General features: G+C 71.3%; 51 protein-coding genes and 1 pseudogene (1 of these 52 cut by a window edge). 18 read left to right on the top strand and 34 right to left on the bottom strand.

All coding sequences use genetic code 11. The features are described 5' to 3' along the window. Window positions 1-45 precede the first annotated feature (45 nt). From ACFV6X_RS25370 to ACFV6X_RS25385, 4 genes are all read right to left on the bottom strand, one after another. Window positions 46-1,371: an AI-2E family transporter gene (locus tag ACFV6X_RS25370; protein ID WP_385387064.1), complete on the bottom strand. Its 1,326-nt coding sequence runs from the start codon at window positions 1,369-1,371 to the stop codon at window positions 46-48. Window positions 1,372-1,506: 135 nt separating this feature from the next. Next, the gene (locus ACFV6X_RS25375) at window positions 1,507-2,220 is read right to left on the bottom strand and encodes a transglycosylase SLT domain-containing protein (RefSeq protein ID WP_365460216.1); all 714 of its coding nucleotides are present in this window, start codon (window positions 2,218-2,220) and stop codon (window positions 1,507-1,509) included. 401 nt (window positions 2,221-2,621) lie between these two features. Then, the gene (locus ACFV6X_RS25380) at window positions 2,622-3,947 is read right to left on the bottom strand and encodes a PhoH family protein (protein ID WP_385387066.1); all 1,326 of its coding nucleotides are present in this window, start codon (window positions 3,945-3,947) and stop codon (window positions 2,622-2,624) included. Window positions 3,948-4,259: 312 nt separating this feature from the next. After that, window positions 4,260-5,033: an isoprenyl transferase gene (locus ACFV6X_RS25385; RefSeq protein WP_385387068.1), complete on the bottom strand. Its 774-nt coding sequence runs from the start codon at window positions 5,031-5,033 to the stop codon at window positions 4,260-4,262. Window positions 5,034-5,905: 872 nt separating this feature from the next. Between ACFV6X_RS25385 and ACFV6X_RS25390 the strand changes: the two are divergent. After that, window positions 5,906-6,124 (top strand): annotated as a pseudogene (locus ACFV6X_RS25390) (DNA glycosylase AlkZ-like family protein); the annotation flags it as partial. Between the two features lie 12 nt (window positions 6,125-6,136). On the opposite strand, the gene ACFV6X_RS25395 reads toward ACFV6X_RS25390, so the two are convergent. Further along, window positions 6,137-6,940, bottom strand: a complete 804-nt coding sequence (locus ACFV6X_RS25395) for a methyltransferase domain-containing protein (RefSeq protein WP_385387069.1) — start codon at window positions 6,938-6,940, stop codon at window positions 6,137-6,139. A 50-nt stretch (window positions 6,941-6,990) separates the two neighbouring features. Between ACFV6X_RS25395 and ACFV6X_RS25400 the strand changes: the two genes are divergently transcribed. Then, entirely contained in the window at window positions 6,991-7,521 is a 531-nt protein-coding gene (locus tag ACFV6X_RS25400) for a DinB family protein (protein WP_385387071.1), read from the top strand. A gap of 9 nt (window positions 7,522-7,530) precedes the next feature. On the opposite strand, the gene ACFV6X_RS25405 is transcribed toward ACFV6X_RS25400, so the two are convergent. Next, on the bottom strand, window positions 7,531-8,403 hold the full coding sequence (locus ACFV6X_RS25405; protein ID WP_385387073.1) for an LLM class flavin-dependent oxidoreductase: 873 nt from the start codon (window positions 8,401-8,403) through the stop codon (window positions 7,531-7,533). A gap of 200 nt (window positions 8,404-8,603) precedes the next feature. On the opposite strand from ACFV6X_RS25405, the gene ACFV6X_RS25410 reads away from it, so the two are divergent. Next, window positions 8,604-8,972: a DUF192 domain-containing protein gene (locus ACFV6X_RS25410; RefSeq protein ID WP_385387215.1), complete on the top strand. Its 369-nt coding sequence runs from the start codon at window positions 8,604-8,606 to the stop codon at window positions 8,970-8,972. A gap of 43 nt (window positions 8,973-9,015) precedes the next feature. On the opposite strand, the gene ACFV6X_RS25415 is transcribed toward ACFV6X_RS25410, so the two are convergent. The 14 genes from ACFV6X_RS25415 to ACFV6X_RS25480 form a co-directional block, all read right to left on the bottom strand. Further along, window positions 9,016-9,642: an OmpA family protein gene (locus ACFV6X_RS25415; protein WP_385387075.1), complete on the bottom strand. Its 627-nt coding sequence runs from the start codon at window positions 9,640-9,642 to the stop codon at window positions 9,016-9,018. A gap of 8 nt (window positions 9,643-9,650) precedes the next feature. Continuing rightward, the gene (locus tag ACFV6X_RS25420) at window positions 9,651-10,232 is read right to left on the bottom strand and encodes a hypothetical protein (protein WP_385387077.1); all 582 of its coding nucleotides are present in this window, start codon (window positions 10,230-10,232) and stop codon (window positions 9,651-9,653) included. A gap of 34 nt (window positions 10,233-10,266) precedes the next feature. Further along, a complete protein-coding gene (locus ACFV6X_RS25425) occupies window positions 10,267-10,866 on the bottom strand; it encodes a pilus assembly protein TadG-related protein (protein ID WP_385387216.1) in 600 nt (199 codons plus the stop codon). Then, window positions 10,866-11,063, bottom strand: a complete 198-nt coding sequence (locus tag ACFV6X_RS25430; RefSeq protein ID WP_385387079.1) for a Flp family type IVb pilin — start codon at window positions 11,061-11,063, stop codon at window positions 10,866-10,868. Before ACFV6X_RS25430 ends, ACFV6X_RS25425 begins: the two co-directional genes overlap by 1 nt. Before the next feature lie 123 nt (window positions 11,064-11,186). Beyond that, window positions 11,187-11,957, bottom strand: coding sequence for a response regulator (locus ACFV6X_RS25435; protein WP_385387081.1), 771 nt, complete (start codon window positions 11,955-11,957; stop codon window positions 11,187-11,189). Beyond that, complete coding sequence (locus ACFV6X_RS25440) at window positions 11,944-13,422, bottom strand: sensor histidine kinase (protein ID WP_385387082.1); 1,479 nt, start codon at window positions 13,420-13,422, stop codon at window positions 11,944-11,946. Before ACFV6X_RS25440 ends, ACFV6X_RS25435 begins: the two co-directional genes overlap by 14 nt. A 5-nt stretch (window positions 13,423-13,427) precedes the next feature. Continuing rightward, window positions 13,428-14,315 carry a DUF5936 domain-containing protein gene (locus ACFV6X_RS25445; protein WP_385387084.1) on the bottom strand — a complete coding sequence of 296 codons (888 nt, stop codon included), beginning with the start codon at window positions 14,313-14,315 and terminating at the stop codon, window positions 13,428-13,430. 18 nt (window positions 14,316-14,333) lie between these two features. Further along, window positions 14,334-15,278: a type II secretion system F family protein gene (locus tag ACFV6X_RS25450; protein WP_385387086.1), complete on the bottom strand. Its 945-nt coding sequence runs from the start codon at window positions 15,276-15,278 to the stop codon at window positions 14,334-14,336. Between the two features lie 13 nt (window positions 15,279-15,291). Further along, window positions 15,292-16,629, bottom strand: a complete 1,338-nt coding sequence (locus ACFV6X_RS25455; protein WP_385387087.1) for a CpaF family protein — start codon at window positions 16,627-16,629, stop codon at window positions 15,292-15,294. A gap of 15 nt (window positions 16,630-16,644) precedes the next feature. Beyond that, window positions 16,645-17,001: a TadE family protein gene (locus tag ACFV6X_RS25460; protein ID WP_385387089.1), complete on the bottom strand. Its 357-nt coding sequence runs from the start codon at window positions 16,999-17,001 to the stop codon at window positions 16,645-16,647. 1 nt (window position 17,002) lies between these two features. Further along, window positions 17,003-17,386, bottom strand: coding sequence for a TadE family protein (locus ACFV6X_RS25465; protein WP_365447095.1), 384 nt, complete (start codon window positions 17,384-17,386; stop codon window positions 17,003-17,005). Continuing rightward, window positions 17,383-18,630, bottom strand: coding sequence for a CpaE family protein (locus tag ACFV6X_RS25470; RefSeq protein ID WP_385387091.1), 1,248 nt, complete (start codon window positions 18,628-18,630; stop codon window positions 17,383-17,385). The genes ACFV6X_RS25465 and ACFV6X_RS25470 overlap by 4 nt, the downstream gene beginning before the upstream one ends. 7 nt (window positions 18,631-18,637) lie before the next feature. Then, complete coding sequence (cpaB, locus tag ACFV6X_RS25475) at window positions 18,638-19,345, bottom strand: Flp pilus assembly protein CpaB (protein ID WP_385387093.1); 708 nt, start codon at window positions 19,343-19,345, stop codon at window positions 18,638-18,640. Window positions 19,346-19,406: 61 nt separating this feature from the next. Then, a complete protein-coding gene (locus ACFV6X_RS25480; protein WP_385387218.1) occupies window positions 19,407-20,222 on the bottom strand; it encodes a hypothetical protein in 816 nt (271 codons plus the stop codon). 384 nt (window positions 20,223-20,606) lie between these two features. Between ACFV6X_RS25480 and ACFV6X_RS25485 the strand changes: the two genes are divergently transcribed. Beyond that, window positions 20,607-22,265, top strand: a complete 1,659-nt coding sequence (locus ACFV6X_RS25485) for a chitinase (RefSeq protein WP_385387219.1) — start codon at window positions 20,607-20,609, stop codon at window positions 22,263-22,265. A 70-nt stretch (window positions 22,266-22,335) separates the two neighbouring features. Here ACFV6X_RS25485 and ACFV6X_RS25490 read toward each other — a convergent pair whose 3' ends face one another. Next, the gene (locus ACFV6X_RS25490; RefSeq protein WP_385387095.1) at window positions 22,336-23,685 is read right to left on the bottom strand and encodes an MFS transporter; all 1,350 of its coding nucleotides are present in this window, start codon (window positions 23,683-23,685) and stop codon (window positions 22,336-22,338) included. Window positions 23,686-23,887: 202 nt separating this feature from the next. Between ACFV6X_RS25490 and ACFV6X_RS25495 the strand changes: the two genes are divergently transcribed. Continuing rightward, window positions 23,888-24,391 carry a SigE family RNA polymerase sigma factor gene (locus ACFV6X_RS25495; RefSeq protein ID WP_385387097.1) on the top strand — a complete coding sequence of 168 codons (504 nt, stop codon included), beginning with the start codon at window positions 23,888-23,890 and terminating at the stop codon, window positions 24,389-24,391. An 80-nt stretch (window positions 24,392-24,471) separates the two neighbouring features. Next, the gene (locus ACFV6X_RS25500) at window positions 24,472-25,752 is read left to right on the top strand and encodes a hypothetical protein (protein WP_385387099.1); all 1,281 of its coding nucleotides are present in this window, start codon (window positions 24,472-24,474) and stop codon (window positions 25,750-25,752) included. Window positions 25,753-25,761: 9 nt separating this feature from the next. Here ACFV6X_RS25500 and ACFV6X_RS25505 read toward each other — a convergent pair whose 3' ends face one another. The 4 genes from ACFV6X_RS25505 to ACFV6X_RS25520 all read right to left on the bottom strand — a co-directional run bounded on the left by ACFV6X_RS25505 (window position 25,762) and on the right by ACFV6X_RS25520 (window position 31,193). Next, on the bottom strand, window positions 25,762-27,090 hold the full coding sequence (locus ACFV6X_RS25505) for an Nramp family divalent metal transporter (protein WP_385387101.1): 1,329 nt from the start codon (window positions 27,088-27,090) through the stop codon (window positions 25,762-25,764). Between the two features lie 144 nt (window positions 27,091-27,234). Next, on the bottom strand, window positions 27,235-27,729 hold the full coding sequence (locus ACFV6X_RS25510; RefSeq protein WP_385387103.1) for an ATP-binding protein: 495 nt from the start codon (window positions 27,727-27,729) through the stop codon (window positions 27,235-27,237). Between the two features lie 88 nt (window positions 27,730-27,817). Then, on the bottom strand, window positions 27,818-28,681 hold the full coding sequence (locus ACFV6X_RS25515) for an anti-sigma factor RsbA family regulatory protein (protein WP_385387105.1): 864 nt from the start codon (window positions 28,679-28,681) through the stop codon (window positions 27,818-27,820). 166 nt (window positions 28,682-28,847) lie between these two features. Next, window positions 28,848-31,193 carry an ATP-binding protein gene (locus ACFV6X_RS25520; RefSeq protein WP_385387107.1) on the bottom strand — a complete coding sequence of 782 codons (2,346 nt, stop codon included), beginning with the start codon at window positions 31,191-31,193 and terminating at the stop codon, window positions 28,848-28,850. Between the two features lie 355 nt (window positions 31,194-31,548). Here ACFV6X_RS25520 and ACFV6X_RS25525 point away from each other — a divergent pair, with 355 nt between their 5' ends. Next, window positions 31,549-32,901 (top strand): M14 family metallopeptidase, encoded by a 1,353-nt coding sequence (locus ACFV6X_RS25525; protein ID WP_385387109.1) that lies wholly within the window; start codon window positions 31,549-31,551, stop codon window positions 32,899-32,901. A gap of 52 nt (window positions 32,902-32,953) precedes the next feature. Here the strand turns inward: ACFV6X_RS25525 and ACFV6X_RS25530 are convergent, their stop codons facing one another. From ACFV6X_RS25530 to ACFV6X_RS25550, 5 genes are all read right to left on the bottom strand, one after another. After that, complete coding sequence (locus ACFV6X_RS25530) at window positions 32,954-33,505, bottom strand: hypothetical protein (protein WP_385387111.1); 552 nt, start codon at window positions 33,503-33,505, stop codon at window positions 32,954-32,956. Window positions 33,506-33,544: 39 nt separating this feature from the next. Continuing rightward, window positions 33,545-35,020 carry a GntP family permease gene (locus tag ACFV6X_RS25535; protein WP_385387113.1) on the bottom strand — a complete coding sequence of 492 codons (1,476 nt, stop codon included), beginning with the start codon at window positions 35,018-35,020 and terminating at the stop codon, window positions 33,545-33,547. Between the two features lie 151 nt (window positions 35,021-35,171). Beyond that, window positions 35,172-35,582, bottom strand: a complete 411-nt coding sequence (locus ACFV6X_RS25540) for a RidA family protein (RefSeq protein WP_385387115.1) — start codon at window positions 35,580-35,582, stop codon at window positions 35,172-35,174. Then, window positions 35,579-36,340, bottom strand: a complete 762-nt coding sequence (locus tag ACFV6X_RS25545) for an IclR family transcriptional regulator (protein WP_385387117.1) — start codon at window positions 36,338-36,340, stop codon at window positions 35,579-35,581. The genes ACFV6X_RS25540 and ACFV6X_RS25545 overlap by 4 nt, the downstream gene beginning before the upstream one ends. Next, window positions 36,337-37,794: a sugar kinase gene (locus ACFV6X_RS25550; protein WP_385387221.1), complete on the bottom strand. Its 1,458-nt coding sequence runs from the start codon at window positions 37,792-37,794 to the stop codon at window positions 36,337-36,339. Before ACFV6X_RS25550 ends, ACFV6X_RS25545 begins: the two co-directional genes overlap by 4 nt. 135 nt (window positions 37,795-37,929) lie before the next feature. Here ACFV6X_RS25550 and ACFV6X_RS25555 point away from each other — a divergent pair, with 135 nt between their 5' ends. From ACFV6X_RS25555 to ACFV6X_RS25590, 8 genes are all read left to right on the top strand, one after another. Further along, entirely contained in the window at window positions 37,930-39,216 is a 1,287-nt protein-coding gene (locus tag ACFV6X_RS25555; RefSeq protein ID WP_385387119.1) for an amino acid deaminase, read from the top strand. A gap of 10 nt (window positions 39,217-39,226) precedes the next feature. After that, a complete protein-coding gene (locus tag ACFV6X_RS25560; RefSeq protein WP_385387121.1) occupies window positions 39,227-40,843 on the top strand; it encodes an amidohydrolase family protein in 1,617 nt (538 codons plus the stop codon). 193 nt (window positions 40,844-41,036) lie between these two features. Further along, window positions 41,037-42,248, top strand: a complete 1,212-nt coding sequence (locus ACFV6X_RS25565) for a pyridoxal phosphate-dependent aminotransferase (RefSeq protein WP_385387123.1) — start codon at window positions 41,037-41,039, stop codon at window positions 42,246-42,248. A 101-nt stretch (window positions 42,249-42,349) separates the two neighbouring features. Next, window positions 42,350-42,766, top strand: coding sequence for a hypothetical protein (locus tag ACFV6X_RS25570; protein ID WP_385387125.1), 417 nt, complete (start codon window positions 42,350-42,352; stop codon window positions 42,764-42,766). Between the two features lie 256 nt (window positions 42,767-43,022). After that, complete coding sequence (locus ACFV6X_RS25575) at window positions 43,023-44,099, top strand: hypothetical protein (RefSeq protein WP_385387126.1); 1,077 nt, start codon at window positions 43,023-43,025, stop codon at window positions 44,097-44,099. Window positions 44,100-44,112: 13 nt separating this feature from the next. Beyond that, window positions 44,113-45,324 (top strand): toxic anion resistance protein, encoded by a 1,212-nt coding sequence (locus tag ACFV6X_RS25580; RefSeq protein ID WP_385387128.1) that lies wholly within the window; start codon window positions 44,113-44,115, stop codon window positions 45,322-45,324. Further along, window positions 45,321-46,862 (top strand): substrate-binding domain-containing protein, encoded by a 1,542-nt coding sequence (locus ACFV6X_RS25585; protein ID WP_385387130.1) that lies wholly within the window; start codon window positions 45,321-45,323, stop codon window positions 46,860-46,862. Before ACFV6X_RS25580 ends, ACFV6X_RS25585 begins: the two co-directional genes overlap by 4 nt. Continuing rightward, a complete protein-coding gene (locus ACFV6X_RS25590) occupies window positions 46,849-47,451 on the top strand; it encodes a hypothetical protein (protein ID WP_385387132.1) in 603 nt (200 codons plus the stop codon). Before ACFV6X_RS25585 ends, ACFV6X_RS25590 begins: the two co-directional genes overlap by 14 nt. Window positions 47,452-47,593: 142 nt before the next feature. On the opposite strand, the gene ACFV6X_RS25595 is transcribed toward ACFV6X_RS25590, so the two are convergent. Next, window positions 47,594-49,417, bottom strand: a complete 1,824-nt coding sequence (locus ACFV6X_RS25595) for a phosphoenolpyruvate carboxykinase (GTP) (protein WP_385387134.1) — start codon at window positions 49,415-49,417, stop codon at window positions 47,594-47,596. 324 nt (window positions 49,418-49,741) lie between these two features. On the opposite strand from ACFV6X_RS25595, the gene ACFV6X_RS25600 reads away from it, so the two are divergent. From ACFV6X_RS25600 to ACFV6X_RS25610, 3 genes are all read left to right on the top strand, one after another. Continuing rightward, a complete protein-coding gene (locus ACFV6X_RS25600; RefSeq protein WP_385387136.1) occupies window positions 49,742-50,455 on the top strand; it encodes a hemolysin III family protein in 714 nt (237 codons plus the stop codon). Window positions 50,456-50,563: 108 nt separating this feature from the next. Further along, a complete protein-coding gene (locus ACFV6X_RS25605) occupies window positions 50,564-51,193 on the top strand; it encodes a TetR/AcrR family transcriptional regulator (RefSeq protein ID WP_385387138.1) in 630 nt (209 codons plus the stop codon). A gap of 33 nt (window positions 51,194-51,226) precedes the next feature. Then, entirely contained in the window at window positions 51,227-51,958 is a 732-nt protein-coding gene (locus ACFV6X_RS25610) for a Mut7-C RNAse domain-containing protein (RefSeq protein ID WP_385387140.1), read from the top strand. Here ACFV6X_RS25610 and ACFV6X_RS25615 read toward each other — a convergent pair. The 3 genes in view from ACFV6X_RS25615 to ACFV6X_RS25625 are tightly spaced (each overlapping or abutting the next) and all read right to left on the bottom strand, a layout consistent with a single transcriptional unit that may run on beyond the window. Then, entirely contained in the window at window positions 51,955-54,357 is a 2,403-nt protein-coding gene (locus ACFV6X_RS25615) for a galactose oxidase-like domain-containing protein (RefSeq protein ID WP_385387142.1), read from the bottom strand. The two genes, ACFV6X_RS25610 and ACFV6X_RS25615, sit on opposite strands and share 4 nt — an antisense overlap. Next, window positions 54,354-55,556, bottom strand: a complete 1,203-nt coding sequence (locus tag ACFV6X_RS25620) for a glycosyltransferase (protein ID WP_385387144.1) — start codon at window positions 55,554-55,556, stop codon at window positions 54,354-54,356. The genes ACFV6X_RS25615 and ACFV6X_RS25620 overlap by 4 nt, the downstream gene beginning before the upstream one ends. Continuing rightward, on the bottom strand, window positions 55,553-56,509 hold the 3' portion of the coding sequence (locus ACFV6X_RS25625) for an ArnT family glycosyltransferase (protein ID WP_385387146.1). The gene runs 693 nt beyond the window's last position; 957 of the gene's 1,650 nt are visible here — the last part of the coding sequence; its start codon lies beyond the right edge, outside the window — the gene reads right to left on this strand; its stop codon occupies window positions 55,553-55,555. The genes ACFV6X_RS25620 and ACFV6X_RS25625 overlap by 4 nt, the downstream gene beginning before the upstream one ends.

A 56,509-nucleotide genomic window follows, 5' to 3' on the forward strand; every position in this document is an offset into this window, starting at 1 on the left:
GGTCCCGCCCCCCGATCGGTGGGCGGGACCTGGGCGTTGCGGGTCTCAGCCGGCCGGGGCCGGTGGGTCGGTGGGCGCGGCCGGGGAGGCGTCGGACGCCGTCGCGCCGTGGGGGCGCGGGGACTGGCGCAGGACGCGTTCATGGGAGTAGGCGCGCAGATAGCCGACGACGGTGTTGGTGACCGCCACCAGCGGCACCGCGACCACCGCGCCGCCGATGCCCGCCACCATGCCGCCCGCGGCGACCGACAGCACCACCGCCAGCGGATGGACCCGCACCGCCCGCCCGAGGATGAACGGCTGCAGGATGTGGCCCTCGATCTGCTGCACCGCGAGTACCACGACCAGCGTCATCACGGCCGTGAACACGCCCTGGGTGACCAGCGCGACCACCACCGCCAGCGCACCGGAGATCACGGCGCCCACCAGCGGGATGAACGCCCCGAGGAAGATGAACACGGCCAGTGGCACCGCCATCGGCACATCGAGGAAGTAGATGCCGAGGCCGATGAAGATCGCGTCGATCAGAGCGACTATCACCGTGCCGCGCACATACGCCGTGAGCGTCTGCCAGGCCCGGGGACCGGCCCCGGCGACTCCCGGCCGCGCCGCCGCCGGCACCAGCTTCAGCGTCCACTCCCAGATCCGCCGGCCGTCGTAGAGCAGGAACAGCGTCGAGAACACCGCGAGCAGGATTCCGGTCAGCGTCTCGACGACGACCGTCACGCCTTCCAGTCCCGCGGTGGTGATCTGGTCGGTGTTGGCCCCGACCGCCTCCCGCAGGTTCTCGGCGATGTCGTTGATCTGCTTGTCGGTGACATGGAAGGGACTGTCGAGCAGCCACCGCCGCAACTCGTCGATGCCGTCCTGCACCTGGTCGGAGAGGTTGTCGATGTTCTCCATGACCTGCCAGGTCACGAACCATCCGATCAACCCCATCACCACGAACCCGAGGATCGCGGTCATCGCCGTGGCCGGCCCGCGCGGCACCCCGTACCGCCGCAGCCGCGCCACCGTCGGCTGCAGCATCGCGGTGATGAGCAGCGCCGCCACGAAGGCCAGCACGACGAGTTGCACGGCGCTGATGACCCGCATCAGCACCCACAGCGTGCCCGCCAGCACCAGCAGCCGCCATCCGGCCTCCGCCGCGACCCGCATGCCCCACGGCACGGCCTGCGCCGGGTCGGGACGGGTACCGACCGGGACGTCACGCGCGTAAGAGGGAGAGCCCGCCGCTCGGGCCGACTCCTCGGGCTCCGGCTCCGGCGCGCCATGGGCGCGCTCCGCCTCGGCCCGGCGCTCTTCCCACCGTTGCCCCATCTCGGTCAGCCGGGTGCCGACCCGACCGAGCCACCCTGGCACTCGCGACATGATCCGTCCTTTTCCCCCAACTGTCCCCACCACTCCCCCCGGAGTCGTCCCGTCAGACCGTACATGGCCGAAGCCCCTCACCGAAGGACGGTGAGGGGCTCGGAAAAGTTGAGTGGGACGTTGCCCGACCGGGGCTCAGTACCAGTGGTTGGCCTGCCAGAACGACCAGGCGCCGCAGGGGCTGCCGTAGCGGTCGTTCATGTAGTTCAGGCCCCACTTGATCTGGGTGGCCGGGTTGGTCTGCCAGTCGGATCCGACGGAGGACATCTTGGAGCCGGGCAGCGCCTGGAAGAGGCCGTAGGCACCGGAGGAGGGGTTGACGGCCTGGTAGTTCCAGTCGGATTCGTGGTCCACGATGTTGCTGAAGCACTGGAACTGGTCGCCCGGCACCATCGCCGCGGCCATCGACTGGATCTCGGAGATGGAGTAGGAGCTCTGGACCGCGAAGCTGGTGGCTTCCCGGGCGGCGGAACGGCTGGCCGCCTCCTCCGCCTCCTCGCGCTCCTTGGCTTCCTGTGCCGCCTTCTCGGCGGCTTCCTTCTTCGCGATCGCGGTCTCGGCGGCCGCCTTGCGCGCGGCCTCCTCGGCTTCCTTCTTGGCACTCGCGTCCGCCGCGATGGCCTGGACGTCGGCCTGCTGCGTCAGGGACGCGGTCTGCACCTGCGCCTGCTGGCCCGCGGGGATGTCCGCGAGGAGCGTCAGGTCGGTTGCCGCCGCCTCGGCGTCATTGGACTGCGCGACACTGCCCGAGGCAACGCCGACAACGCTTCCGACAGCGGTGACCGCGGTGGCCGAGGCCACTGCGAATCCCCGGACCGAAATCCGGCTCACACGGTTTCCTTCCAGCATCGCCCGCTCGGTGACCCTGGCGGACGCAATCGTGCCCCCTGACACTGGCCTCCCCAACTGCGGGTCACGGAAGGCACGGGCCCGGTGGGCAACTCCCGCGAGGGGAGCGCCGCATGGTGCTCGGGCGGCATACGACGACGCTATGGAGTTAGGTGTGGTGCTCCTGTTGTGCCGTACCGCTGGGGGTACAGATGTGTCGTATGCGGGGCCTGACAGGAGTGAGACTCTGCCGTAACCCGACACCGCAAGGCAATTCCGAGTTGCGTGTGAAAGCTCACATGCCGTTTGGCCCTGGCGATATCGAGAAACAGTGACGCGCGAAGGCGCCGCCCGGCTAGGCTCTTCGCCTTTGCCGAACGGCGCCAACTAGCCCGTCACCGCCCCGGGATGGGACGTGGGGGTCAGATCGTCCCCTCCTCCAGCATTTCGGTCACAAGCGCCGCGATCTGGGACCTCTCGGACCGCGTCAGGGTCACATGGGCGAAAAGGGGATGCCCCTTCAGTTTCTCGACGACGGCGACCACACCGTCATATCGCCCGACCCGCAAATTGTCCCTTTGCGCCACATCGTGCGTGAGAACGACCCGTGAATTAGCGCCGATTCGGGACAGAACGGTCAGCAGGACATTCCGTTCGAGTGACTGCGCCTCGTCCACGATCACGAACGCGTCGTGCAGCGAGCGGCCGCGGATGTGGGTGAGCGGGAGCACCTCCAGCATCCCGCGCGCGGTGACCTCCTCGATGACCTCGCGGCTGGTGACCGCGGACAGCGTGTCGAAGACCGCCTGTGCCCAGGGGCTCATCTTCTCGGCCTCGGAGCCCGGCAGATAGCCCAGCTCCTGCCCGCCCACCGCGTACAACGGACGGAAGACCATGATCTTCTCGTGCTGGCGGCGCTCCAGGACCGCCTCGAGGCCCGCGCACAGCGCCAGCGCCGACTTGCCGGTGCCGGCCCTGCCGCCCATCGAGACGATCCCGACGTCGGAGTCGAGCAGCAGGTCCAGCGCGATGCGCTGCTCCGCGCTGCGCCCCTTGATGCCGAACGCCTCCCGGTCGCCGCGCACCAGCCGGACGTTGCCCTCCGGTGTCACCCGGCCGAGTGCCTTTCCGCGCTCGGACTGAATGGTCAGGCCAGTGTGGACGGGCAGTCCGGCCGCTTCCGGAACATGGACGTGGCCTTCGTCGAAGAGGACGTCCACCTGCTCGCCGGGGAGGGTCAGTTCGGACATTCCGGTCCAGCCGGAGGAGTCCGTGATGGCGAGTTCCGCGCGGTACTCCTCGGCCTGCAGGCCGACGGAGGACGCCTTGATCCTGAGCGGGAGGTCCTTCGACACGACGGTGACGTCGAACCCCTCGGCCTGCAGGTTCCGGGCGACCGCGAGGATGCGGGAGTCGTTGTCCCCCAGGCGGTAGCCGGTCGGCAGCACACTGGGGTCCGAGTGGTTGAGCTCGACACGGAGGGTGCCGCCGAGTTCCCCGATCGGGATGGGGGCGTCCAGACGGCCGTACCGCACGCGGTAGTCGTCGAGCAGACGCAGGGCCTGCCGGGCGAAGTAGCCGAGTTCGGGATGGTGCCGCTTCGCCTCCAGCTCCGTGACCACCACGACCGGGAGCACGACCTCGTGCTCGTCGAAGCGGTTCGAAGCATTCGGGTCCGCCAGCAGGACGCTGGTGTCGAGAACATAGGTGCGCCGGTCGGGCTTGTGGCGCTTTGTGCTGGTCACCACGGAAGGACGTACCCCCTCGGATGAGGTCGGGGAGCGACGGAGACGGTCTGGACCGGTTGCCGGCCGCGATGCACGGGCCGGAAACCGGCCCCTCGCCGCTTCGTCCGTGCTGTGACCGCACGATCGGGCTGGTGCAAAGGGCCTCCCGGGCGGACGGCCCCGTGCCGTCCGCTGAGATCCGACACCCGTGGTTCGGGCGTCGACCTGGTTGCTTTATGCCCTCGAAAGCGCGCCGCCATGCCACGGCATATGACGGCGCGCCGGTGAACTCCGTGTGAAGCGCTCTACGCCCGAAGGGGTGGGGCGGCTCCGTCAGCCGCCGTAGCGGCGATGGCGGGCCGCGTAGTCGCGCAGGGCGCGCAGGAAGTCGACCTTGCGGAAGGCCGGCCAGAAGACCTCACAGAAGTAGTACTCCGAGTGGGCCGTCTGCCACAGCATGAAACCGGACAGCCGCTGCTCGCCGCTGGTGCGGATGACCAGGTCGGGGTCGGGCTGGGCACCCGTGTAGAGGTGGCGGCCGATCATGTCGACGTCCACCGCTTCGGCGATGTCCTCGACGGAGCGGCCCTTGTCGGCGGCGTCCAGCAGCATGGCGCGGACGGCGTCGGCGATCTCCTGGCGGCCGCCGTAGCCGATGGCGACGTTGACCAGTATTCCGTCGACGTGCGCGGTGGCCTCCTCGGCCTCCTTGAGCGCGGTCCGCATCGGGGACGGCAGCAGGTCGGGGGTGCCGACATGGTGCACGCGCCAGCGGCCGTCGGCGGCGAGGGAGCGCACCACACCTTCGATGATGCCGAGCAGCGGGACGAGTTCGTCCTCGGGCCGGTCGAAGTTGTCCGTCGAGAGCAGCCAGAGGGTGACGACCTCGACGTCCGTCTCGGTGCACCAGCCGAGGAACTCCTCGATCTTCTCGGCACCGGCCCGGTGACCGTGCACGGTGGTGGAACCCGAGGCCTTCGCCCAGCGCCGGTTGCCGTCCATGATGACGCCGATGTGCTTGGGCACCTGAGCGTGGTCCAGGTGACCTTCCACCCGGCGTGCGTAGAGCCTGACCAGCAGGCCGCGCAGCTTGTCGCGCAGGTTCACGTGATTGTCAGCCCCTCCGTACGGATCGGACAGGTGTGGCCGAGCGCGGCCCCTGTCCGCATGGCGGTCCCCGGGGCCGAAGCCTACCCCCGCCCTACGACAGTGCCCTCGACGGGTGTTGAGGGCAAAAAAACGGGCCGGTCCGTGGGGGGGAGACGGACCGGCCCGAGGGGGGGCTTCCACCATAACCCTTCGTAAGGGCTGCTGCGTGCATCGGCGCGAGACAACTACTCTCCGGAATCGCCCCGCAACGCGCCGGTGGCCGCGGAATGCCTGGTTCACAGCCTCTTCATGGCCGGTTCACGGCGGGCGCACAGGACTTTTCGGGCGTCCCTCCGACGGGCGACCCCGTGGGTGACGGCGGCTTGACGCCCGCAGAGAGGTTCCGGGCACCGCGCAGCCCCCTCCACTGCGCGGTGCCGCCCGCGCAGCTTTGCTGGCGCGAATTACCTTGGTCTGAACTTACGCGATGTGTCAGGGGTGACGCGAGTGGTCGGCGATAACAATGTGGAAAACCCTGGCCGTGCCCACAGCGGGCTACGGGGGCGCGGGGGCGGGCTCCGCGGCGCGCGGCACACCGGATCCGCCTCGAAGAGGACGGACTCGACCTCGTTCCGCCCCGGCGTCCTGCCATGACCGTGAAGAGCAAAGGGATCACGTGGGACCAGGCCGGCGCACGACGGCTGGAGCGGCAGTTCCTGGCCAATCCGGCGACGGCCGTTACTCCGGTCGCCGACGTCGTCGCCGCCATGCGCGGGGCGCACGCGCAGGTGATGTCGGCGACCGAACTGTCCGTCGGGGTCCGGCGCGCCGACATCACCCGGGCGGACGTACGCGCCGCCCTGTGGGAGGAGCGCTCGCTCGTCAGCTCGGCGGGCAACCATCCGCTGCTGCTGGTCGACGGCGTGGTGGCCGGGGTGTGGCACCAACGGCGCCGGGGGAGGCGGATGACGGTCACGGTGGAGCCCCTGGGCGCGCTCACGGCACGGCAGGAACGGGAGCTGGCGGAGCAGGCCGAACGGGTGGCGGCGGTGGTGGAGGCGGGGGCGGAGCTGGTGATCGGGGAGGTGAGGGCGGGGCCGCACGCCTGAGCCCGGCCCCGGTCAGCCGGCCGGCTTGCGGACGTCGAAGAGGTGCCGGGTGCTGTGGGCCACGAAGGGGCCCCGCGTCGCGATCCGCTCGTGCAGGGCGCGGAGCTTGTCCTCGTACGCCTCGACGGTGAAGCCCGGCACCATCCAGATCACCTTGCGCAGGAAGTGGACGACGGCGGCGATGTCGTGGAACTCCATCCGCAGCCGCTCCGCGCGCAGCTCGACGACCTCCAGACCGGCCGCCTGCGCGCCCGCCCGCTCGTGTTCGGGGTGGCGACCGGCCCGCACTTCCTCGGGCTGCGGGCCGACGAAGTACTCGACGAGCTCGAAGACGCTGCTGGGCCCCACGTGCTGGGCGAAGTACGTACCGCCCGGCTGCAGCACCCGCGCGATCTCGTCCCAGTGCGGCAGTACGGGGTGGCGGCTGGAGACCAGGTCGAAGGCCGCGTCGGCGAAGGGCAGCGGGGCGTCCTCCGGCGCGGCGACGACCACGACGCAGCGCGGGCCCAGCAGCTCGGTGGCCTTGGCGACGTTCGGCGGCCAGCCCTCGGTCGCGGCGGCGAGCCCGGGCCGGCGGGCGGCGGCGCCGAGCGCGAAGTCGAGGACCTCGCCGCCGCCGGTCTGGATGTCGAGGGCCGCACGCGCGCGTGCGAGACGCCCGGCGAGCGACGCGGCGTACCGCCAGGAGGGCCGTGCCTCGGTGGCGCGGCCCTCGAACCAGGAGAAGTCCCAGCCCTCGGTGGGGACGGCGGCACCTTCGGCGCAGAGTTCCTCGAAGGTGGGGCGGGGATCGGTGCGGCGGTAGTCGTCGTGCATGGGCTCGATCGTCGCAGGGCGTTGTCAGTGGCCGCTGTTAGTTTTCCGGCATGGTGAACGAGGGCGGGGCGCATGAGGGCGGTGCGGGCATGCCGTACCGGGGCGGCGAGAAGGCGACGCTGCACGCGAGTCTGGACCGGCACCGGGACGCGGTGCTGTGGAAGCTGGAGGGCCTGGACGACGAGCAGTTGCGGCGACCGGTGACACCGTCGGGCACGAGCCTGCTCGGCCTGGTGAAGCATCTGGGGTCGGTGGAGTACGGCTGGCTGGTGGATACGTTCGGCCGCGAGGTGGAGCCGCTCTGGTTCGACCCGTACGAGGACGAGGACATGCGGGCCGACCAGGGTGAGACGACCCAGCAGATCGTCGACTTCTACGGCCGCGCCCGCGCCGCCGCCGACCGCACCATCACCGAGCTGTCGCTGGACGACACGGGCAGCCCGGCCTGGCGGGAGGGGTCCATGTCCCTGCGGTGGGTGATCGTCCACCTGATCGAGGAGACGGCCAGACACGCAGGGCACATGGATGTCGTGCGGGAGCTCATCGACGGGACGACGGGCGACCACCGCCCCGCCGGGTAGCTCCTTCGGCTACGGGACGAGAGGACGGACCTCCTGGGCGGCGAAGCGGATGAAGCCCTCGGGGTCGGGTTCGTCGCCCGTGGGCTGGAGGATGACCGTGTCGGCACCGGCCTCGGTGAGCTGCTCGACGGCCTTGGCGACGGTCGCCGCGTCCCCGGCGACACCGAGGTCGGGGACGTCGGCGAGGCCCTCGGCGGTGAGCTCGGCACGCAGGCGGTCGGCCGCGTCGGGGCCGGTTGCGGCGAGGAGGTAGACGACGACGCGGTGCGGGTCGGTGCGGCCGGCCGACGTCCGCCCCTCGTCGATGAGCCGACGGGCCCGGCGTACGCCCTCCGGGGGTGTTTCCGCGGTGAGGACGGTGCCGTCCGCCGCCGCGCCGGACAACTGGAGGGTGCGTGGGCCGGTGGCGCCCGCGAGGATCTCGACCGGGCCCTGCGGGGGCCAGTCGAGGGCGACGTCGTCGAGTTCCACGTACCGCCCCTCGGTGGTGAGCCGCTCCCCTCGCAGCAGCGCCCGCAGCGCGTCGAGATGCTCGCGCAGCAGCGTCAGCGGGGAGGCGGCGCGGGCGCCGACCTGGCCCATCCAGTCCTGCACACCGTGCCCGACTGCGAGGACCGGACGGCCGGGGAACATACGGTGCAGCGAGGCGGCCTCCATCGCGGTGACGGCGACGTTCCGCAGCGGCACGGGGAGCAGGCCCACCCCGATCCGGACCCGCTCGGTCCAGGCGAGGGCGGCCGCGGCGGTGGAGACACCGCCTTCGCGGAAGCAGTCCTCCCACAGCCAGAGTTCGTCGAGGCCGGTGTCGTCGGCCAGTTGGGCGAGGGCGCGCAGCCGCTCGGGGGGAAGTTGGGGACGGAACACAGCGCCGAGTCCTGTCATGCGGCCTTCCTACCCGGGGTCGGTTGAGCGGACAACCGCTTTACGGTGCCGGCGTGGTGCCGCTCTGCGTCGAAATGGAAAGGCGGTGGACGTTGCGTCACCGAGGTGTGGGCCGGCGCCCGGTTCCAGGCCGCCCGCTGCGGATACGGTCGGTCGACACACCGGGTACGGGCGGACGGCGGAGGGGCACGCACATGGCCATGGGGCGGCGCTGGCGGGACGGGCGGGGGGAGTTGGTCGTGTACGGGGGTGCGACGGTGCCGCTGGAGATCGCGGCGTCGTACCGGGCACGGACGCGGGGGCTGCTCGGGCGGGACGCCGCGGAGGGCGCGATGCTGCTGTCCCCCGCGAACAGCGTCCACACCTTCCGGATGCGCATGCCCATCGACGTCGCCTACCTGGACCGGGAGCTGGTCGTCGTCGCCGTCCGCACGATGAGGCCGTGGCGGTTGGGCCTGCCCCGGCTGCGCGCGCGGCATGTGCTGGAGGCGGAGGCCGGGGGGATGGCGGAGTGGGGGGTTCGGGTGGGCGTCAGAGTGGAGGTTCGGGGGGCGGTCGGGGCGGGGTGAGGGGGTCGTGGTGCCCGCCGGGTGGGCTGCCCGGCGGGGTGCGTCAGCCTTCGGTGCGGGGGAAGGAGACCTCGACGCGGCGGTTCTTCTTGCGGCCGGACTCCGTGGAGTTGTCCGCGATGGGGTACTGCTCGCCGTAGCCGCGTACCTCGAAGGTGATGTCCGGGTCGTTCAGTTCCGTGTCGAGGATGTCGTGCACGGCGTTGGCGCGGCGGCGGGACAGGGAGTCGCCGTGGGCGGAGGAGCCGAGGTTGTCCGTGAAGCCGAAGACGCGGACCTTGGTCGCGTTCTGGGTCTTGATCTCGTCGGCGATCGCGGCGATACGGGCCTTCGACTCGGCGCCGAGCTTCGCGCTGTCCTTGCCGAACAGGACTTCCGCCTGGAGGGCGAACTTCACGTCGGCGTTGGTGTCCTCGCGGCGTTCGTCTCCGCTCTGGTCCTCCACGACCTGCTTGATGTCGAGGACCTTGGGTTCGGCGAGGGTGGCGCCTTCCGGGATCTTCAGGTCCGGGTCGTTGGCGTCGACCTCGACGGGCGCGGAGGCGGTTGCCTCGGTGCCCGGGGGGACGCTGGGATCGTCCTCGGCGTACGCGGTCGCGGTGGCGCAGAGGGTCGTGGCGAGCATGATCGTGGCTGTGGTGAGGGTCAGGGGGAGGCGGGTAGGGGTCATGGGTGGCCTCAACCGGAGATCTCGATGGAGGCGGCGGCGAACATCGGGAGCTGGAAGGCAACCTCGGAAGTACCGCTGGGGGGCGCCGGGAACTGCATGAAGACGGGGACCGACTCTCCGGACTTCAGAGCAGGAAAGTTCGTCGTGGTCAGCGGGCGACCGTCCGTGTCACGCAGAACGTAGTAGCGCTTCTTCCCCTGGGAGTCCACAAGGGTGGCTCCTCCCAGTGACCTGCCGTTCCGGATGATCTCCGTCTCGTTGCCACTCAGCTGCGCGGGCACATTGACCGTTTCACTGCCGTCGTTCTTCAACGTGCCGCTGACGGTGACGAATCCACCCGCGTCGCGCGCAGCCGACGTGACCTGGAGGAGCAGGCCGTCAGGGCCTTTCAGCTCGGCAAGAGGAGCGCCCGGATCGCCTTCCTGAGCACTCGGCTGCGATCCGTTGTCCTCGGAGGCGGAAGCCGAGGCCTTCGGCTTCTCGTCGTCACTGCCACCGCCGCCGCAGCCGGCCACACCGAGGGCCAGACCGGCCGCAACGGTCAATGCGACCATCCCCCTACGGGCCTTCGTAGTGAACCGAATGCTCATGCCTCTGCTTCCTTCGTCACTCGTCGTTCGCTTGTCAGTCGGACAGATGGACGTCGAAGAGGTCCTCGGGGTCCGGAAGGGTGTCGGGGGCTTCCGGGTCCACGTCCCACTTCTCGCCGCCCTCGCAGTTGAGGCTCGGCAGGGTTTCGTCCTCTGCATCCCCACCGGCGAGTTCGAAGGTGCACCGCCGCTCCACGACGGCCTCGGCGGATGCTGTCGCATAACGGCCCTCCGTGCCGGGCACGATGCTGTCCCCCACAGGCTCGTCGGTCGTGACGTCGACCCTGTAGCCCAGGAGGCCCTCCCCCTGGCAACCGTTCACGTGAGCGTCGTTCTGCGCCGCGAGCTGACCCGCGCGGTCACAAGGGTCCTCGAACATCTCCACATCGCCGTTGAAGATGGCCTGCCACGAGGTCGGCTCCAGCAGGTTCTCGACCCACTCGCCCGTGATCTGGTCCCGGAGGTCCTGGGCCGCCGCGAGTGCCGCCGCGTCCGCCGCCGTCTGGGCCTCGTTACGCGTGGCCGCGGCTTGGCCGACCGCAAGGTACGCAAACGCCAGAAAGAGCAGACCCGCCACCACCGTGATGTAGATGGGGAAGGCCTGCCCTGCGTCGCGGTACCTCGGAAGCCGGATCAGCCTCCGGTCACCTCGGTGATCTTGTCGGTGATCGCGTTGTAGATCGACTGCCCGATGTCCGTCCCCGTGATCGCCAGCACGATCGCCACCACAACCGCGATGATCCCCAGGTACTCCACCGCCGTCTGGCCCCTGTCGTTGTGGGCGGCGCGGGTGCGGAGGTACGAGGTGGTGGTGTTCATCCAGTTGTTCATGGCGTTCCCCTCCCGGTGTGGCGGCTTCGGTGCCGCGACCGTACGAGGGAACCGCCGGGTCCGCCGAGGGTCCCAGGGCCCAATCGTGGGCCCAATCACGAGCCGGTCGACGATGCATCGCGCTCACCCCAGCCCCAGCCACTTCGCCGTGGCCTCCGAGCGGCTCGTGCTGTGGAGCTTGGCGAAGATGCGGTTGATGTGGTTCTTGACCGTCTTCTCGCTGATGAAGCACGTGGCGGCGATTTGCTGGTTGTTCATGCCGGATGCGATGAGGTCCATGATCTCCGCCTCCCTCGTGCTGAGTTGGGCCTGTGACCGGTATGACGAAGACTGTGCCACAGCCGGTTGCACTTGCGAAAGGCTTTCCGAAGAAATAGGCGCAGCAAGGAATCTTGGGTTTGCAGTCGCATTTGCGGGGCCGCTTTGCCTGAGCTGGGCCAGGAGGGCCTCCGCCGCCGTGGGGGTGAAGTGGGGCTTTCCGCCTCTGATGTCCCGTACCGCCGCCACCAGTTGGTCCGCCGTGAACTCGCCATGGACAAGGTAGCCGCCCGCGCCGCGCCGCAGGGCCTCCTCGACGATGTCCGGCTCGCGGCTGTAGGTGAGCATGACGACGGGGGCCAGTCGTACGAGGTGCGGGAGTGCCGAGATGCCGTCCACGCCCGGCATGCGGACGTCCAGGAGGACCACGTCCGGGCGGTGGGTCCGGGTCGCCTCGTACGCCTCTCGGCCGTCCGCCGCCTCCGCCACGACCGTGATGTCCTCGCGGCCCGAGAGGAGGGCCGTGAGACCCGCGCGGACCACGGGGTTGTCGTCGGCCACGATCACGCGAAGGGACGTGACGGCCGGGTCCGAGGGGGGTGGGAAGGGGGCGGAGGGGTGCTCATGGCCGGGCATCGTTCGGCCTCCTCTCGGAGGTGGGGTCGAGGGCCGCCAACGGGAGTTCCAGCCGTACTTCCGTGCCCTTGGGGTGCCGGCCGCGGCCGATGCGGATGCGGGCGCCCACCGAGGCGGCGCGTTCGACCATGCCGACCACCCCGAAGTGGCCCGTTCTGCGAAGGCGTTCGAGGGTGGTTTCCGGGGCGAGGCCCCGGCCGTCGTCGTAGATGCTGAGCAGGAGCAGGTCCCCCTGGACGCCCGCCGTGACGTCGACGTGGGTGGCGTCCGCGTGGCGGTGGGCGTTCTCCATGGCCTCCGTCGCGATGGTGAGGAGCTGGCGGGCCACCGCCGGGGGGACGGGCGGCACAGCGCTGCCGCCGGTGGGGCGGTAGGTGGTGGGGACGCCGGTCCGGGCGGTGAAGTCGGCGGTGCGGGCGGCGAGTTCCGCGAGTATGTCGGTGCCGTGGGCCGGGTCCGATTCCCGGCGGAGGTCCGTCAGGAGCTCGCGGGATTCCGCGGCGGCTCGGCGGGCCGAGCGGGCCACCAGTTCGGCCTGGTCCTTGACCGAGGAAGGGTCGAGTCGGTCCGCCGAGTTGGCCAGGCCGTCCGCCGCCAGGGCCACGCCGTGCAGGGTCTTCGCCACCGAGTCGTGCAGTTCGCGGGCCAGCCGGGCGCGTTCCGCCGCCACCGCCTCCGTGACGGCCAGACGGGCCTGGACCGTGGTCAGGGCGTGGGTGGCCTCGCCGAAGCGGAGCATGAGGTTGCGCAGGGTGGAGCCGACCGCGCCGGTGATGACGCAGAGGCCGGGGAGGAGGAGCGTCTCGGCGGGAGTGGCGTCGGGGGACTTCGCGAGGGTGGCGTGGACCAGGAGCAGGATCAGGGACTGGAGGGAGGCGAAGACCGCGGCGCCTCGCCAGCCGTAGACGAGGCCGGCGAGGAGGGGGGTGCCGACGCTGACGTAGGCGAGGGTGCTGTCGGGGCCCGCGGAGATGAGGGGGAGGGAGCCCACGAGGGTGTCGAGGGCGAGGAGGGTGGGGTGGCGCAGCAGCAGGGGGGCGAAGCGTTCCCAGTCCCTGAAGAGGACGTAGGAGGCCATGAAGGTGACGACCACTGCCGCGCCGACAACGCGTACGCCCAGGCCGGGCGAGGCGTTGAGGAGGGCCGCCGGGGCGGCCAGGGCGATCATGGCGAGCCGGAAGCCGAAGACCTGGCGGCACAGTGCCTGGAGGGCGTTGACCTGGATCGAGAGCGCGGGTGCGGTGGTGGGCGCCCGGCCTTCGGCCTGGTCCGGCGTGTCTCCCTCACCGTCCGTGCGGCCGTCGTCGTTCCGTGCGGATGGTCCGTCGGGGACATGAGCACCGTCGGCGGCCGCCCCGCCGGGTTCCCTCCCCACCCGCACCGCCGCCGGCCCGGCACCCGGCACCTCCGCCTGGCGGCGCCCCCGCGAGGCCGCCCTCGCCCCCTCAGTAGGTGTGAGTGTCATGGTCCTCACTCACCCGTGAGTGTGCCGAAGTCCGTGCCGGAGCCGAGGAGCAGGCCGGCGCCCAGCAGCAGCATCGTCGCCGGGACCATGAACGTCGTGATCATCATCGTGGCCTTGGGCACGGCCCGCGCGGCCTTGCGCCGGGCGTTCTGCGCATCCGTGCGACGCATGTCCTTGGCCAGCGACACCAGGGTGTCCACGATCGGCGCGCCCAGTTCCTCCCCCTGCTGCAACGCCGTCACGAACATCGCGACCTGCTCGGAGTCGTTGCGCCGCCGCAGTTCCGCGAAGGCCTGGCGGCGGCTCATGCCGAGGTCCATCTGGTGCAGGGTGATGCGGATCTCGTCGGCCCAGGGGCCCTCGTAGCGGGACGCGACCCGGTCGAGGGCCTGGCGGAAGCCGAGGCCGGCGCTGACCACGACGGCGAGGACGTCGAGGAAGTCGGGCAGGGTCCGGTCGATCACGTCCTTGCGGACCCGGATCGCCGACCAGATGCCGACCTCCGTCCAGAACGCGCCGAAGGCGAGCAGCAGCAGGGTCATCAGCACGTTGCCCTGGAGCAGGAACACCAGGCCGCCGACGCCGCCGAGGAAGCCGTAGACCGCGCGGCGCGCGGCGTAACGGTCGATCGTCAGGCCGCCGGGGTTGCCCACCAGGTCGATCCGGCGGCGGTACCTGGCGACCTGCTTGGGGCCCATCAGACGCAGTACGGCGGGCGCGTACCGCATGCCCATCCGGTCGACCAGCGAGTCCACCGCGCCCGTGCGGGTCGCGCCCACCTCCAGGGCGAGGACGAGGTCGGCGGGGAGTTTCGCCTCCGCCCGGTACATCCGGATCCCGGCGAAGACGCCCCACACGCTGAGGCCCATGACCAGTGCCAGCACAAGTGCCATGCCGATCCCCTCCCTTCCTCAGACGTCGATGCGGGACATGCGGCGGATCAGGACGAAGCCGACGGCGTACAGCGCGAACGCGATGATCACGCAGGCCTGGCCGACCGGGGAGCCCGTCATCCGGTCCAGGGCGCCGTCCTTGACGCCGTTCATCAGGAACAGCGAGCCCACGCCCATCACCGGGACCGCGTACGACGTCATGCTCACCTGCGAGAGCTGGGTGCGGATCTCGCGGCGGGTCTCCTTGCGCTCCTCCAGCGTCTCCGTGAGGTTCCTGAGCGCGCTCACCAGCTGGCCGCCCGCCCGGTTGGACAGCACCAAGGTGGTGACCAGGACCACCAGCTCGCGGGACGGGAGCCGTTCGGCCATCTCACCCAGTGCCTCGTCCATCGACGCGCCCACCGCCAGCTGGTTGGCCACCTTGGCGAGCTCCTCCCCCGCCGGGGCCTCCAGCTCCTCCGCCGCCATGCCGATCGCCGTGCGCAGGGCGAGGCCGGCCTGCGTTGCGTTGGCCAGGATGCGGGCGAGTTCGGGGAGTTGGTTGATGAACCTCTCGATGCGTTTCTGGCGTTGCCAGTTGAGGAACTGGACGGCCGCCCAGACGCCCAGCAGTCCGGCGATCGGGCCGAAGAAGGGGGCCAGGGCGGCCTGGCCGATCAGCCACAGTCCGGCGACCGTGGCGAGCATCGCGACGAAGAACTCGCCCGGGGTCACGTCCAGGCCCGTCGCCAGCAGCCGCAGCTCCAGTTTCCGGCCCAGGCGGGTACGGCGCAGGCGGCGGTCCAGATCGCGGAACCGGCGCCGGCGGCCGGTGATCTGGACCTGGCCGGTGGACGACAGGCGCTCGACCAGGGCCTGTCGCTGGGCCCTGCCCATGGCGTACGCGTGCAGTCCGGCCACGGCGAGGACGCAGGTCAGCAGGGTGACACCGGTGGTGAGGGAGACGAGGGTCGTCAGTTCCATGGTCGGCTCCTGCCTACCTGGCTTCTCGGGTGGCCAGCTGGTCTGCGGACTGGGCGACGCCGAAGGCCTGGGGGATGGGCTGGCTCGCCATGTAGAGGCGGTCGGCGCTGCGGCGGGTGAGCGGGAAGTAGTGGAAGGCGCCGTGGATCCGGCCGTCGGCGGCCATGGGCTGCGCGTCGAAGCGGGCGACCGTGGCCAGCCGGTACGGCTCGCCGCCGTGGCTGTCGAGGAGCGCGACCTCGGTGACCCGGCGGAGCCCGTCGGCGAACCGGGTGAGCTGCACGATCACGTCGACCGCGCTGTTGATCTGGTCGTGCAGCGCGGCGAAGGGGACCTCCACGTCGGACATGGAGGCCAGGGTCTGGAGCCGCATCAGCGCGTCCTCGGCGCTGTTGGCGTGGACGGTGGCCAGCGAGCCGTCGTGGCCGGTCGACATCGCCTGGAGCATGTCCAGCGACTCACCGCCACGGACCTCGCCGACGACGATCCGGTCGGGGCGCATGCGCAGCGAGTTGCGGACCAGGTCGCGGATGGTCACCTGGCCCTGGCCCTCGACGTTCGGCGGGCGGGACTCGAGGCGGACCACGTGCTGCTGCTGGAGCTGGAGTTCGGCGGAGTCCTCGATGGTGATGATCCGCTCGCTCTCGGGGATCAGGCCCGACAGCGCGTTCAGCAGGGTCGTCTTGCCGGTGCCCGTCGCGCCCGACACGATGATGTTGAACCTCGCCTGCACCAGCCCGGCCAGCAGATACACCATCGGCTCCTCCAGCGAGCCGAACTGGATCAGTTCATGGAGCGTGAAGGAGCGCGGGAAGCGGCGGATGGTGAGCGTGGCGCCGGTCAGGGACAGCGGCGGGATGATGACGTTGACGCGCTCGCCGGACGGGAGGCGGGCGTCGACCATCGGATTCGACTCGTCCACGCGGCGGTTGACGGTCGACACGATCCGTTCGATCGTCTGCATGAGCTGGTCGTTCGAGGCGAACCGCAGCGGCAGCTGCTCCACCCGGCCGGCACGCTCCACGAAGATCGCGTCGGGGCCGTTCACCATGATCTCGGTGATCGAGGCGTCCTCGAGCAGCGGCTCCAGGATGCCGAGGCCCAGCGCCTCGTCGACCACCCGCCGGATCAGCTGCGACCGCTCGACCGTCGACAGCACGGGGCCCTCACGGCTGATGATGTGCCCGAGCACCCGCTCCAGCCGCGCCCTGCGCTCTGCCGGCGCGAGCGCGCTCATCTCCGCGAGGTCGATCTCCTCCAGGAGCTTGGCCCGGTACGAGGCGACCAGGTGCCCGTCCTCGCCCCGGCTGCCGTTCTCCTCGGGGGAGTTGATCCGCGCGCGCAGACTCATCGCCGTCCTCCCTGCTCAGTGGTCCATCGGCATGGTGGCGGTCTTGCGGGCGGGGCCGAATTCCCAGCCGGGGACGATCGACGGGATGTCGATCGTCGCGGTGACCTCGACCTCCTCGCCCAGGTACGACGCCGCACAGCCGGCGTCCAGCCAGGAGCTGACCGCGTTCTGGCAGTCCTGCGCGTACGGCCCGTCGAGGGAGGCGCTGCGCGCGCCGGTGCGGGCGGCGGTGCCGGCCTGCTGCGCGGTGTAGGCGATCAGGCCGATCTGCACGGCGGCCATCGCCACGAGGATCAGGACCGGGATGAACCCCAGGTACTCCAGGGCCACTTGGCCCCGGTCGCGGTCTCGGTCGCTTCGCCGGTACGTCATCTCAGTCCGTCTCCTCCACCACGGCCCCCGCGTGGCCCGCGACGCCGGGGAAGGGGAAGCCGATCGAGCCAGGGAAGAGGACCGGCACGTCGAGCCGTACGTCGGCCGTGACCAGGCCGCCGCTCTCGCCGCAGGACACCTCGGCACCCCCCTCCCACGCGGACGGCAGATGCTCCCGCCCCGCCGCCTCACAGGCCGCCTGGCGGTCCTCGGCCGCCGTGCCCGCCCGTGCCGCCTCGTCCGCAGCGTTCCCCGCGAGCGAGTAGGTGTACCCCACGAGTACGAACTGCCACAGCAGCACCAGCGTCAGGACGATCAGCGGGGTCATGCCGAGGAACTCGATGGTGACCTGGCCCCGGTCGCGGCCTCGGCGGGCCGGCTTCATCCGTCCCTCCGCCGCCGCAGGCTTCCCGACCCGCGGTCCCCACGTGGCCGGCCGCCCTTCCGTTCGCCCACGGGCGCCTTGACCAGCCCCAGTTCCCCCGCGAGCCCCCACAGCGCCTGTTTCACCGCGCTCCTGCTGTCCAGCTCGTGGACGCGGCCGGCGTCCACGACGGCCTGGAGTTCCTTGAAGTTGGCGGGCACCGCCGTCGCGGCGACGGTGGTGCCGGTGATCCGCTGGATGAGGGGCGGCTGGATCTCCGTACTGCGCGTGTGCCGGTTGACGACGACCGTGGTCTCCTCGGCCTTGCGGATCTGGAGCCGGTCCCACATCCGTACGGTCCGCTTGGCCCCCCGGACCGCGACCACGTCCGGCGTGGTCACCAGCAGGGCGGTGTCGGCCATCTCGACCGCGGCCGCGCCGGCGCCGCTCAGCTGGGCGCCGCAGTCGATGACGACGGTCTCGTAGCGGGAGCGCAGGGCGCTGACGATCTGCCGGGCGGCGCGGTCGGTGACCTCCTCGCCGCGTTCGCCCTCGCCGGGGGCGAGCAGCAGGGCGAGGCCGGTGTCGTGCCGGAAGAGGGCGTCGGCGAGGACGCGCGGCGAGATGTCGGTGATGGCGGCGAGGTCGGCGACGCTGCGCCGGAACTGGACGTCCAGGTACGACGCGACGTCCCCCGTCTGGAGGTCCATGTCGACCAGCACGGTGGAGCGGCCCGACGCCTGGGAGGCGAGCGCCAGCTGGACGGCGGCCAGCGTCGCCCCGACGCCGCCCTTGGCGCCGCTGACCGTGACGACGGTGCCGCCGACGCCGGTGAAGACGTCGCCGCCGTGGCCGAGGTGCCGGCGTACGCCCACGGACCACTGGGCGACCGCCTGCACGCGGTTGGCCAGTTCCTCGTACGACAGCGGCAGGGCGACCAGGCCGCGAGCGCCGGAGTCCATGGCGGCCTGGAAGAGGCCGGGGCCGGCGTCGGAGGTGACGAGGATGACGCCGACGGCGGGGAAGCGGAGCGCCACCTCGCGGATCAGTTCCAGGGCCGGGACGGGTCCGATGCGTTCGTGTACGACGACGACCTCGGGCAGTTCGTCGACGGACTCGGCGGCCAGCCGGGCGAGGGTGTCGACGAGCTGGGTGGAGTCGACGACCGGGGCGACCGGTTCGGCGTCCGGGAGCTGGCTGAGCAGGGTCGTGACCGAGCGGACCGCGTCCGCGTCGCCGACGGCCGGCAGGATCCTCGTGGGCATCCGGGCCTCACTTGTCCTTCGCGAGTTCGTAGGTGCGGTCCGCGTCGGGGACGGTGGTGTCGCTGCCGGGCGCGACCAGGGCGAGCCGGACGCGCTCGGCGAACGACTCGGCGTACGTGAGGCGCTGGGCGTCGAGGGTGGACAGCGCGAAGGTGATGGGCACGGCGTCGGTGGAGCGCCGGGTGCGGTCGTCGCTGTCGGGCTCCAGCGCGGTGAGCTCTCCGACGTCGATCACCTGGGCGTTCGTCACGATGATCTTCGACTGGGCCGGGTCGCCCTCGCGCTCGCCCGCGAAGGTGGCGTACACGTTGACCGTGGATCCCGGCGTGATCTTGCCGGCCACTCCGGTCGCCGCGTCGATCATGATGGCGACCTCCTGCTGCCCCGGCCGCAGCGCGGGCTGGTCGACGATCATGTCGCTCTGCAGCAGGGAGCCCTTGCGCAGGGTGGTGACGGCGGTCTTGCCCCTGACCTGCCGCAGATCGGTGACCGCGTTCCGAGACAGCCAGCGCTCGGGCATCCGGACCTGCTCGAACTTGTCGGCGGTCAGGGCGGTGTAGGGCGCCACGTCACCCTTCAGCCGGTAAGCGGTGACCTCGGGGCCGACCTTGGACTGCACATCGTCGATGACGGAGAGCACGCCCGCGAACGCGCCGAGGGCGCAGAGTACGGACAGAAACAGGAGTATCACGCCGCGGCGCTGACGGGAGTTCATGAAGCGTGCAACCTCGTTGGGGGTGGGGTCGAACGGGTCTGGGGTCTCGTCGGGCGGCGGGTCACCCCGCCGGGAGCTGGAGCTGGTCGTCGTATGCCGGCGCCGTCGCGGAACAGAACACGCACCGGTCGCCGATGACGTCGATGCCGCACCAGTGGCAGCTGTTCCGGCGTACCGAGCCGACCAGCTGGTAGAGCACGGACAGGTCGGGCAGAAAACTGCAGAACTCGATCAGCTTGCCGGTGCCCCACCACCGTGCGGACTCGGTGGGCAGCTGGGCCTCGCGCAGCCCCCGCACACGCCAGGACGGGGCGAGCGTGGTGGTGACCCAGTCGGACTGGAGCTGTCCTCGGGCGAGCAGCATCCAGGTGCCGAACTCCGGCCCCGCGAGCCGCGCTTCGGGGCCGATGCGCACCAGCTGCGGCTCGGGATGGGCGATGACGCCGAACTGACTGCCCGGGACCCAGGACTTGGCGTGCGACTTGAGCCCGACGGGGACGCGGTCGAGCCGGGCGACCGTGCCGAGGAGCGCGCCGGCGTGGATGTAGTGGGTGAGCAGCCGGCCCGCCGAGGCGAGGACGCCCGGGCCGAGGTCGCAGGAGGCCAGCTGTCTCAACTGCCTGGCCAGGACGGCGAGTCCCAGCGGGGGCAAGTCGGGCCGGAAGAGGGCGATCCGGTCGCTCTCCAGGAGGGAGCGGATGGTGTGCAGCCGCCGCTCCACCGCCGCCGGAACGGCCTGCGAGCACACCACGATCACATGGCCGTGCGCCTCGACGAGGGTCTGCATCTCGGTCAGCGCGTGGTCCAGCGGGCATTTGTCCACGTCGCGCAGGACGACGGCGGGCAGGGTCCGCTCGTCCTGCGCCGGCAGCGCCATGTCGGCACTGGTCACGGCAATGGCTGTTGGCACGCGCAGCTCCCCGATCCCACCCAAGTCCGGCCCGCCGGCGCAACTCTCGTGCACCTGGACGACTTCATTGCGTGACTACCTCAGCACTGTATCCACGCCTCCGTGACCGGAGAACAGCGTTTCCGTAGCCGAGCAGCAACTCCTCTTGCACAAGACACGCCATATCGGGGCAGGGGGAGCATCCCGACCGAACCCTGAAGAGTGCGCGGACCGGAACCCTTGACAGTCGAATTGGTCTGGACCAACTTGTAGCTCCAACGGTGGCCACCGTCGTTCTCCCCCGTCATGGAAGTCCCCACTCCCCCACCGGAGGCCCCAGTGGACCGCGCACCCAGACGCAGACGTACCGGCATGTGGGCGGGAGCGGTGATCGCCGCCCTGGCGCTCACCGTGCCGGCGATCGGCCAGGCATCCGCCGCGGACATCAACAACGCCAAGAACGCCGGCTTCGAGTCGGGCCTGAGCAACTGGGCCTGCTCGGCGGGCAGCGGTACGACGGTCTCCTCACCGGTGCACGCCGGCTCGTCCGCGCTGAAGGCGACGCCGGCCGGGCAGGACAACGCGCGCTGCACGCAGGCGGTGGCGGTCCAGCCCAACTCGACGTACACGCTGAGCGCGTGGGTGCAGGGCGGTTACGCCTACCTCGGCGCCACGGGCACGGGCACCACGGACGTCTCCACCTGGACCCCCGACTCGTCGAGCTGGAAGAAGCTCTCGACCACCTTCACCACGGGCTCCTCGACCCGCTCGGTGACGGTCTACACGCACGGCTGGTACGGCCAGGCGGCGTACCACGTGGACGACGTCTCGGTGTTCGGCCCCGACGGCGGCGGGGGCGGCGACCCGACCCCGACGATCCCTGGCGCCCCGGCGGGCGTCACGGTCTCCGGTACGACGTCCTCCTCCGTCTCCCTGTCCTGGAACGCGGTCCCGGGCGCGACGGGCTACAACATCTACCGCAACGGCACGCGGGTGACGGGGGTGACCGGCACGTCGGGGACGGTGACCGGGCTCGCGGCGTCGACGTCGTACAGCTTCCAGGTCACGGCGACCAACGCGGCGGGTGAGTCGCCGAGGTCGGCGACGGTGACGGGCACGACGGCGCCCACGGGCGGCGGGTCCGGCGTCCCCCGGCACGCGGTGACCGGCTACTGGCAGAACTTCAACAACGGCGCGACCGTGCAGCGGCTGTCGGACGTGCCGGGCCACTACGACATCATCGCGGTGGCGTTCGCGGACGCGACGGCGACGCCGGGGGCCGTGACCTTCAACCTGGACTCGGCGGGGCTGGGCGGGTACACGGTCGACCAGTTCAAGGCCGACCTCCGGGCGAAGCAGGCCGCCGGGAAGAAGGTCGTCATCTCGGTGGGCGGTGAGCTGGGCCGGGTCGCGGTCAACGACTCCGCGTCGGCGGCGAACTTCGCGAACTCGGTGCACTCGCTGATGCAGACGTACGGCTTCGACGGCGTGGACATCGACCTGGAGAACGGTCTCAACGCGACGTACATGAGCCAGGCGCTGCGGTCGCTGGCGGCGAAGGCGGGGCCGTCGATGGTGCTCACGATGGCGCCGCAGACCATCGACATGCAGTCCACGTCGAACTCGTACTTCCAGACGGCGCTGAACGTGAAGGACATCCTCACGGTCGTCAACATGCAGTACTACAACAGCGGTTCGATGCTCGGCTGCGACGGCAAGGTCTACAGCCAGGGCTCGGTGGACTTCCTGACCGCGCTGGCCTGCATCCAGCTGGAGAACGGCCTCTCCCCGTCCCAGGTGGGCCTCGGCGTCCCGGCCTCGACCCGGGCGGCGGGCAGCGGCTATGTCGCCCCGTCGGTCGTGAACAACGCGCTGAGCTGCCTGACCCGCGCGACGAACTGCGGCACCTTCAAGCCGCCGCGGACGTATCCGGACCTGCGCGGCGCGATGACATGGTCGACGAACTGGGACGCGACGAGCGGCAACGCGTGGTCGAACGCGGTGGGGCCGCATGTGAAGGCACTGCCGTGACCCTTGGTTCCACAGGCGCCGGCCGCGCCGGATACGACGCGGCCGGCGCTGCCGCGTTCCCTTCGTGCGCTCAAGGGCGGGAAGGCCGGCCACCCGTGGTGAGGAGGGCTGTGGCGGCCCTGTCACGGGCCGGGCCGGCTGTTGCCGGAGGGACCAGGGAGATCGCCGCCGCTCCGAGTACCGCCGTCAGGGCGAACGTCGTGAAGCCCAGGCTCGCGTTGCCGCCCGCGAGGACCACGCCGCCGACCGTCGGGCCGACCACCGCGCCGGTGCGGCCGATGCCGGTGACCCAGCCGAGGCCGGTGGCGCGCTCGCTCGGGGCGTAGACGCGGGAGGTGGCGGCGTAGACCATGACCTGCGCGCTGAACAGCCAGATGCCGGTGAGGAAGACGACGGCGTACGCCGCGCCGAGCGGCATCTCGGTCCTGAGCAGGAACGTGCCGCAGGCCGTGAGGACGAACCACAGCGCCGACACCTTCACCGGCCCGAACCTGTCCGCCGTACGCCCAGCGATCAGCATGCCGACGATGCCGCCCGCGTTGATGATCAACAGGAAGGTGACCGAGGAGGAGAGCGAGTAGCCCGAGGCACGCATCAGTTCGGGAAGCCAGGTCGAGACGCCGTAGACCAGGAGGAGGCCCGCGAAGGAGGCCAGCCACAGGAGCGGGGTCGCCCAGCGGGTGCCGGGGGCGAAGAGGGCGCGGATCGCGGACAGTCGGCCCTTCGCGCCCGCCTTCGGCGCCTCCGTCACTCCGGGGCGCGTCAGGCCGTAGCGGTCGGCGACGGCATACGCCTCCTCCGTGCGCCCCTTCGCGAAGAGCACACCCGGTGACTCAGGAAGCCACTTGAGGACCAGCGGCACCGCGATCACCGCCGGCAGCACCCCCGCCCAGAACACCCAGCGCCAGCCGTGCCCGGGGGCCACGGCGAGGCCGATGCCCGTCGCCGCCATGCCGCCCGCGTGGTACGAGGTCATCATCAGGCCGGTCGCCAGGGCCGCCCGGCGTGGCGGCGCGAACTCCGCGACGATCGCCAGGCCGATCGGCATGAGACCGCCGAGACCGAGGCCGGAGACGAAGCGGCCCGCCCCGAAGACCGCCGCGCCCGGCGCGACCGCGCACAGCGCCGAGCCCAGCGAGAAGAGCACCACGCTCGCCGTCACCAGCGGCTTGCGGCCCAGCCAGTCGGTGAGCGTGCCCGCCGCCAGCGCGCCGATCAGCATGCCGAACGTGGTCCAGCTGCCGATCGTCCCGGCGAGCGCGGTGCTGAAACCGAGGCTCTCGTCGGCAAGCAGGTGCGGCATGGTCGCGCCGTAGATGTTGACGTCCATGCCGTCGAAGAAGACGGCGAGCCAGCACAGGGCGATGACCACACCGACGGTCCGGAAGGAGCGATCGGGAGGGGACGGGGTCGATGCCACGGGGGCCACTCACTTTCTGCCGCTGCGGTGAGGGGTGTCCATCCAGGGTGTTCGTCCAGTGAAAACAGGTTCACTCTTGCGGGGTTGTGAGTTTCCCGGTGCGCCCGGGCCGTGTCAACGGTTCCGGCACGGGCGTGAAACATTTCCCCGGGCCCGGCGCATCAATGGGGTGACGGACACCGACGACGGGGGGAAATCGACCATGCAGGTCCGCGGTGACGAGTACGAGGAGTTCGCCGCGGCACGCGCGGGGCACCTCTACCGGGCCGCCTGTCTGCTCACCGCCGGTGACACGTATCTCGCCGAGGACCTGGTGCAGGAGACCCTCGGGCGGCTGTACCTGAGATGGGGGAGGGTCTCCCGCGCCGACAATCCGGCCGCCTACGCGCAGACCGTTCTGACCCGCACCTTCCTCGCCCAGAAGCGGCGGCGCAGCAGCACCGAGCGCGCCACCGCCGTACTCCCGGAGACGCCGGGCCCCGACGGGGACGCGACCCTGCGGCTGACCCTGCTGGGGGCGCTCGCGCGGCTGCCCGTCAAGGACCGCGCCGTCGTCGTGCTGCGCTACTGGGAGGACCGCAGCGTCGAGGAGACCGCCGACGCGATGAACACCAGCTCGGCCGCCGTACGGACCCGCTGCTCCCGCGCCCTCGCCCGGCTGCGGGAGCTGCTCGGCGAGGACCTCGCCGAGTACGCGGCGACCTGACCCCGGACCCGGTCGAGCCCGTCGGCCCGCCCGCCCGTCAAGTCACCTCACCAACCACCCTCAAGAGACGGTGATTCGCCATGCCCACAGACCACCACGAGGACCCTTTCGAAGACCGGCTCGGCGTCGCGCTGCGGCAGACCGGCGACACCTTCGACACCGACCGCCCCGCCCTGATCGCCGCGGGCCAGACCCGTGGACGCAGGCTGCGGCTGCGCCGCCGCGCCGCGGTGGCCGGTGGCGCGGCGGGCATCGCACTAGTGGGTGTCGCCGGAGCGCTGGTCCTGCCCGGCAACGGCAGCGGCGGCGGCAGCAGCGACGTCCGCGACCAGCGGTCCGTCGGCGCCGGGCCCGTGACCATGCCGCCCGCCACCTCGATCACCCCGCAGTCCTTCTCCTCCGAGCGCATGATCGCCACGCTGACGCAGCTGCTCCCGGAGGGGAAGGTCAGCGGCGCGGAGGCCTGGGGCGGCGGGGGCGAGCGGCCCGCGCCGTCCGTGCGGCTCGTCCACGACGACGGCGAGGGCGGCGGTGCGATCAGTGTCGGACTCAACCGGGTCGAGCCGGGCAGCCAGGCGGCCCGCGACGCCGTCACCTGCCCGGACAAGGTCTATGTCCCGCACGACGGTTGTGAGAGCCGTCGGCTGTCCGACGGGTCCGTGCTGATGCTCTTCCGGGGGTACGAGTATCCGGACCGCCGTGTGGACACCAAGCTGTGGCGTGCCGAACTCGTCACCCCCGAGGGCGAGCAGGTCAGCGTGAGCGAGTGGAACGCCGAGGCCGAGAAGGACGCACCGGTCACGCGCGGCGAACCTCCCCTGACGCTCGCACAGTTGAAGGCGGTCGCCACCGCCGGGCAGTGGCTGGCCCTTGTCCCCGCGGCGCCCGACGGCGGGAAGGGGCAGACGGACGACGGCCGGCCCGCCGACCCGCAGGCGACGTTCGGCGGCTCGGCCGTGGACACGCTCGTGACGCTCCTTCCCGAGGGCGCGAAGGTCGTGGACAAGGGAGGGGAGGGCGAGTTCGGTTACGCCGTCGTCGACGACGGCGAGGGCCGGAGCCTCGTCCAGATCAATGTGCAGCCGGGCATGGGCGACGTCGCCGGTGAGCTCTTCACCGGTGCCGAGAACCTCCCCGACGGCACCCTGGTCACCACACACCAGGAGCCCGGGGAGAAGGGCGGCGAGGGGGTCGTGATGTGGACCGCGGACACCCTGCGGACGGACGGTCTTCGCGTGGTGATCAGCGCCTTCAACTCCGGCGCCCAGCACACCCCGGCGACCCGCGAAGCCCCCGCCCTCACCGTCGGGCAGCTCCGCGGGATCGCCCTCGACCCCAAGTGGCCGACCCTGCTGAAGTGACGGTGCCGGCTAGAAGAACTCCGCCCACGGCTGGTCGGAGATCTGCTTCACGCACAGCACCAGGAAGAGCAGGCCCGCGATCGCCAGCATCCCGTTGCTGACCCAGCCGTTGCGCCACTCCCTGGGCGTACGGTCGGTGTTGAGCAGCCAGAGCAGTGTGCCGGCGAGGAACGGCAGGAACGCCGCGCCGAGCACGCCGTAGAGGATGACCAGCCGGAACGGCTGGCCCTCGAAGAGCAGGACCATGGGCGGGAAGGTCAGCCACAGCAGGTACGCGCGGAACGGCCAGGACCGTTCCCGCTCTCCCGAGGCGATCTCCTCGCCCTTCGTCTGCGCCCGCTTGCGGTAGCGCGCCACGAAGTCCGCGAACATCAGGCTCACGCCGTGCCAGACGCCGATCAGGGAGGTGAAGGAGGTGGCGAAGAAGCCGATCAGGAAGAACTTCGCGGTCGCCGTGCCGTACTCGGCCTCCAGGATGTCGGTCAGCTGGATCAGGCCCTTGTCGCCGCTCTCGATGGCGACGTTGCGGGTGTGGAGCAGCTCGGCACCCACGAAGAGCATCGCGATGACGAAGATGCCGGTGGTGGCGTAGGCGACCCGGTTGTCCAGCCGCATGACCTTCATCCAGCCGGTGTTGGTCCAGCCCTTGGCGTTGACCCAGTAGCCGTAGGCGGCCAGCGTGATGGTGCCGCCCACGCCGCCGATCAGGCCGAGGGTGTTCAGGACCGAGTCCTTCTCGTCGGGCAGTACGGGCAGCAGGCCGGCGAACGCGTCCGGGATGTTCGGAGTGACCCGGATCGCCAGGTACACCGTCACCACGAACATGACGCCGACCAGGACCGTCATCACCTTCTCGAAGACGGCGTACTTGTTGAACCAGACGAAGACCAGGCCCACCAGACCGCAGGCGATCCCCCACCACTTCAGGTCCATCACGTCGGGGAACAGCGCCTGCAGCGGCAGCGCGCTCGACGACATCGCCGCCGCCCCGTACACGAAGCCCCAGACCACGACGTAGACGACGAAGAAGTACGTCGTCCAGCGGCCGAGGCTCGCCCAGCCGTCGAAGAGGGTGCGGCCGGTGGACAGATGCCAGCGGCCGGCCGCCTCCGCGAGGGAGATCTTCACCAGGCAGCCGATGACGGCGGCCCACAGGAGGGTGTAGCCGAAGTTGCTGCCCGCGATCAGCGTCGCCACCAGGTCGCCGGCCCCGACGCCGGTCGCGGCGACGACGATGCCGGGGCCGATGTACTTCCAACTGGCCTTGCGCGGGGTCGATTCGGAGTTCGGGCCGGGTGCCGCCCCGGTTTCACTGGTGTTTCCCGTGGTGTCCGCCATGCACGTCAAGTAAGCCCATGGACGGTCGGGGGACAAGAGGGCGTGCGGGATCTTCACTCGATGTGTTCGCCGGCCCGGGAAACGCCCGGGAACGGGGACGGGCCCCGGCGGACGGGAGTGCCGCCGGGGCCCGGAACGGGCGCGTCACGGCTGTCGCCGACCGCAGCCGTCGCACGCGCAGGTGCCGAGCTCGAACCAGACGGTCTTGCCCGGCCCGTCCTGGTGGCATCCCCAGCGCCGGGCGAACGCCTCCACCAGGAACATCCCCCGGCCGCTCTCCGAGGTGCCCGCGTCGAGCACCTGCGGGACCCGCCGGCCGCCGTCGGCGACCTCGCAGCGCAGGACGCCGTGGGCTGCGGAGAGGGTGAGCCGGAAGCGGCTGGCGGCGTGCAGCAGGGCGTTGGTGGCCAGCTCGCTGACCAGCAGCTCGGCCGTCGCCACGAGGTCGGCGCCGGCACCGTCGCCGTCGGCCAGTCCCCAGCACTCCAGCTGCCGCCGCACCCGCGCGCGGGCCTCCCGGACGGCGGACGGACGCGGTGGGTACTCCACGCTCAGGTGGCCCGCTCCCAGGGGCGGTTGAGGGTAGGCGCCGTAACGGGGGTCGGGATCCGGGCGGCCGGTCCCGGAGAGTTGCAGCATGCCTTCAGGGTGAGGCGTGCCGGATCCGGGGCGCACGGGGAGGACTACCTGATTCCATACCTGCCTGGGGGCGCGCATACGGATCGGGCTACGCGTACTGCAGGCGCACGACCGCGCCCGCCTCGTCGTCGCGTACGTCGACGTACGCGCACACCTGCCGCGCGAACCACAGCCCCTGCCCGGGGGCCGTCTCGGCGGTGGGCGGCGGGACGAAGCCGGCCAGCGGGTCGTCGACGCGGTGCGGTGAGCGCAGTTCGCAGACGCAGCCGGGCGCCTCGCCCCACAGCAGGACCTGGCTGACCGGGTCGAGCGGGTCCGCCGCCTCGGAGACGGCCGCGGCGAACAGCTCCGCCTCGGCGGCGGGCAGGCCACGGCCGGCGGCCCAGGTGCGCACGGTGTGCGGTTCGGGCGAGGGCAGCGGGTGCGCGTCGCGCGGTACGGGCGAGAGGGGTACGGCGTCCAGTTCGGCGGCGATCCGCAGCGGGTCCTCGTAGACGCCGGTGCCGGGGTGGGCGCGGCGGGCGGCGGCGACCACGGCCGGGCCCGCGGTGCGGGTGTCGTACGCGCACAGGGCGGTGGTCGCGAGCGGGGCGAAGAGGAGGTTGGCGAAGGCCTCGTAGCGGATCCACTCGGTGCTCTCGCGGACGGAGCGTCCGGCACGGCCGCCCCAGTCGGGTTCCATCAGCAGGTGGATACGGCCCTGGGGGCCGGCGTGCGCGGCGAGGTAACCGGCGCCCTGCGCCACGGCGTTGGCGGCGGACCCGCTGTACCACTCGGTGTGCGGCACGAAGCCGACGTGCCGCGCGTCCCCGCCGAGGGCGTCACGGAGCAGGTCGAGCTTGCCGGGGGCGGCGATGGCGACGGGCGGGGGCTCGTCGGGAGCGGCGAGCCCCTCGGCGAGGAAGGGCAGCGCGGCGGCGACGAACTCCTCGTCGGAGGCGAAGACGGCCATACGGTGATCGAAGGTGCCTGGGGCATGTGCGGACGGGGAGAACATGGCATTCCTGTCGGTCGCGGTGGGTGGGGCGGTGGTCCGAAGCCCGAAGCGGTGGTCCGGGGGCCCGCCGGGGGAACGGCTGTCGGGGTGTTCGGGTGGGGCGGTGGGGCGGGTGGGGTGGTCAGCGTCGGGCGGTGATCCAGGAGGCGATCTGGCTGCGGTTGCTGAAGCCGAGCTTGCTGAGGATGCGTTCGACATGGCCCTCCGCGGTGCGGCGGGCGATCACCAGGCGGTCGGCGATCTGCTGGTTGGCGAGACCCTCGGCGACCAGTTCGGCGACCTGCGTCTCGCGGCGGGTGAGCCGGACGCCGGGGTGGCCGCGTTCGGCGGTGGGTGGCTGTCCGGGGCCGTGCGGCTCGCGGCGTTGCTCGTCCAGCGCGTAGCCCACGATGCCGGTGAGGCCGAGGGCGGCGCCCTCCTCGTACGACCGCTCGTAGGCGGCCGTGCCCAGGGCTTCCCGGCACCGGGTCTCGGTGCCTCGCCGGGTGGCGCCGAGGGCTGCGGAGCCCCAGCGGTCGCGGTCGACGTCGGCCCACACCCGGTCGGCGCCGCCGAGCAGCACGGCCGCGCGGTCGTGGGCGCCGCCGCGGCCGGCGATCTGGGCCAGCAGGTCGAGGGTGAGGCCGATGCCGGTGACGTCGTGGACGGCGAGCTTGAGGCGCAGGGCCTCACGGGCGTGTCGTTCGGCCCGGCGGTGGTCCTTCTTCACGGTGTGGGCGAGGGCGAGCATGCGGTGCACGTACGACAGCACCCACTCCTCGCCGTGCCGCTCGCACAGCCGCCGGGTCTCCTCGCTGACCGCGATGGCCTGGTCGGCCTCGCCCAGGAAGCCCAGGGCGCAGGCGAGTTCGACACGGTCGAGTCCGGCGAGGCTGAGGTGCTGGCCGGGGACGCGGCCGCGCGCGACGCCGGCGCGGAAGTGGGCGAGGGCGGCCGGCAGGTCGTCGGTGAACAGCAGGATGACGCCGAGCACGTACTCGGCGTGCGCCGCCTCGGCCTCGTCCCCGAGCCGCCGGGCCAGCGTCCGCGCCTCCTCGGCGCGCCGACGGCCCCGGGTGAGGTCCTCGGGGCAGCCGGCGAGCAGCCCGGCGACCCACAGCGCACGGGCCCGCTCGGGCGTGGGCTCGGGGGCGGCGTCGAGCGCCCGGTCGAGCCAGTACCGGCCCTCCCGCGGCGCACCACAGGCATGCCAGTAGAACCAGAGGGTGCCGGCCAGCCGCAGGGCGGCGAGGGCGTCGTCGGGGGTGGTGGGCTCGTCCAGGCCGAAGGCCAGGGCGGCGCGCAGGTTGTCCTGGTCGGCGTGCAGCCGGGCAACGATCTCGCGCTGGCCCGGTCCGAACCAGGCCTCTTCGCAGGCCGCGGCCCGTCGCTGCATCCAGTCCCGCTGCCGCCGCCGGGTGGCGGGTTCGTCGCCGGGGAGTACCCGGAGCCGTTCCAGACCGTAGTGGCGCAGGGTGTCGAGGAGGCGGTAGCGCACGCCGTCCGGGCCGGGCTCACGGCACAGTACGGACTTGTCGACCAGGCCGGCCACGGCCTCCATGACGTCGTACGACCGGATCCGCTCGCCGTCCGCGCACACCGCCTCCGCGGTCTCCAGGTCGAAGCCCCCGGCGAGCACCGACAGCCGCGCCCACACCAGTTGTTCCGGCCCGGTGCACAGGTCGTGGCTCCAGTCGACGGCCGCGCGCAGCGTCCGGTGCCGGGGCAGGACGGCGGGGCTGCCGGCGGACAGCAGGCGGTAGCGGTCGTCGAGGCGTTCGAGGAGTTGCTCGACGGACAGGACGCGCATGCGGACGGCGGCCAGTTCGATGGCGAGCGGCAGCCCGTCCAGGCGCCGGCACAGGCGGGCCACGGCGGACCGGTTGGCGGGGGTGAGGCGGAAGCCGGGCACGACGGCGGCGGCCCGGTCGGCGAACAGGGCGAGCGCCGGGCCGGGTCCGGTGCCGGACGGGTCGCCGTCCGGGTCCGGCACGGGCAGCGGCCGTACCTCCAGGAGGTGCTCCTCGGTGAGCCCGAGCCGGTGCCGGCTGGTGGCGAGCACCCGGACGCCGGTGGTGCCGCGCAGCAGCGCCGCCGCCAGGTCGGTACAGGCGCCGAGCAGATGCTCGCAGTTGTCGACGACGAGCAGCAGCCGGCGCTCCCGTACCTGGGCCACCAGCGCGTCAAGCGGGGGCTGCGCGGAGTGGTCGTGCAGGCCGAGGGCGTCCGCGGCGGCGACCGGTACGAGTGCCGGGTCGTGCAGGCCGGAGAGGTGGACGACGTGCACGCCGTCGGGGAAGGCGCGGGCAACGCGGGCCGCGATGCGTCCGGCGAGCCGGGTCTTGCCGACGCCGCCGGGTCCGGTGAGCGTGACCAGACGAGCCCGGGCCAACAGCTCGCGGCCTTCGGCCAGTTCGGCCCGACGGTCGACGAAGCTGGTCGTCTCGACCGGCGGCCGGCTGTCCCGTCGTGGCGCTGATCCGCCCATGATCAGCCAGTCCTTGGAGGGTGGGTGAGGTCGTGTGCGCGCACCTCACTCTTCCGCCATGTGTACATATATGCACGCGCCGGTCACACCGGCGGGTGGTATTTGCCGGGGACCCATTCCGGCGGGCCCGGTCGGCGTACACTGCGCGGCCCTCCGCCCGGCGTCGGCCGCGGCCGTTTTCCGCCGGTTTCCGGGCGGCACTTCAGGGACCACCCTTGACCTGCTCATGCCAGGACCGCACGATGAGCGCCACACCCGCACCAGAACCTCGTACGTCGCACGGAAGAACCACCCCCACAGCTCCACTCCCCCACTTCCGGAGAACCCGGAATTCCTGGAGATCCAAGGAGACTTCATGCGACTTCGTATCCGCGGCTCAGGCGTCCGAAGCGGCAGACGCACCGCCGCGCTCGCCACCCTGCTGGCCCTCGCCCTCGCGGCCCCGCTCTCGTCGACGGCCTCCGACGCCACCGCCGACAGCGCGGGCAGGGCGGCGGCCTCGGCGGACGACATCCGCCAGTACGAGATCCACACGCACTCGACCGCCGAGGACCGCACGGCGATCCAACGGACGGGCGTGAGCGTGGACGACGCCGACGACCACACCGTCGTCGTCTCCGGCCGCGCGAACCAGATCAGGAAGCTGCGCTCGCTCGGCTACGAGATCACCCCGCTCGGCGCCGTCCCCGACCGCTCGGCCGGCGAGGACGACGTCCGGCTCTTCGACTTCCCGTCCGCCGACTCCCGCTACCACAACCACGCGGAGATGACGAGCGAGATCAACTCCGTCGTCGCGGCGAACCCGGGCATCGTGAGCCAGCGCGTGATCGGCACGTCGTACCAGGGCCGGAACATCGTCGCCGTCAAGATCAGCGACAACGTCGGCACGGACGAGGCCGAGCCCGAGGTGCTGTTCACCCACCACCAGCACGCCCGTGAGCACCTCACCGTCGAGATGGCGCTGTATCTGCTGCGCGAGCTGACGTCCGACTACGGCACGGACTCCCGCGTGACCGACATGGTGAACAACCGGGAGATCTGGATCGTCCCCGACCTCAACCCGGACGGCGGCGAGTACGACATCGCCTCCGGCTCGTACCGGTCGTGGCGCAAGAACCGGCAGCCCAACTCCGGTTCGTCGGCGATCGGTACGGACCTGAACCGGAACTGGAACTACCGGTGGGGCTGCTGCGGTGGCTCGTCCGGCTCGCCGTCCTCCGAGACGTACCGCGGCGCGGCGGCCGAGTCGGCGCCCGAGGTGAAGGTCGTGGCCAACTTCGTACGCAGCCGTGTGGTGGGCGGGAAGCAGCAGATCAGGGCCGGGATCGACTTCCACACGTACAGCGAGCTGGTGCTCTGGCCGTTCGGGTACACGTACTCCGACACGACCACGGGGATGACGGCGGACGACCGGAACGCGTTCGCCACGGTGGGGCAGAAGATGGCCGCGAGCAACGGCTACACGCCTGAGCAGGCCAGCGACCTGTACATCACGGACGGGTCGATCGACGACTATCTGTGGGGCTCGCAGAAGATCTTCGCGTACACGTTCGAGATGTATCCGCGTGGGTCCTCCGGGGGAGGGTTCTACCCGCCCGACGAGGTGATCGAGCGGGAGACCTCACGGAACCGGGACGCGGTGTTGCAGCTGCTGGAGAACTCGGACTGCATGTACCGGTCGATCGGGAAGGAAGCCCAGTACTGCTAGCCCAGTACTGCTAGCCCAGTACTGCTGGTCCAGGACTGCAAGTCCGGTACTGCTAGTCGTCGTCCTCGGCGTCCGCTTCGAAGTAGGCGTCGAGGACCTCGTCCAGCTGTTCGTCCCACTGCTTGTGCTGGGACTTCGACTTGGCCTCGATCTCGATCGGGTACCAGCGACGCTCCGGCGTGTGCACGGTCACCGTGAACCGCTTGCCGAAGCGCGGGGACTCCGTCTCGATCGCGCCGATCTCGTCCCAGCGGAACTCACAGCTCTCTTCGTCGAGGCTGAGGCGTACGCCCTTGGCGTCGGCGACGACGCGGGCCCGGCGGTCGGCGGCCTCGAACACGGGGCCGCCGGACACCTCGGCGTCCTCGGCCTTTGCGTCGTCGGCGTCCTCCGCGTCGTCCGCGGCCTCGGGCTCCTCGGGGTCCGCCGGCGCGGCGGCCTCCTCCTCGACCTGCGCCGCGTCCTCGACCTGCGCCGCGTCCTCGGGCTCGGCGGCCTTCTCCGGGCCGGTGAGCCCGGGGATGTGGGCCGGGTTCACCCCGGCGTCCAGGGGCTGACTGCTCGTACCTATGCGCTGCTCCACAGCGGGCAGTATGGCGGACATCGCTGTGCCATGGGGCGCCGGGGCCCCATGGCACACCGCCTACACGAAGAGACTGAGCACCGCCGCCGCCACGAACCCGGCGACCGACAGCACCGACTCCAGCACCGTCCACGTCCTCAGCGTGTCCCGCTCGCTGATGCCGAAGTACTTGGCGACGATCCAGAAGCCGCCGTCGTTGACGTGCGAGGCGAAGATGGAACCCGCGGAGATGGCCATGATGACCAGGGCCACGAACGCCTGCGAGTGGTCGCCCTCCGCCAGCAGCGGGGCCACGATGCCCGCCGTCGTCACGATCGCCACCGTCGCCGAGCCCTGGGCGACCCGCAGGACGAGCGAGATCAGGTAGGAGAGGACGATCACCGGCAGGCCGACGTCGTTGAAGGTGTCCGACAGGGCCTGGGCCACGCCGCTCGCCTTGAGGACGGCGCCGAAGACGCCGCCCGCGCCGACCACCAGCAGGATGTTGCCGACGGGCTTCAGCGACGAAGTGGACACCGTCTCCAGCGACTTGCGCGACCAGCCGCGCCGGATGCCGAGCAGGTAGTACGCCAGCAGCAGCGCGATGGTGAGGGCCACGAACGGGTGGCCGAAGAACTCGATCACCGAGCGCGGGGTGGAGGGGTCCAGCGCGATGGAGGAGAAGGTGGCCGCGAGGATCAGGATCAGCGGCGTGCCGATGATGGTGAGGACGGTGCCGAGGGCGACCGGCGCCTCCCGGGGCTCTGTGCCGCCCGCACGCTGCTCGTCGAGCACGGCGCGCTTGGCCTCCTCCGCCGCCTCGGCCATGTCCTGCGGGACCGGCACGAAGATCCGGCGGCCGATCCACGCCGAGTACGCCCAGGCGGCCAGTACGGCGGGGATGCCGCAGACGATGCCCATGAGGATGACCCAGCCGAGGTCGACGTGGAGCAGACCGGCGGCGGCGACGGGACCCGGGTGCGGGGGCAGGAAGGCGTGGGTCATCGACAGGCCGGCCAGCAGCGGCAGGCAGTAGAGCAGCACCGACTTGCCGGAGCGCTTGGCGGCCGCGTACACGAGCGGCGCCAGGACGAAGATGCCGACGTCGAAGAAGACCGGGATGCCGAAGATCAGGCCGGTGAGGCCCATGGCGAGGGGGGCGCGCTTCTCGCCGAAGAGGCCCAGCAGGCGCGAGGCCAGCACCTCGGCGCCGCCGCTGACTTCGAGGATCGCGCCGAGCATGGTGCCCAGGCCGATGATGATCGCGACATGGCCGAGAATGCCGCCCATGCCGGACTCGATGGTGGAGACGGCGTCGGACTTCTGGACGGTGCCGAAGAGTTCGGTCACCGACAGGCCCGCCATCAGGCCGACGGCGATGGAGACCGCGAGGAGGGCGACGAACGGCTGGAGGCGGACCTTGATGATCAGGAAGAGCAGCAGTGCGATGCCGATCGCGGCGACGGTCAGGAGGCCTGCCGTGCCGTCGACGAGGAGGAGCAGCCCGCCCGTGTGGGGTGGGGTCTCGGGGGCCGGCGCGGCGGATATGTAGGACATGCGGGGTCCTCTGCGTAAACACATGGTGCTTTCGGGCATGGGGGATCACGGCACGGCGCCCAAGGGGAGAGGGCGCCGTGCCGTGACGGCAATCGGTGTGCGCGAGCTGAGGGAGCTGAACGGGCCAGGTGACCTGACGGAGCGTCAGGTGTCAGCCCAGGACGGCGAGGGCGTCGATCTCGATGAGGAGACCGGCGGGCAGTCCGACGTAGACGGTGGTCCGTGCGGCCGGCGGCTGGGTGAGGCCCTGCTCCTCGAAGTAGACGTTGTAGATCGCGTTCATCTCGGCGAAGTGGTCCACGTCCGTCAGATAGACACGGATCATCATCACGTCGTCCCAGGAGGCGCCGCCCTCCTCGAGGATCGCCTTCACGTTGGCGAGCGTCTGGAGGGTCTGCTCACGCAGCGTCGGGCCGGCCGGCGTCGGGGGCTGCCCCTCGACCGCGGGCAGGAAGCCGACCTGGCCGGCGACCTGGAGGATGTTGCCCTTCTTCACGCCGTGGGAGAACTTCGCGGGCGGGGTGGTGTGGGTCTTGGGGGTGAGGGCGGTCTTCTCGGTCATGCCAGCTCTTTCGTCGGGGTCCTGCCGGAGTACTCGCCGCTGATGGCGTCCGCCGTGCGGCGGACCAGCGGGAGCAGGGTGAGGAGTTCGTCGCCGGTGACGACGACGTTGGGCGCCGAGACCGACATCGCGGCGACGACCCGGCCGTCCGCGCCGCGGATCGGTGCGGCGACGCAGTTGATGGACTCCTCGTGGCCACCGAGGTCGGTGGCCCAGCCCTGTTCGCGCACCTTGGCCAGTTCCCGGAGGAAGGCCTCGGGGTTCGGTGTCGAACGGGCCGTGTACAGGGGGTAGTCGAGCTTCTCCGCGAGGGCGCGGCGCTCGTGCTCGGGGAGGTCGGCGAGCAGCAGCTTGGCGACGGCGGCGACCGTGATGGCGACGGGTTTGCCGATCCGCGAGTACATCCGCACCGGGTAGCGGCTCTCGACCTTGTCGATGTAGAGGACCTCGTTCTCCTCGTACACCGCGAGGTGCACGGTGTGCCCGCACTGCTCGTTGAGCCGGACGAGGTGGGGGTGGCCGATCTCGCGGATGTCGAGGTTCTCCATCGCCTCCTGGGCGAGGGCGAAGAGGCGGGCGCCGAGGCGGTAGCGCTGGTCGGACTGGCGGTAGACGAAGCCGTGCTCGTGCAGGGTGCGCAGGAGGCGGAGCGCGGTGGACTTGTGCACGCCGAGCCGGTCGGCGACCTGCCCGAGGTCGGCGGGGCCCTCCGCGAGCAGCGGCAGGATGCTCAGCGCGCGGTCGACGGTCTGACTCATGGCGTACGTACCTCCTCGGGGGCCCGATCAACGGCGTGCGTCCAGCCGGGGCCGAGTCGAAGTGTCCCCCACGCGTCGTCGTCCAGGGCCGCGAGCCGGTCGGCGTGGTCCCGCGTCGGAGGGGTGGCGAGGTCGCCGGGGACGGTGAGGGCGGCGGCGGCCATGAGATGCCCGTGCCGCAGCCGGTCCCGAGTGGGCAGGTTGCGCAGGGTGGCGGAGAGGAACCCGGCGGCGAAGGCGTCCCCGGCCCCCACCGCAGCCGCGACGACGACCGCGGGCGCGGGCACGAAGGTGACTGCCGCGCCCCGGCCCGGCGCCATGGCCGGGGCAGCGCCGGACGCATGGCCCGGCGCCGACTGGGTGACGCCCGCGTCCGCCGGCGGTGTCCCGGCGGCACTACTGCCCGTGGCAGACGGACCCGGCCACCCGCCCACGTCACCCGCGCCCCCCGACACCACCGCTCCGCCCCCGTCGTCGGCACGCCCCCCCGCCCCACCCGAGTCGCCCGCGCGCCACGACACCGGCGCTCCGGCCACGTCGTCCGCGCGCCCCGGCACCACCGCTCCACCCGAGTCGCCCGCGCGCCCCGACACCGGCGCTCCCGCCGCTCCGTCCCGCACGGCGCCCGGCTTCGGTGCCGGTGCCGGGGCCGGCTCGGTCGTGTGGGGCGGGGGCGGCGGGGCGCCGGCGGCGGCCGTCCGTGGTGCGGTGTTCTCGAAGACCGTCGCGCCCCGTGCTCCGTCCTTCACCACCAGGACAGCCGGCTCCGGCAGCAGCGCGCGGATCGCCGCCGCGCCGCCCGTCACGCCCCAGGCCTCCTCGGCCTCGTCCTCCCCGACGAACACGATGTCCGCGCGCCGGGCCAGTTCCAGCAGGACCCGGGCCCCGTCGGCGTCCCGCCACAGACCGGGCCGGTGGTTCACGTCGAAGGAGATCAGCGGACGCCCGGCCGCGGGGGCGGTCAGTTCGCGCAGCAGGCGCAGGCAGTCCGCCGACAGCGCGGCCGTGATGCCGGAGAGGTGGAGGACGCGTGCGGCCCGGATCGCCGCCATGTCGACGTTCTCCACGGTCATGGCGGACGCCGCCGAACCGGCCCGGTAGTACGCCACCTCGTGGCCGTCACCGGCCCGGTCCCCCGCCGTGCGGAAGTACACGCCGGTCGGACGCGCCGGGTCCCGCCGGACCGCCGACACGTCGACGCCGTACGCCCCGATCGCCTCGACCAGGTGGTCGCCGAAGCCGTCCTCGCCGACCCTGCTGACCCATCGCGTCGCGTGCCCGGCCGCCGCCAGCACGCAGGCCACGTTGGACTCGGCGCCGCCGATGCCCCGTGCGAAGGAGGGAACGTCGGCGAGGCGCCCGGGCCGCGAGGGCAGGAACGTGACCATGGACTCGCCGAGCGCGACGACGTCCACGACGTCGGGGGCGGTGCAAGGGCCGTTGGCGGTCACGATGGTCAGGACTCCTCGTCGACGTCGCGGGTCGCGGCGGCTCCGTTGACCCCGCGTTGGCCGAGATGTTAGACAGCAGTAAGCGACATACGCAATGGACGTTGCACACATCGCAACGCACCAGATCAGGGAGGCTCCATGGCCCTCGACCCCGGCGGCACCGCCACCGAAGCGCTCGCCGCCCTCGCCGAGGAACGCGTCGACCACCGCTTCAAGGGCCTCCCGCCCGACGCCGACGGACTGACCGTGGCGGACCTCGCCGCCCAGCGCCGCAACCTCTTCACCGGCGGGTTCAGCACCCCGGTCCTCGCCCTCTCCGCCGAGCACCTGGAGCACAACCTCCGGCTCATGGCGACGTACACCGAGCGCCACGGTCTCGCCTTCGCCCCGCACGGCAAGACCACGATGGCGCCGCAGCTCTTCCAGCGGCAGATCGACAACGGCGCCTGGGGCATCACGCTCGCCGTGCCGCACCAGGTTCGGGTGGCGCGGGCGTTCGGAATCCGGCGGATCTTCCTGGCGAACGAGCTGGTGGACGCGGCGGCCCTGCGCTGGATCGCCGCCGAGCTGGCCGGCGACCCCTCCTTCACCTTCGTCTGTTACGTCGACTCCGTACGCGGCGTCGAACTGATGGACGCGGCACTGCGCGGCACGCGACGCCCCGTGGACGTCGTCGTCGAGCTGGCCGCCGGTGACGGCGCCCGCACCGGGGTGCGCACCGAGGCGGAGTGCGCCGAGGTCGCCGACGCGGTGGCCGCCGCACCAGCCCTGCGTCTGGTCGGCGTCGCGGGCTACGAGGGCGAGGTGCCGGGCGCGGACCTCGAGCGGGTGCACGCGTGGCTGCGTCGGCTGGTGGCGCTGGCCGCGGACTTCGACAAGGCGGGACGCTTCCAGGGGCTGGACGAGATCGTGGTCAGCGCGGGCGGCAGCGCGTGGTTCGACGCGGTGGCGGACGTGTTCGCGGAGATCCCCGGCCTCAGCGCACCGGTACTGAAGCTGCTGCGTTCCGGCGCGTACGTCTCGCACGACGACGGCCACTACCGCAAGCTGACCCCCTTCAACCGGGTCTCGCGGGAGGGCGCCCTGGAGCCCGCGTTCCGGCTGTGGGCACAGGTGGTGTCGCGACCGTCGGCGGAGCAGGCCTTCGTCAACGCCGGCAAGCGGGACGCGGCCTACGACCTGGACCTGCCCTTCGCGCAGGTCGTCCGCCGGGACGGCACCGAGCGCCCGGCGACCGGCGTGGAGGTCACCGCGTTGTCCGACCAGCACGCCTGGCTGCGCACCGCCCCGGAGGCGGACCTGCGCGTCGGTGACTGGCTCGGCATGGGGCTGTCCCATCCGTGCACGTCGTTCGACAAGTGGCAGCTGATCCCGGTGGCCGAGGCCGACGGCACGGTCGTCGACTACGTCCGCACGTTCTTCTAGGAGGCCCGGCATGGCAGACCTCGTCATCCGTGACGCGGACGTCGTCGACGGCACCGCCGCACCCGCGTACCGCGCCGATGTGGTGGTGGACGACGGCCGGATCGTCTCGATCGTCAAGGAAGCGGCGGCGGCGGGCTGCCAGCGCCCCACCGCCACCAGGGAGCTGGACGCGGAGGGCCTCGTCCTGTCCCCCGGCTTCGTCGACATGCACGCCCACAGCGACCTCGCCCTGCTGCGCGACCCCGACCACAGCGCGAAGGCCGCACAGGGCGTGACCCTCGAAGTGATCGGGCAGGACGGGCTGTCGTACGCCCCCGTCGACGACCGCACCCTCGCCGAGGTCCGCCGTGCCATCACCGGCTGGAACGGCCACGGCGACGACATCGACTTCGACTGGCGCTCGGTCGGCGAGTACCTGGACCGGCTGGACCGGGGCATCGCGGTCAACGCGGCCTATCTGATCCCCCAGGGCACGGTCCGCGCGCTGGCCGTCGGCTGGGAGGACCGGGAGGCCACGCCCAAGGAGCTGGACCGGATGCGCCGGCTCGTGGCGGAGGGCCTGGAGCAGGGCGCGGTCGGCATGTCGTCCGGGCTCACCTACACGCCCGGCCTGTACGCCGCGGACGCCGAACTGACCGAGCTGTGCCGGGTGGTGGCGGAGTACGGCGGCTACTACTGCCCGCACCACCGCTCCTACGGCGCCGGGACCCTTCAGGCGTACGAGGAGATGGTCGCCCTGACCCGGGAGGCCGGCTGTCCGCTGCACCTCGCCCACGCCACCATGAACTTCGGCGTCAACAAGGGCCGCGCGCCCGAGCTGCTGTCCCTGCTGGACGACGCACTCGCCGCCGGAGCGGACATCAGCCTGGACACCTACCCCTACACCCCCGGCTGCACGACGCTGGTGGCGCTGTTGCCGAGCTGGGCGAGCGAGGGCGGGCCGGACGCGATCCTGCGACGGCTGACGGACGACGCGACGGCCGAGCGGATCCGCCACGACCTGGAGGTCGTCGGCGCGGACGGCTGTCACGGCGTACCGGTCGAGTGGGACACGATCGAGATCTCCGGGGTGACGGACCCGGCCCTGGAGACGTATGTCGGCCGTACGGTCGAGGACTTGGCGGCCCTGCGCGGCGAGGCCCCCTGGGTCACCGCGCGCCGGCTGCTGGTCGAGGACCGGCTCGGGCCGACGATCCTCCAGCACGTCGGCCACGAGGAGAACGTCCAGGCGATCATGCGGCACCGGGTGCACACGGGCGGCTCGGACGGCATCCTGCAGGGCGCCAAGCCGCACCCGCGCGCGTACGGCACGTTCCCGCACTACCTCGGCCGGTACGTGCGGGAGCTGGGGGTCCTGTCGCTGGAGGAGTGCGTGGCCCGGCTGACGGGGCGCCCGGCGGCCCGGCTGCGGCTGCCCGACCGGGGCGTGGTCCGCGAGGGGTACCGGGCCGACCTGGTGCTCTTCGACGCGGCCACGGTAGCGGCGGGCTCCACCTTCGACCAGCCGCGCACGCTCCCGACTGGCATCCCGCACGTGCTGATCGACGGCCGTTTCGTGATCGAGGACGGCCGGCGGACGGACGTGCTGGCGGGGCGGGCGGTCCGCCGGACGCCCGCCCTCGGCTGATCTGCGCGTAGGTGCGGGTGAGCTGGTGGACGGACCCGTCCGTGTCGGCCATCGTCGAGTACGCGATCACCCTAACTTGTCATGCACATAATCAACACGGGAGAGTGAAGGGACAAGAAGGCGTCCACCCCTTTCGTCTCATGTGGCGGAAAGCACGAGCCGTGACGCGTTACGCGGCCGTAAGCTCCCAGACATGCAGGTGATCCAGTCGACCAAGCTCGCCAACGTCTGTTACGAGATCCGGGGGCCGGTACTCGAAGAGGCGATGCGCCTGGAGGCGGCAGGCCACCGCATCCTGAAGCTGAACACCGGCAACCCGGCCGCCTTCGGCTTCGAATGCCCGCCGGAGATCCTGGAGGACATCCTCCGCAACGTCTCGACGGCCCATGGCTACGGCGACGCCAAGGGCCTGCTCGCCGCGCGCCGGGCGGTCGTCATGCACAACCAGACCCTCGGCATCGAGACGGACGTCGAGCACGTCTTCATCGGCAACGGCGTCTCCGAGCTGATCACCATGGCCATGCAGGGCCTCCTGGACGACGGCGACGAGGTCCTCGTACCGGCGCCGGACTACCCGCTGTGGACGGCCGCCGTGTCGCTGTCCGGCGGTACGGCCGTCCACTACCGCTGCGACGAGCAGTCCGACTGGATGCCGGACCTGGCCGACGTCGAGCGCAAGGTCACCGACCGCACCAAGGCGATCGTGATCATCAACCCGAACAACCCGACCGGCGCGGTGTACGACGAGGCGGTGCTCAAGGGCCTGACCGACATCGCCCGCCGCCACAACCTGCTGGTCTGCTCGGACGAGATCTACGACAAGATCCTCTACGACGACGCCACGCACATCCCGACGGCCGCGGTCGCCCCCGACCTGCTGACGCTCACCTTCAACGGCATGTCGAAGGCGTACCGGGTGGCCGGCTACCGGGTCGGCTGGATGTCGATCTCCGGCCCCCGCGCGCACGCGGACTCCTACATCGAGGGTCTGACGATCCTGGCGAACATGCGCCTGTGCGCGAACATGCCCGGTCAGCACGGCGTGGTCGCCGCACTGAGCGGACGCCAGTCGGTCAACGACCTGGTGCTGCCGGGCGGCCGCCTGCGGGAGCAGATGGAGGTCGCCCACGAGATGCTGACGCGGATCCCGGGCGTGACGTGTGTGCGCCCGAAGGGCGCCCTGTACCTCTTCCCCCGCCTCGACCCCAAGATCTTCAAGGTCAAGGACGACCGCAGGCTGGTGCTGGACCTGCTCCGGCGCGAGAAGATCATGGTCGTGCACGGCACGGGCTTCAACTGGCCGGAACCGGATCACTTCCGGGTCGTCACACTGCCCACGGTCGTGGACCTGCGGGACGCGATCGACCGGATCGGCAGGTTCCTGGACGGCTACAGCCAGCCCTGACGCTCACGCTGCGGATACGCGGCCGCCTTATTTATGCACGAGCTCAACTTTAGACGAAATCCAAGGTAGGATGGCTTCTGCCAAGCACAGGAGGCCATCCCATGTACGAACCGATCCGCGCCAAGTCGGTCCACACGATGGCCGACGCCCCCTCCGACTTCCCTCACCGGTCTCGTGAGGAAGAGCTGGACATCCAGCTCGCGGGGCACCTCGCCGCACTGCTCGCCGTCACCGACGAGTTGCGCGCGCTGGCCCCGTCGGCCGATCTGGACACCGCGGCGGTACGGCTCGCGGAGCAGGTGGCCCGGTTGCGGGGAGGAAGTACGCCGGCCCGCGCGACGGCGACGGCGACCGCCGAGCCGCATCTCGCCGCACTGCACCGGCGCGCCCACACCCTCGCCGGCCGGGCGCTGGTGGTCGCCGCGTCCCGGGCGGACACGGCGGTGGCGATCCTCACGGCCGAACGGATGGACGCGCACGCGGCCGTGCTCGAACCCCGTGAGCTCGCCGCCCACTGAGCCTTTCCGGGCCCTCGATCGGCCCCGGTCCGCGTGCACCCGCAGCGACGCGCGGACCGGGTGCCACACACCGCGTCGGCCGTCGCCGTCGCTGTTCGCCGTAGGGCGCCTTGTCGTCCTGCGGCTTTCCGGAGTGGGTGGCTTGTCGCGCAGTTCCCCGCGCCCCCTCACGGCGTTGCCGTGCCGGGACTGGTAAGTCACCCGTCGTTCACCCCCGAAGCCGGGGAACGTTGGGTTCCGGGAGCACGCTCCCGGCGTGAGACGAATCTCAGGGATTGTCCTCGCGGTGTTGCTGATCGGCGGCGTGGTGGCGGCTGTCGTGGCGGGCCGGGACAACGGGGACCAGGGCACGGCAACGAAGACCGTGCGTGGCGTGGTCGGGTCGGAGAAGGCGGAGTTCTTCGCCGATCCCCAGGTGGTGGACGCCCTTGCCGCCAAGGGCTACACCGTGCAGGCGGAGCCGTCCGGTTCGTGGGCCATGGAGGAGCTGGACCTCCAGGGCTACGACTTCGCCTTCCCGTCCAGCCAGGCGCCCGCCGACGCGCTCGCCGCCAAGTACAAGGCGCAGCAGCCGCTGCCGCGCCCCTTCTACTCGCCCCTCGTCGTCGTCGCCCACCGAGGCGCCGCCGAGGTGCTCCGGGCAGGCGGGCTCGCCACGCTCGACGAGCCCCACCGCGGCACGCTGAAGATGAGCGCCTATCTCGACGCCGCCCGGGACGATCGCACCTGGCAGCAGCTCAAAGGGGCGAGCAAGTACGGGGAGTTGAGCGGCACGCTCTACATCGCCAGTACCGACCCCGTCACCTCCAACTCCGGCGCCCTCTACCTCGCCGCAGCGTCCTACGTCGACAACGACGGCAAGGTCGTCGCGAGCGACGCCGACGTCGTGCGCACCGCGCCGCTGCTGCGCAAGCTGGTCAGCGTGCAGGGCGCCCAGCAGTCCAGCTCGGACGGCGCCTTCCGGGACTTCATCAGCGGCGCCGGCAACCCGCTGGTCCTGGTCTACGAGTCCCAGGTCGCCTCCCTGCTCGCCGAGGGGCAGGGCGTCGACGACCTCACCGTCCTCTATCCGGACACCACCGCCACCAGCGACCACACCGTCGTGCCGCTGAACGACGAGGGCCGCGAGCTCGGGCAACTGCTGTCCACCGACCCGGCGTTGCGCAAGCTGGCCGCACGGCACGGGTTCCGCCCGCAGGGCGCCACCGCCGCCGAGTTCACCGCGGCCACCGCCGACCACACCGACCACCTCATGCCGAAGCTGAACGTGCGACAGGTGCCCGTGCCCACCTCCGAGGTGCTGCACGAGATGGCGCGCCGGGCGCGCGGATAGGGGGATCAGCAAGATGAGCGACCACGACCTCGGCCACAGCGCCAGCCAGAACACCAGCGCCAGCCGCGACGACTCCTTCACCCTCACCCCGCCCGAACCGGTCTCCCCGGTTCCGCGCGAGAAGGCCGGCGGACTCGTCCCCGTCGACGACGGTGTGCGCGGCGACATGGCCCGCAAGGCCGCCGACTACATCGCCGGGCTCGCCGAGCTCGACGCCCGCTCCCCCGAGTTCGCCGGCAAGGTCGGCGAGATCACCGCGCTGGGCGCCGGCGAGATGCGCACCGCGGCCGCGCAGTCCAACCGCATGCTGGAGCGGACCGTACGCAGCCTGCCCAGCAAGGGCGGGGACGCCCAGACGAAGGTCGCCGGGTCGCTGATGGAGCTGCGCCGGGTCGTCGAGGACCTCGACCCGCGCGACCTGCCCGCCGGCAAGAGCCGTAAGTTCCTGTCCCGGCTGCCCGGCGGCAACAAGCTGCGCGACCACGTCGCCAAGTACGCCTCCGCGCAGGGCACCCTGAACAAGATCGTGGGCTCGCTGCGCGGCGGGCAGGACGAACTGCGCCGCGACAGCGCCGCGTTGCAGACCGAGCGGGTCCGGCTGTGGGAGACCATGGGCAAGCTCCAGGAGTACGTGGTGCTGACCGAGGCCCTGGACAGCGCCGTCGAGGAGCACATCGCCGGGGTCGCCGACCCCCAGCAGGCCGACACCCTCCGCGCCGACGTCCTCTTCCCCGTCCGGCAGAAGCACCAGGACCTGCTCACCCAGCTCGCGGTCTGCGCGCAGGGCTACCTCGCCATGGACGTCGTTCGCCGCAACAACGACGAACTGATCAAGGGCGTCGACCGGGCCGCGACGACCACCGTCTCGGCGCTGCGCATCTCCGTGATGCTGGCGTCCGCCCTCGACAACCAGAAGAAGGTCGTCGAACAGGTCAACGCCCTGCGCGGCACCACCGAGGAGCTGATCCGGGGCAACGCGGAGATGCTCGCCACGCAGTCCGGCGAGATCCAGCGGATCGCCGCGGACCCGGCGGTCGGCGCGGAGACCCTGCGCACCGCCTTCCAGCAGATCTACCGCACCCTCGACGCCATCGACACCTACAAGGTGCAGGCCACCGAGGCCATGGCCGTCACCGTGGAGTCGCTGACGAACGAACTGCAGAGCGCCAGTGCCTACCTGGAGCGCAACCGCTCCCAGGGCGCCCTGGAAGGAGGCCGGACATGAGACGCCGGATCGCGAGCCTCGCCCTTGCCGCCCTGACCCTCCTCAGCGCCTGCACCACCGGGCAGGAAACCCCCGACGACGACCCCACGGCCTACACACCCGGCACCCTGCGCGTCCTCGCCTCCAGCGAGCTCAGCGACATGTCCCCCGTCCTGGATCAGGTGCGCGAGCGGACCGGGATCACCGTGCGGCCCACGTACCTGGGCACGCTCGACGCCGTGGACCTGCTGGCGCGGGGCAAGGCGGACCAGGCGTACGACGCGGTGTGGCTGGCCTCCAACGACTACCTGCGGCTGCGCCCGGAGGCGCGGGAGAAGGTGGTGTCGGAGACGCCGATCATGTCGAGCCCGGTCGCGATCGGCGTGAAGCCCGCCACCGTGCGAAGCCTCGGCTGGTCACCCGAGGACGTCACCTGGTCGCAGGTCGAGCGGGCCGTCGGGGACGGCGAGCTGACCTACGGCATGACCGACCCGGCCCGCTCCAACTCCGGCTTCGCCACCCTGGTCTCCGTCGCCTCCGCGCTCTCCGGGGCCCAGTCCGCGCTGACCGACGCCGATGTGCGCAAGGCGACGCCGCGGCTGCGGGAGTTCTTCCAGGGGCAGAAGCTGACGTCGGGTTCGTCGGGCTGGCTCGCCGGCGCGTACACCCGGCGCGGCAACGTCGACGCGCTGCTGAACTACGAGTCGGTCCTCAAGGGCATCCCGGACCTGACGGTGATCCGCCCCAAGGACGGCGTGGTCACCGCCGACTACCCGCTCTCCTCCCTGGCCGCCGCCGGCCCCGAGGCCCGCGAGAACGTGCGCCGGCTGGCCGAGGCCCTGCGCAGTCCGGAGAGCCAGCGCGCGATCACCGACCACACCTACCGCCGCCCGGTCGTCGCCTCCGTCACCCCCGCCTCCGGCCTGGACACCACCCGGCGGCGCGAACTGCCGTTCCCCGGCAGCCGTTCCGTCGCCGACGGGCTGCTCGACTCGTACGAGAACGAACTGCGCCGCCCCTCTCCTACGGTGTACGTCCTGGACACCGCCGGCTCCATGCGGGGCGACCGGCTGACCCGGCTGAAGGCGGCGCTGACCGGGCTGACCGCGGACTTCCGGGACCGTGAGGAGGTGACGCTGATGCCGTTCGGGTCGGCCGTGAAGAGCGTGCGCACCCATGTCGTGGACCCGGAGGACCCGCAGAGCGGCCTCGACGGGATCCGCCGCGACACCCAGGCGCTGCTGGCCGAGGGCGACACGGCGATCTACACCTCGCTGGAGAAGGCGTACGAGCATCTGGGCGGCGACGGCGAGGCGTTCACGTCGATCGTGCTGATGACCGACGGGGAGAACACCGCCGGCGCGACCGCCGCGGCGTTCGAGACGTTCCACGGCTCGCTCACCGGCGAGCAGCGCGACATCCCCGTCTTCCCGATCCTCTTCGGCGACTCCGACCGCGCCGAGCTGGAACGCATCGCCGAGCTGACCGGCGGCCGTCTCTTCGACGCCCAGCAGGGCTCCCTGGACGGCGCCTTCGAGGAGATCCGTGGCTACCAGTAAGGCACTGACGTACCTGGAGTCCCGCAAGAACCTCACCGGCTGCGCCTGCGGACTGCTCGGCCTGGTGCTCACCTTCACGGGCGTGGCCGGGCCGTACTGGCCCGTCGTGGTCGCGGGTCTGTACGGCGCGGGAGCACTGATCGCGCCGCCGGAGCGGCCGGCGCTGCCCGACTTCCCTGACCCGTCCGCCCAACTGGACGAGGTGCGGGGTGACTTCGAGCGGCTGGGCGCCTACCTCGCGGACGTGGAGCTGCCGCCGGCCGCGACCGCGCGGCTCGACGAGCTGACCGGGCTGCTGCGGGCGCTGCTGGAGCCCGGCTGGGTCGCCGAGGTGCTGGCGCAGGACCCTGAGGGCGTGCACACGCTGTCCCGGGCCGTCCGGCAGGACGTGCCCGAGGCCGTCGACGCCTTCGTACGCACCCGGTGGTGGCATCGGATGACCCCGGGGCAGGAGCCGCCCGAGCAGCACCTGGAACGGCAGCTCACGCTGCTCCAGGAGGAGGCGGAACGACTGGCGGCGGAGCTCAGGGAGATCGAGGCCCGCCGCCAGGAGTCCCACACCCGCTATTTGGAGGACCGCTCCCAGTAGCGCCCGGAAGGGGCCGTGGCAGCCAACGGCGAAGGCCGCGCACCCCGTTGTGCGCGGCCTTCACACCTGTCACCGCGGTCGGCCGTGACGATATTGCTGGTCAGGGCACGATCGGAGCCGACCGCGGCGTCCTTGGGGGCGCTCAGCCCAGCCGCTGCACCAGCGCCCGGTACTCGTCCCACAGTTCCTTCGGCGTGTGGTCGCCGAAGGTGTTCAGGTGGTCGGGGACGAGCCCGGCCTCCTCGCGCCACACTTCCTTGTCCACGGTGAGCAGGAAGTCCAGGTCCTCGTCGGCCATGTCCAGGCCGTCGGTGTCCAGGGCGGCCCTGGTCGGCAGGACGCCGATCGGCGTCTCGACGCCCTCGGCCCTGCCCTCCAGGCGCTCCACGATCCACTTCAGGACGCGGCTGTTCTCACCGAATCCTGGCCAGACGAACTTGCCCTCGTCGTTCTTGCGGAACCAGTTGACGTAGTAGATCTTCGGGAGCTTCGCCTGGTCCTTGTCCTTGGCGACGTTGACCCAGTGGCCCATGTAGTCGCCCATGTTGTAGCCGCAGAACGGCAGCATCGCGAACGGGTCCCGGCGCAGCTCGCCGACCTTGCCCTCGGCGGCGGCGGTCTTCTCGCTGGCCACGTTGGCACCCAGGAAGACGCCGTGGTTCCAGTCGAAGGACTCCGTCACCAGCGGTACGGCGGTGGCGCGGCGCCCCCCGAAGAGGATCGCGGAGATCGGCACGCCCTTGGGGTCCTCCCACTCGGGCGCGATGATCGGGCACTGCGCGGCGGGGACGGTGAAGCGGGCGTTGGGGTGGGCGGCGGGCGTTCCGGACTCCGGCGTCCAGTCGTTGCCCTTCCAGTCGGTGAGGTGGGCCGGAGTCTCCTCCGTCATGCCCTCCCACCAGATGTCGTTGTCGTCGGTGAGGGCGACGTTGGTGAAGACGGAGTTGCCCCACAGCGTCTTCATCGCGTTGGCGTTGGTGTGCTCACCGGTGCCGGGCGCGACGCCGAAGAAGCCGGCCTCGGGGTTGATGGCGTACAGCCGCCCGTCCTCGCCGAAGCGCATCCAGGCGATGTCGTCGCCGATCGTCTCGACCGTCCAGCCGGAGATCGTGGGCTCCAGCATGGCGAGGTTGGTCTTGCCGCAGGCGGACGGGAAGGCGGCGGCGACGTACTTGGGCTCGCCCTGCGGCGGGGTGAGCTTGAGGACCAGCATGTGCTCGGCCAGCCAGCCCTCGTCACGGGCCATCACGGAGGCGATGCGCAGGGCGTAGCACTTCTTGCCGAGCAGGGCGTTGCCGCCGTAGCCGGAGCCGTAGGACCAGATCTCGCGGGACTCCGGGAAGTGGGAGATGTACTTGGTGCTGTTGCACGGCCACGGCACGTCCTGCTCGCCGGCCTCCAGCGGCGCTCCGAGCGTGTGCACGGCACGCACGAAGAAGCCGTCGGAGCCGAGCTCGTCCAGGACGGGCTGTCCCATGCGGGTCATGGTGCGCATGGAGACGGCCACGTAGGCGGAGTCGGTGATCTCGACGCCGATCGCGGACAGGTCGGAGCCGAGCGGGCCCATGCAGAACGGGACGACGTACATCGTCCGGCCGCGCATCGAGCCGCGGAAGACGCCCTTCTCACCGGCGAAGATCTCCCGCATCTCGGCGGGGTCCTTCCAGTGGTTGGTCGGGCCGGCGTCCTCCTCCTTCTCGGAGCAGATGAAGGTCCGGTCCTCGACGCGGGCGACGTCCGTCGGGTCGGAGGCCGCGTAGTACGAGTCGGGGCGCTTGATCGGGTCGAGTTTGCGGAAGGTGCCCTTCTCGACGAGCTCCCCGCACAGGCGCTCGTACTCGGCCTCGGATCCGTCACACCAGACCACGCTGTCCGGCTCGGTCAGTTCGGCGATCTCGTTCACCCAGGAGATCAGTTCCTGGTGGTTGGTCGGGATGACGGGGGGAGCCGCGATGTCGCGCGCCACGATCGCTCCTAAATGAGGGATTTTTTGTCTGTCTGCCCCGTGGGGGCCGCGACCCGGATGCTTCGCTGCCTCCCTTTGGCGCTCATCCGGTGCCGACCGCACTCATTTGATCATCCGAGGTGACCGCCCATTTGTCCAGAGGGCCGCCCACCTGAGCGGCGTGAGGAACGCCACCACCTCCATGTTCCCTCTCGTTTCTTTACGTGCACGTTGAGTTCGGATGACCGACCTTTGAGGGTGCGGAATCCAACTGCCGTGAGATGATGGCCACTCCCGTGGGTGACCCGATTCGTAACCTACGGTTCCGTAGGTACGATGCGAGCCATGACTCCGTCCGCCTCCGACACGCCCTCGGACAAGCCGGTCGCCGACCGGATCTCCGAAGCGCTCTCCCTGCCGCACCCGATCAAGCCCAAGCTCCGCGGCTGGCTGCACCTCGGCATGTTCCCGGCGGTGGTGGTCGCGGGCCTGACACTGACCGCCCTCGCGGACTCGCCGCGCGGCCGCGTCGCCTGCGGGATCTACGCCTTCACGGCCTGCCTGCTGTTCGGCGTGAGCGCGCTCTACCACCGGGGCACGTGGAGCCCGCGGATGGACGGCGTACTGCGCCGCCTGGACCACTCCAACATCTTCCTGATCATCGCCGGCACCTACACCCCGCTGACCCTGCTGCTCCTGCCGGGCAGCAAGGGCCGCTGGCTGCTGTGGGGCATCTGGGCCGCGGCGCTCGCGGGCATCGTCTTCCGCGTCTTCTGGGTCGGGGCGCCGCGCTGGCTCTACACGCCCTGCTACATCGCGATGGGCTGGGCGGCGGTGTTCTTCCTGCCCGACTTCATGCGCACCGGCGGTATCGCCGTCCTGGTCCTCGTCATCGTCGGCGGCCTGCTCTACAGCGCGGGCGGCGTCGTCTACGGCTTCAAGCGGCCGAACCCCTCACCCCGCTGGTTCGGCTTCCACGAGGTGTTCCACTCGTTCACGCTGGCGGCCTTCGTCGTGCACTACGTGGGGATCTCGCTGGTGGCCTACCAGCATCCGTAGGCATCCATATCCCGCCCCGCATGTGACAGCGACTGCCTTCTGGCAGTCGCTGCCATCTTGGGGGGATGTCATGTGATGGGGCTGCCCCCGACGGCGGACAATGACGCCATGACGGCAGCTCACCCCATCAGCCCCGACGACCGCCCCCGGCCGGGACTGCGGGAGCGGAAGAAGATCAGGACGCGCGAGGCGATCCGCTCCGCGACGTACGAACTGATCGAGGAGCGGGGGTACGCCGCCACGACGATCGAGCAGATCGCCGACCGCGCCGAGGTGTCGCCGTCGACCGTCCTGCGCTACTTCCCCGCCAAGGAGGACATCGTCCTCACGGACGAGCTCTGCCCCCTGCTCCTGGCGGAGTTCCGGGCCCGCCCGGTGGACGAGCCCTGGCTGGACTCACTGCGGAACGTCCTGCGCCGAGCGATCGACCTCGGCATCGGCGAGCGGCCCGAGGTCACCCGGTTGCGCTGCCGGCTGATGGCGGAGATCCCCGCGGTGCGCTCCCGGATGCTGGAGAACCTGGCGGGGACGGGGCACCTGCTCGGCGCCGCGATCGGCGAGCGCGCCGGACGGGACCCGGAGAGCCTGGAGGTGCGTGTCCTGACGACCTCCCTGGTCGCCGCCCTGGCGGAGGTGGCCCAGTACTGGGCGCGCACCGGCTTCCGCGACGACCCGGCCGACCTGGCCGATCGCGCCCTGACCGTCTACGACCGGGGCCTCGGCGCCGAAAACCCCTGAGGCAGGCGCCGACTCCCGTGGGATGCTGATCAGGTGAACCGACCCGAGATCCACGTCGAATTCGCCGCCGACCTGCGCCTGTTCGTACCGAACGGCCGGCGCCGCGGCGCCACCCCGGTCAGCACGGACGGGGTCTCGACGCTCGGCCATGTCGTCGAGTCGCTCGGCGTCCCGCTCACCGAGGTGGGCGCGCTCGTCGTCGACGGCCGCACGGTGCCGCCGGCCCACGTCCCGAGGGACGGCGAGACGGTCACCGTCCGCGCCGTCCGGCGCCCGCAACAGATCGCGGGCGCCCCGCTGCGGTTCCTCCTGGACGTCCACCTCGGCACCCTCGCCCGCCGGCTGCGCCTGCTCGGCGTCGACACGGCCTACGAGTCCACGGACATCGGCGACCCGGCGCTCGCCGCCCGCTCGGCAGCCGAGCGCCGCGTCATGCTCAGCCGCGACCGCGGCCTGCTGCGCCGCCGCGAGCTGTGGGCCGGCGCCTACGTGTACAGCACCAGCCCCGAGGACCAACTCCGCGACATCCTCGACCGGTTCTCCCCCGAGCTGCGCCCCTGGACCCGGTGCACCGCCTGCAACGGCCTGCTGCGGGAGGCCACCAAGGAAGAGGTGGCCGAGCAGCTCAAGGGCGGAACGCACCGGTCGTACGACGTCTTCGCGCAGTGCCGCGAGTGCGGGCGGGCGTACTGGAAGGGCGCGCACCACGAGCAGTTGGTGGCCATCGTGGAGCGCGCCCTCACCGAGTTCCCGAGCCGCGGCTAGCGCCGGCGCACATCACCCTTTCCGCAGGCCACGCCGTCCCGGTCGGGGTCGAGGCGCAGCGGGTCGTCCTTGCCGTTGACCTTCAGCCGGCCGTAGTCGTGCTGCTTCAGCCAGGTGCAGCGGGCCACCGTGGTCCTCTTCACCTCCGCCGGGAAGGCGGTCGGCACGCAGACGTTCGCGGAGCCGTAGTGGCGGTCGCAGCCGGCGACGGTGGCGGGGACCTTGTGCGAGGCCCGCTTCTTGCCAGGCTTGGTGACCTTGCCGGACAGGTCGTCGGCGAAGGAGTGGACGTGCGCGGAGGCGTCCGTCGCCCTCAGGGCCTGCGGGCCCGAAAGGTGCACCCACTTGGCGACCGACGGCACGCCGTTCGCATCGACCGCGAAGAGCATGTACCAGCCGGGCGGGGCCAGGTTGGGGTTGCTCGTCACGTTGAGGTCGATGTTGTTGCCGTCCACGCTCAGCGGCAGGTCCACGAACCGCTGGTTCGGGTCGGACGAGTGCGTCACCGCCGCCGGGCGGATCAGCTCGGCCTTGGCGATGGGCCGGTCTACCGTGATGCGCTGGGTGTCGCCGTAGTTCCACTGGGTGTCGATCACCGAAGTGATCGTCGGGCGCTCACCCTTGAGCAGGTACGGCGGGGTGTAGATGGACACGTTGTGGTTCCAGGTGCCGTTGCCCGGGTTGTCGCCGGTGGTCATCACCCGGCCGTCGGGCAGCAGGAACGCCGAGGAGTGGTAGCCACGGGCCTCGGGGTCGGCGGCCACCGGGTCGAACGTGTTGACGGCCGGGTCGTAGATCGACGTCTCGAAGACCGGGTTGGCCCGGTTGTGCAGCGCGCCACCGGTCTCCAGGACCTTGCCGTCCGGCAGCAGCACCGCCGAGACGTACATCTTGCCCTGGTTGCCGGTCTGCGGGACGGGCCCGTTGCCGAGGTCGACGGTGCCCTGCGGAATGGGCGGTCCGGCGACGTACGCCGGGTTCGGCTGCTTGAGGTCGATGACGTCGGTCAGCCGGTTCGCCACCGGGTTGGAGTCGATGTTGCCGCCGCCCAGGGTGAGCACCTTCTGGTCCTGCGCCGGGGGCAGCAGCACGCTCGCCGACTGGTCCCGCTCGTCCTTGTTCTGCAGGCCGGGCACCTGGGTGACGGTGTTGGCGCCGTAGTCGTAGATCGCGGAGCCGGTGCCGGGGATGTTGTTGCCGAAGACATGGCTGCCCGAGTAGAACAGGCGGCCGTCCTGCATCAGGATCATCGACGGGTACAGACCCCAGTAGGACCAGGTCTGGTTGACCTTCCACAGCGGCTGCCACTGCTGCTCGTCGTCGGACCACAGCTCGGCGGTCACCGAGCCGGTCGAGTCCTCCTTCAGCCCGCCGAAGGAGATGACGTCACCGTTGCCGAGGATCGTCGCCGACGGGTACCAGTGCCCGTCGTTCATGTCGTTCGTCTTGATGTACGACTCGGTCGCGGGGTCGAAGATGTACGAGTCCTTGTACCCCTGGTAGCCGACCGTGCCGTCCGCCGACGGGTAGCCCTTGTTACCGCTCATGATCAGCACCCGGCCGTCGGACAACTGCACATGACCGGCGCAGAACATGTCGTCCGGCGTGGGGACGACCTTGTAGTTGCCGGTCTGCGGGTCGTAGACCGCGGAGGTGAACGTGCCCGCCTCGAACATGTCGGTGTTGTTGCCGGAGCCCGCGATCAGCAGCACCTTGCCGTTGTGCAGCACCACGGAGTGCATCGAGCGCACCGGGTTCTGCACCGGCAGCACGTCCCACCTGCCGTTGGCGCACTCCTGCGGCGTGCCCGTGCACTCCGGCTCCGGGACCGGCTCGGCGACCTGGTCCATCGTGTAGTCGTCGGTGGTCACGGAGCCGGTGCCGTAGACGGAGACACCCCAGGAGATCCGGTCGGTGCCCGCCGGGACCTCCGGCGTGCGCACCGCGGCCTCGGTCCAGGAGCCCGCCATCTCCAGGGTCTTCAGGTCGGTCCAGTACTGCCAGCCGGCGGTGGCGTCGTGCCGGAACAGCGTGATGTTGGCGTCCGGCGTGGTCGACTTGTACCAGAGGCCCAGGTCGTACTGCTCGCCCGGCGTGACGACCGGCGCGCAGGTGGCGGACTCGGTGATCAGGGCCTTGCGGTCGCCCTCGACCCGCCGCGTGAGCGTGACCTTCATGGCCTTGCTGCCGGTGTGGGCGTCGGCCACCGTCTCGAAGGCGAAGTCGTTGTCGCCCCAGCCCGACTTCGACCAGCAGTACGGCATGTCGCCGGTGCCCGCCGTCTCGAAGCCGGGGTTCTTGATGAGGTTGGCGGCGGACGCGGGCTGGGGTGCGGTCAGAAGCAGCCCGCCGGTGAGGCCGGCGACGGCCAGCAGTGCGGTTCTGCGTCTTGATCTCATGTGGTGCTCCTTGCTGTGCGGCTCCGTTTTCCGTGGCGGCCTGGCCGGCGCGGGAGATACACCAGCGCTTCGGTCCCCACGAAGCGCAGGACGAAGGTGATGACGAGCGCCAGCGCGGTGGCCGGGAGCGCGCCCATCCCGAACGTGGCGACCAGCAGCGCGATCAGCGGGATACGCACCAGCAGGTCGGCGTTGGCGAGCAGGGCGAACCGCGCCGTGCGGTCGGCCCAGTGCCGGAACTGCCGCCGCTCACGGAACAGCAGCTTCTCGATGAGCAGGAAGTTCCAGGCCACGCCGAGCTGGTTGGCGAGGATCTCGGCGGGCAGGTAGTGCATCCCGGCGGCGGTCAGCGCCCACAGTCCGGCGAGGTTCGGCACGAAGCCGGTCAGCCCGATCAGCCCGAAGACGATCATCCGGGCGAGCGGTGAGGCCGTGCGCAGCCCGACCAGGTGCCGCAGGAAGCGCATCCCCTCCTGCGCGGTCGACTTGGACTCCCCGGCGAAGCGGTCCTGGAAGACGAACGGGACCTCGGTGACCTCACGGGGGCGGCTGCGCACCGCGAGTTCGAGGAGGATCTTGTAGCCGAGCGGCTGGAGGACGTCGGCGGCGACCGCGCTGCGGCGGATGGCGAAGAATCCGCTCATCGGGTCGCTGATGCCGCGCAGCCTGCGCGGGAACAGCGACTTGGTCAGCCAGGTCGCCACCCGTGAGACGGCCACGCGGTAGCTGCCGGCGAGTCCAGCGCGGCTGCCGCCCTTGATGTAGCGGGAGGCGACGACCAGTCCGGCGTTCGCCCGCTCCCCCGTCGCGACCAGCTCCGGCACCAGTGAGGGCGGATGCTGGCAGTCGCCGTCCATGACGACGATCCAGTCGGACCCGGCCGCCTTCATGCCCTCGACCACCGCACCGCCGAGCCCGCCCACGGGCTCCTCGCGGTGCAGCACGGTCACCGGAAAGGGACAGTCCTGGGCGGCCTTCTGGATCACCTCCGGGGTGTCGTCCGTGGAGTCGTCCACGAACACGACCTCGCAGGGCAGCCGGGACGGTACCGACTCGGTGATCTGGTGCAGCAGTTCACGGATGTTGGCGGACTCGTTGTAGGTCGGTACGACGATGGTGACGGCGCCCGGCTCGGGCACCTCGGCGGCGTACGCCGCCGGATCCCCGAGCTCGCCGGGGACCACTGACTCCTGGCTCATCGGTCGCCTCCCGTCCCGGCACCCTGGATCCGCCGGATCTCGATCCGGTCCTCACCGGCGCCGAACACGGCGACCGGTGTCGAGTGGTCCATCGCGGCCTTCACGTTCGGCAGGTCGACCGCGTCGCGGCGTACCGTCGGCGAGGCGACCACGTAGTCGAGGTCGCGCCAGCCGTTCGGCATGGTCTTGGTGACGGCCGGGTCGAGATCGGCCTTGTAGAACCAGATGACGCCGAGCCCGGGCCGGTAGCCCTGGTGCACGAGGTCCAGCCAGAGGGCGTCGTCGACGAGGACGCGGGTGTCCTCGGGGTCGTCGACCTCGGCGGCCAGCCACTTGGAGGCGGCCCGGTAGGGGGCGTTGGCGTCGGCGGTCATGGCGGTGCGGTCGCCTTCGTACCAGCGCGGTACGACGTACGCGCCCGCGGCGAGCGCGAGGACGACGGCGAGCGCGTACCGTCCACCCGTCAGGTACTTCGTCTCGCCCGCCCGGCGCCACCGCCGCAGCACCGCGTGGGCGACGGAGGCCGTGCCCCCTGCGAGCACCAGGGCGAGGAACGGCAGCGCCTGGATGATGTACATGGCCGGCAGATAGCCCGGCCGCAGCGCCATCCCGGCGAGGATCGCCACGGCCAGCGCGGGCCCGGCGAGCGCCCGCGCGGTCACCGACCAGCGCCAGGTGGCCAGGAGCAGCAGCGCGCCGGCGAGCCCGCCGAGGGGCAGCACGCGGTCGTAGTACAGCCAGGACTGGAGCACGCCGTAGGAGCCGGTGCCGGGTTCGAGGATGAATCCGGAGCCGGGTCGGCTCATCTGGTAGACGATGCCGTCCCACAGCGAGACATGCCCGCTGCCCGGCAGCAACTCGCCCTTCAGCAGCGCGAAGAGGGGGTACGAGATCCCCAGCAGCACACACGCGGTGACCGCGCCGGTGATCGCGAACTTGCGGGTGTCCCGATG

Origin of the sequence: Streptomyces sp. NPDC059861 (genome assembly GCF_042731435.1) — a bacterium.
In the GTDB taxonomy this organism is placed as follows: domain Bacteria; phylum Actinomycetota; class Actinomycetes; order Streptomycetales; family Streptomycetaceae; genus Streptomyces.

Coding starts and splice junctions, on each gene's coding strand:
- ACFV6X_RS25465 (WP_365447095.1), bottom strand. CDS start 17,386: ATGAAGCCGGCCCGCCGAGGCCGCGACCGGGGCCAGGTCACCATCGAG.
- ACFV6X_RS25510 (WP_385387103.1), bottom strand. CDS start 27,729: ATGCTGCAACTCTCCGGGACCGGCCGCCCGGATCCCGACCCCCGTTAC.
- ACFV6X_RS25565 (WP_385387123.1), top strand. CDS start 41,037: ATGCAGGTGATCCAGTCGACCAAGCTCGCCAACGTCTGTTACGAGATC.
- ACFV6X_RS25375 (WP_365460216.1), bottom strand. CDS start 2,220: ATGCTGGAAGGAAACCGTGTGAGCCGGATTTCGGTCCGGGGATTCGCA.
- ACFV6X_RS25440 (WP_385387082.1), bottom strand. CDS start 13,422: ATGACACTCACACCTACTGAGGGGGCGAGGGCGGCCTCGCGGGGGCGC.
- ACFV6X_RS25570 (WP_385387125.1), top strand. CDS start 42,350: ATGTACGAACCGATCCGCGCCAAGTCGGTCCACACGATGGCCGACGCC.
- ACFV6X_RS25620 (WP_385387144.1), bottom strand. CDS start 55,556: ATGAGCCAGGAGTCAGTGGTCCCCGGCGAGCTCGGGGATCCGGCGGCG.
- ACFV6X_RS25415 (WP_385387075.1), bottom strand. CDS start 9,642: ATGACCCCTACCCGCCTCCCCCTGACCCTCACCACAGCCACGATCATG.
- ACFV6X_RS25400 (WP_385387071.1), top strand. CDS start 6,991: ATGGTGAACGAGGGCGGGGCGCATGAGGGCGGTGCGGGCATGCCGTAC.
- ACFV6X_RS25430 (WP_385387079.1), bottom strand. CDS start 11,063: ATGAACAACTGGATGAACACCACCACCTCGTACCTCCGCACCCGCGCC.
- ACFV6X_RS25525 (WP_385387109.1), top strand. CDS start 31,549: ATGCGACTTCGTATCCGCGGCTCAGGCGTCCGAAGCGGCAGACGCACC.
- ACFV6X_RS25450 (WP_385387086.1), bottom strand. CDS start 15,278: ATGGAACTGACGACCCTCGTCTCCCTCACCACCGGTGTCACCCTGCTG.
- ACFV6X_RS25455 (WP_385387087.1), bottom strand. CDS start 16,629: ATGAGTCTGCGCGCGCGGATCAACTCCCCCGAGGAGAACGGCAGCCGG.
- ACFV6X_RS25545 (WP_385387117.1), bottom strand. CDS start 36,340: ATGAGTCAGACCGTCGACCGCGCGCTGAGCATCCTGCCGCTGCTCGCG.
- ACFV6X_RS25495 (WP_385387097.1), top strand. CDS start 23,888: ATGCAGGTCCGCGGTGACGAGTACGAGGAGTTCGCCGCGGCACGCGCG.
- ACFV6X_RS25540 (WP_385387115.1), bottom strand. CDS start 35,582: ATGACCGAGAAGACCGCCCTCACCCCCAAGACCCACACCACCCCGCCC.
- ACFV6X_RS25615 (WP_385387142.1), bottom strand. CDS start 54,357: ATGAGATCAAGACGCAGAACCGCACTGCTGGCCGTCGCCGGCCTCACC.
- ACFV6X_RS25560 (WP_385387121.1), top strand. CDS start 39,227: ATGGCAGACCTCGTCATCCGTGACGCGGACGTCGTCGACGGCACCGCC.
- ACFV6X_RS25485 (WP_385387219.1), top strand. CDS start 20,607: ATGTGGGCGGGAGCGGTGATCGCCGCCCTGGCGCTCACCGTGCCGGCG.
- ACFV6X_RS25480 (WP_385387218.1), bottom strand. CDS start 20,222: ATGGCGCTGCCGGCGCAGGACGAGCGGACCCTGCCCGCCGTCGTCCTG.
- ACFV6X_RS25395 (WP_385387069.1), bottom strand. CDS start 6,940: ATGCACGACGACTACCGCCGCACCGATCCCCGCCCCACCTTCGAGGAA.
- ACFV6X_RS25435 (WP_385387081.1), bottom strand. CDS start 11,957: ATGCCCGGCCATGAGCACCCCTCCGCCCCCTTCCCACCCCCCTCGGAC.
- ACFV6X_RS25600 (WP_385387136.1), top strand. CDS start 49,742: ATGACTCCGTCCGCCTCCGACACGCCCTCGGACAAGCCGGTCGCCGAC.
- ACFV6X_RS25420 (WP_385387077.1), bottom strand. CDS start 10,232: ATGAGCATTCGGTTCACTACGAAGGCCCGTAGGGGGATGGTCGCATTG.
- ACFV6X_RS25505 (WP_385387101.1), bottom strand. CDS start 27,090: ATGGCGGACACCACGGGAAACACCAGTGAAACCGGGGCGGCACCCGGC.
- ACFV6X_RS25470 (WP_385387091.1), bottom strand. CDS start 18,630: ATGCCCACGAGGATCCTGCCGGCCGTCGGCGACGCGGACGCGGTCCGC.
- cpaB (WP_385387093.1), bottom strand. CDS start 19,345: ATGAACTCCCGTCAGCGCCGCGGCGTGATACTCCTGTTTCTGTCCGTA.
- ACFV6X_RS25370 (WP_385387064.1), bottom strand. CDS start 1,371: ATGTCGCGAGTGCCAGGGTGGCTCGGTCGGGTCGGCACCCGGCTGACC.
- ACFV6X_RS25555 (WP_385387119.1), top strand. CDS start 37,930: ATGGCCCTCGACCCCGGCGGCACCGCCACCGAAGCGCTCGCCGCCCTC.
- ACFV6X_RS25605 (WP_385387138.1), top strand. CDS start 50,564: ATGACGGCAGCTCACCCCATCAGCCCCGACGACCGCCCCCGGCCGGGA.
- ACFV6X_RS25515 (WP_385387105.1), bottom strand. CDS start 28,681: ATGGCCGTCTTCGCCTCCGACGAGGAGTTCGTCGCCGCCGCGCTGCCC.
- ACFV6X_RS25585 (WP_385387130.1), top strand. CDS start 45,321: ATGAGACGCCGGATCGCGAGCCTCGCCCTTGCCGCCCTGACCCTCCTC.
- ACFV6X_RS25530 (WP_385387111.1), bottom strand. CDS start 33,505: ATGTCCGCCATACTGCCCGCTGTGGAGCAGCGCATAGGTACGAGCAGT.
- ACFV6X_RS25410 (WP_385387215.1), top strand. CDS start 8,604: ATGGGGCGGCGCTGGCGGGACGGGCGGGGGGAGTTGGTCGTGTACGGG.
- ACFV6X_RS25535 (WP_385387113.1), bottom strand. CDS start 35,020: ATGTCCTACATATCCGCCGCGCCGGCCCCCGAGACCCCACCCCACACG.
- ACFV6X_RS25405 (WP_385387073.1), bottom strand. CDS start 8,403: ATGACAGGACTCGGCGCTGTGTTCCGTCCCCAACTTCCCCCCGAGCGG.
- ACFV6X_RS25520 (WP_385387107.1), bottom strand. CDS start 31,193: ATGGGCGGATCAGCGCCACGACGGGACAGCCGGCCGCCGGTCGAGACG.
- ACFV6X_RS25580 (WP_385387128.1), top strand. CDS start 44,113: ATGAGCGACCACGACCTCGGCCACAGCGCCAGCCAGAACACCAGCGCC.
- ACFV6X_RS25460 (WP_385387089.1), bottom strand. CDS start 17,001: ATGACGTACCGGCGAAGCGACCGAGACCGCGACCGGGGCCAAGTGGCC.
- ACFV6X_RS25445 (WP_385387084.1), bottom strand. CDS start 14,315: ATGGCACTTGTGCTGGCACTGGTCATGGGCCTCAGCGTGTGGGGCGTC.
- ACFV6X_RS25500 (WP_385387099.1), top strand. CDS start 24,472: ATGCCCACAGACCACCACGAGGACCCTTTCGAAGACCGGCTCGGCGTC.